This is a genomic window from Cryobacterium sp. TMT1-62, from assembly GCF_004403145.1.
Taxonomy (GTDB): Bacteria; Actinomycetota; Actinomycetes; order Actinomycetales; family Microbacteriaceae; genus Cryobacterium; species Cryobacterium sandaracinum.
In genome coordinates, this window is record NZ_SOGZ01000005.1 from 1 (window position 1) to 50226 (window position 50226).

The window sequence follows — 50226 nt, forward strand, 5'->3', positions numbered from 1 at the left end:
CGCCGCCGGCGCGGCAGCCGGCGCCGCGGCCGGGGCCCGAGCCGGTGCGGCAGCCGCATCAGCCGCAGCTTCAGCCTCGGCCGGTGCGGGATGGCAGACCGGCCCAGCGGAATCAGCAGCGAGCGGCAGCACATCGGGAACCACATTCGACGGAACAGGTGCCCGCGCCGGAACCGTCGAAGGCGATTCGGGATCCACCGCCGCCTCGACGCCCGACCCGCGTCTCGAGTCCAACCGGGCGCTGCATGAGGCCGACCTGGTGCTGAACGAGTTCCGTCAGCAGCTGCGCGCGGACCTGCGCCAGGCTGCCACACGGTCCGGCGTGCCGACCACGCTCGTGCCGGAACTTCGGGCTCGCCTGGTCGAGGTGCGCGCGGACATCCTCGCCGCCCTGCACCGGCAGCGCGGCCACTAGCCCGGAGCGGTGCAACAGCACCCCCCACACAGAACACCCTCGCCAGCTGCGCGGGTGTTCTGTGTGTCACCGTCGCAACCGGGTCAGACGGTACGGGCCGCGATCTCCTCGGCGGTGGGGTGGCGCGGTCGGCGCATCCCCCCGAACGGTCGATCGCGTGCAGGGACATCAGGGCGCCGCAGATCGGGCAGACCGGGCGCACCCGACACGCCCGCACGGCGGCCGACTCCCCTGGATTTGACAGAGGAATCCAAGGGAGTAGTGTCGTCCCTCGTGACACCAGAGGGAACCCCCCAGGCACCAGAAACACGTTCACCGAAAAGGTGGATCATCGGCGACCCGCTCTCGACCGAAAAGCTCGACGGCCAGTTGCTGCCCAAGCACCTCGCCCTCCCCATCTTCGCGAGCGACCCGCTGTCGAGCGTCGCGTATGCGCCGCAAGAGCTCCTGATGATCCTGACGCTCGGCGGGCTGGCCTTTCTCAGCTTCGCGCCCTGGGTCGCGGCGTGCGTCGTGCTACTGCTCGTCGTGGTCGTCGCGTCGTACCGCCAGCTGATCAAGGCCTACCCGTCCGGCGGCGGCGACTACGAGGTCGCGCACAAGAACCTCGGAGAGAAGGCCGGCCTCGTCGTCGCGTCCGCCCTGCTCGTCGACTACGTGATGACCGTGGTCGTGTCGGTGGCCAGCGGCGTGGACAACATCATCTCCGCACTGCCGGGCCTGGCGCCGTTCCGGGTGGAGTTCGCGGTCTTCTTCGTGATCCTGCTCGCGGCGGTCAACCTGCGCGGCGTGCACGAGTCGAGCAAGGCTTTCGCCATCCCCACCTACCTGTTCATCGCCAGCGTGCTGCTGATGGTCGTCGTGGGCCTCGCCCGGGTCGCCCTCGGCGATACCCCGATGGCCGAGTCGGCGAACTACGACGTAGAGGCCCAGAGCCTGGCCCAGTCGGCGTTCATCCTGCTGCTGCTGCGCTCCTTCGCGAGTGGGTGCAGCGCGCTCACCGGCGTCGAGGCGATCGCCAACGGGGTGCCCGCGTTCAAGCATCCGAAGGTCAAGAACGCCCAGCGCACGCTGGTGCTCATGGGCGGCATCGCCATCACGCTCTTCATCGGCCTGACCGCGCTCGCCCTGTTCTCGAAGGTGCACTACGCGGAAAATCCCTGCGACCTGATCGGCTGGGAGGAGTGTGCGACTTCCCCGCAGCGCAGCCTGATCGCCCAGATCGCGGCGGCCACCTTCGGCAACAACTCGATCATGTTCTTCGTGCTGCAGGCCGCGACCGCGGCGGTGCTGCTGCTGGCCGCCAACACGGCGTTCAACGGCTTCCCGCTGCTCGGCTCCGTGCTCGCCAAAGACTCCTACGCCCCGAAATCGCTCAGCACCCGCGGCGACCGCCTGATCTACTCCAACGGTGTGCTGCTGCTGGCCCTCTTCGCCTGCATCATCCTGGTCATCTACCAGGCCAACCTGACCGTGCTGATCCAGCTCTACATCATCGGCGTCTTCGTCTCCTTCACACTCGGGCAGACGGGCATGGTGCGGCACTGGCTGACCCTGCTGAAGACGAACCCGCCGAACCGGGCATCCATCATCGCCAGCCTCTCGATCAACGGCTTCGGCGCGCTGCTCACCGGCGTGGTGCTGATAGTGGTCACCATCACCAAGTTCACCCACGGCGCCTGGCTCGTCTTCGTTTTGATGCCTGTGCTGTTCACCCTCATGCTCGGCGTCAACCGGTACTACCGCGACGTCGCCAAGGAAATCGAAGTGGATGCCGACACCATCTTCGGCTCGTCGGGCGACCACGCGATCGTGCTGGTCGGCAAGATGCAGAAGCCCGTGCTCAAGGCGTTGGACTACGCGATCGCGGCCCGCCACGAGAGCATCGAGGCCGTACACATCTCCGTCGACGTCGACGAGACCAAGGCGCTCAAGCGCGCCTGGGTGCAGCAGAATATCCAGGTGCCGTTGCGCATCGTACAGTCGCCCTACCGGGATATCAGCTGGCCTCTGATCAGCTACATCAAGGATCGGCGCGAGGACCACGGCTCCGAGGTCGTCACCGTGTACACCCCGATCTACATCGTGGGCCACTGGTGGGAGGGTCTGCTGCACAACCACAAGGCCCGGCGGCTGCGCCAGAAACTCATGCTCGTGCACGGCGTCACCATTGCCCTGGTGCCGTGGCTGCTCGACTCCTCCGAGCTCATCTACGGCCGGCGCTCCCGGCCCGTGCCCGGCCAGGACCGCCGCGGCGAGCCCGTGCGCCCCCGCCCGATCCCGCGCCGCCCGCTCGCTCCGGCGACCAAGGACATCCCGATCCGACCCACGCCGGTCGTCGGCACGGTTCCGCCGAATTCCCGGCCGTCCGCCGCGCGGCGCCGCAAGAGGAAGTAACGGATGCGCCTTGCTCCCGGCGTCTTTCTCGGCGGCATGGTCGGCACGGGCCTTCGACTCGGCATCGATCAGGCTCTCCCGCACGCCGACACCGACTTCCCGGCGAGCACGCTGATCGCCAACACGATCGGCGCGTTCATCCTCGGCTGGCTGGTGGCCGGCCTGTGGACCCGCCCGGGCCTGCCGGCCTGGGTCAAGGCCGCCCTCGGCACGGGGGTGCTCGGGTCGTTCACGACCTACTCCGCCGTCATGGTGTCCCTGGTCGCGCTCGGCGCGGCCGGATTCCCGACTCTCGGCTGGATCTACCTGGCGGCCACTCTGCTGCTGGGGTTCGGGGCCGCGGCCCTCGGCCTGCAGCTGGGGGCGCAGCTTCGGCACCGCGTGTTGCCGGACATTCCGGATGCCGGGAGCACTCTGTGAGCACCTGGCTGGTCCTCGGCGTACTCGTCACCGGTGGCGCGGCGGCGGTCATCCGTTACTTCGTCTCGCGTGCCCTCCCCGTCGGCCCCGGGCGGCTGCCGCTCGGCGTGTTGATCGTGAACGTGGCCGGATCGTTGATCGGCGGCGTGGTGCTCGGTCTCTCCGAGCGTGCCGCGGTGTCCGCCGACGTGCAGCTGATCCTGTTGACCGGGGTCTGCGGCGGCCTGACCACGTTCAGCACCTGGAGCGTCGAGACCGTCGAACTGACGCTCACCGGGCGTCGGCGAGCTGGCATTGTCAACCTGATCGGCACTCTCCTGCTCGGGTTCCTGGTCTGTGGTGCGGGCTACCTCCTCTCCCGCTGAGGTACAGTGAAGGAACGCTGATTGTGAACGTGCTCGGCGAACCGCTGCTCAGGATTTGCATCCTCGGCCCGTTCGGCCCGCCATGCTAAACTGACGGCTAGTTTTCACCATATTCGGCAACTCCCGGGAGACGTTCCTCTCACCCGGCCTGGCATCGTTAGGGGGTCTCGCATGGGGCGCGGCCGTCAAAAAGCAAAGCACACCAAGGTTGCCCGCGAGCTGAAGTACTTCAGCCCGGACACCAACTACAACGCGCTTGAGCGCGAGCTCACCGGGCATCCGGCCAACGACCCGCGCCTCGATGAGGACCTGGCGAAGTGGCCGGAGTACGAGGCCGGCAAGCCCGGCAAAGACGCAGACACCGACGACGGAGCCGACGCCGACGCCGACGGCCAATACGTCGACCATTACGCCACCGAAGACGAGCAGAAGCGCGCCTGACGCTCGGCTCATCTCGGCTCGGCTCGGCTCGGCTCGGCTCATCTCGGCTCGCCGAGCTTTGCTCCTCCGCGGCCCCGTGTCTCAGCGGGTGCGCGCAAATGGCCGCCATCGTTTCACCGATGGCGGCCATTTGCGCGCACGGGCCGCCCGGCGGGGCGCCCGACGGGCGCCCGACGGGCGGCCTGCTAGAGCGCGTAGCCGCCGACCAGGCGCACGGCGCCGCCGTTCACGCCCTTGGCACCCTGCTCAAAGCCCGCGAGGTCGTGCGGGGCGGTCGAGACACGGCCGGCCACCCAGGCCGGCACTCCCTCGGTGGCGAGGCGCGCGATGACGGATGACGCCGATTCGGCCGCGACGACGGCGAACATGCCGACACCCAGGTTCCAGGTGCCCTCCGCGCTCTCGAGCGAGGAGCCGGCGAGTTCGCTGAGCACCCGGAAGACCGGGGACGGCGACCAGGTGGACCGGTCGACCTCCACCCAGGCGCCGAGCGGGAGCACGCGAGCGAGGTTCGCCGCGATGCCGCCGCCGGTGACGTGGCTGAGCGAGTGCACGACGCCGGCGAGCTCCGGGTCGGAGATCACGCCGAGCAGCGGCCCGGTGTAGAGCCGCGTCGGCTCGAGCAGGACCTCGCCGACCACGCCTCCGAAATCGGCGGACGTGTCGGTGTAGCCGATGCCGCGGTTGGCGAGGATGTGCCGCACGAGCGAGTAGCCGTTGGAGTGCAGGCCGGAAGAGGCCAGCGCCACGACGACGTCACCGTGGCGGACCTTCTCCGCGCCGAGCACCTGGTCGGCTTCCACCACGCCGGTGGCGGCGCCGGCCACGTCGTAGTCGTCAACGCCGAGGAGGCCGGGGTGTTCGGCGGTCTCGCCGCCGACGAGTGCGGTGCCGGTGGCGGCGCAGGCGCGGGCGATGCCCGCGACGATGTCCGCGATCCGCTCGGGGACGACCTTGCCGCACGCAATGTAGTCGGTCATGAAGAGCGGGCGGGCCCCGACGACGATGATGTCGTCGACGACCATGCCCACAAGGTCCTGGCCGATCGTGTCGTGCTTGTCGATGGCCTGGGCGATCGCAACCTTGGTGCCGACGCCATCCGTTGACGTGGCCAGCAGCGGGCGCGTGTAGCCGGTGAGGAAGGAGACGTCGTAGAGGCCGGCAAAACCGCCGAACCCGCCGAGCACCTCGGGACCGTGCGTGTTCGACACGGCCTCCTTCATCAGGGAGACGGCGAGGTCGCCGGCCGTGGTGTCCACTCCGGCCGCCGCATAGGATGCGTTGCTCATTCTTGTCTTCCTGGGTCGCCGATCGGGGGCTTACCCTGTGTGACCAAGGATTCTTCGCGCAGTGCTTCCTGGCGCAGTGAGGTGGGGGCGAGCAGAGGCTCGAATTCCGAGTCGGGGCCCGGGTCGCATCCGTTCGAGGCGGCGGCCGGACGTTCCAACAGGTTCTTGCCCAGGTGTGCTGAGTCGGGCAGCGGGATCGGATAGACCCCGGTGAAGCAGGCCGTGCATAGGCGTTCGGGCGGCTGCTCGGTGGCGGCGATCATACCCTCCGGTGAGAGGTACCCGAGCGAGTCGGCGCCGATGGCCTGGCGCACCTCGTCGACGCCGAGGCCGGTCGCGATCAGTTCCGCGCGGGAGGCGAAGTCGATGCCGTAGAAGCAGGGCCAGGTGATCGGCGGGCTCGAGATGCGCACGTGCACCTCGGCCGCACCGGCCTCCCGCAGCATGCTGACCAGGGCACGCTGGGTGTTGCCGCGCACGATCGAGTCGTCGACGACGATCAGCCGTTTGCCCTTGATCACGGCCTTGAGGGGGTTGAGCTTGAGCTTGATTCCCCGCTGGCGGATGGTCTCCGACGGCTGGATGAAGGTGCGCCCCACGTAGGAGTTCTTCACCAGACCCTGGCCGAACGGAATTCCGGATGCCTGCGCGTACCCGATCGCGGCCGGCGTGCCGGACTCGGGGGTCGGGATGACGAGGTCGGCCTCGACGGGGTACTCCTGGGCGAGGCGACGGCCCATCTCGACCCGCGCCTCGTGCACGCCGCGGCCGGCGATGGTGGTGTCGGGCCGGGCCAGGTAGACGTACTCGAACACGCAGCCGGCGGGCTTCGCTTCGGCGAAGCGCTGCGTACGCAGGCCGTCCTCGTCGATGGTGATGAGCTCGCCCGGCTCGACCTCGCGCACGAAGCTGGCGCCCACGATGTCGAGGGCGGCGGTTTCGGATGCGACCACCCAGCCACGCTCGAGGCGGCCGAGCACCAGCGGGCGCACCCCCTGCGGGTCGCGGGCGGCGTAGAGGGTTGTCTCGTCCATGAAGACTAGGCTGAAAGCGCCGCGCAGACGCGGCAGAACCTCGAGCGCCGTGGCTTCGAGGGTGTGGTCGAGATCGCCGGTGAAGAGGGCCGTGATCACTGCGGTGTCGGTGGTGTTGCCGCGGGCGAGCTCGCCCTCCACCTTCGGGTAGCGTTCGTGCACGAGCTGCAGGAGCTCGGCCGTGTTGGTGAGGTTGCCGTTGTGGCCGAGGGCGACCGTGCCGCCCGAGGTGCGGCCCAGGGTGGGCTGGGCATTTTGCCAGCTGGACGACCCGGTGGTCGAGTAGCGGGTGTGCCCGACGGCGATGTGGCCGATCAGTGTGCTCAGCGCGGCCTCGTTGAAGACCTGGGAGACCAGGCCCATGTCCTTGTAGATCAGGATCTTCGAGCCGTCACTCGTGGCGATCCCGGCCGATTCCTGGCCCCGGTGCTGCAGGGCATAGAGGCCGAAGTAGCTAAGCTTAGCCACCTCCTCACCGGGAGCCCAGACGCCGAAAACGCCGCAGGCATCCTGCGGCCCCTTCTCTCCGGGGAGTAGATCATGGCCTAAAAGTCCGTCGCCGCCAGCCAAATCGGTGCCTCTTCTACTATCAGTGCTCGGGGAAATGTGTGCTGAGAGTTGTGGGGTGACCGGGAGCTTCTCCGCTTCGGTCCGGTGAGCCGTGTTGTTGGGACGGGCGGGTTGAGCTAGTCCCGATCAGAATTCGACGAGTCGGATACGGCATCCGGAGACTCGGACTCGCTCGGACCGACAGCTGCCATTCTATCGACGACGACCGTCTTCCCGCGGCGGGAGATGACACGGTCGATGATGATGGCGACGACGGCACCCAGGGCGACGCCCAGCGTGAGGAACGCGAGCAACAGGAATCCGAAGACCTGGGTAGCCCCGAACTCGGCGTTCTCGGGAAACACGACCGTGAGAACCAGGGCCGCGATCGCACCGATCAGGGCGCCGAGGAGCATGAAGTTGAAGAAGCGAGGCGACCGCCGCACGGTGACGGTGGACTTGTCGACGATCGATTCGCCGGCACTCTCACCGTTGCCGGAATCGGACTCCTGCTCGGGCTGTTGGTCTGAGATCACGCGTTCATTCTCGCACGCCAGATCGGTCCTGCGGCTGTGTGTTGGCTCTGCCCGGCGGATGCCAGCCTGCCCGGATGAATGGGATTGCGGGACGCGGGAGCGCGAACATGGACCTCGTCGTGCGGCAGCCGCGGCGGCGCGTCAGGGTGGCGCGGTGGACTTCCGCGGACACGGAGGTTCAGCGTTCGGCGATCACCGCGGCGGCCGGTGGACGATCCACCACGGCCGAGCCGAGCGCCCCGGTCGCGCCTGTCACAATGACCGCACCCCTCAGGATCCCTTGACCTGTGCGAGCAGTCCAGCGAGCTCGGTCAGTGAGTCATCGGTCAGCGTGTCGAACCATGGTGCGGAGCGTTCTATCGCGAGAGTTTCGAACGCCTCGACCTGGGAACGCGCGAATCCGGTGAGCCTGAGGAGCCGCACCCGTCCGTCCTGGTCGGATGCGAACTGCTCGACCAGGTCATGCTCGCGCAATTGGTCGACGAGTTGAGTGATGGCCCCCGGTGTGACGTGCAACAGTGCGGCAAGCCGGCCCGGAGTGACAGAGTCCTGCGCGTGAGCGAGGACGAAGAGGACATCCAGCTGGGTGCGTGTGAGGACCGTGCTGCCGAACGGAGTCGATCGCGGGCTCGCGATCGACCGCGACAGACGAACGACCGCCGCCAGGACCTCCCCCATCTGCCTGGACCGGTGCGAGGTGAGCAGGCGCGCCGATTGTGTCATGCGCTGATAAACGGCATCTGCCCGATGAAGGTGCGATCCTCCACCTGGGTGAGGATGAAGTCCGCGAGATCATTTCGACTGATCTGGGTGCTCGCGTCAACGCCCACCCATCCCACTCGGTAGGTTCCAGCACCCGGCTTCTCGGTCAACCGCGGACCACGAACGATCGTCCACTCCAACCCGGACGCCTCGAGCACCCGAAGGTGCTGCTCCGCGTCGGCGAGAACATGCCCGGACAGGGTCTTCAGCAAGAACCTGATGACGCGGTCTGCGGGCCGGGGCCGGTCCAGTGGAGCGGTTAGCCCGCCGCCCGACAGGGTGACGATCCGCTTTACTTCGTGCCGCCCCATCGCGTCCACGATGAGCTGGTTGCCCTCGGTCTGCAGGGTCGGCGGCGACCCCTTGACCTGCCCGAACAGGCTGAGCACGGCGTTTGACCCCGCCACCGCCTGATCCACGGCATCCGCGTCCAACACGTCACCGCGAATGACCGTCAGAGCCGGCGACGTGGTGACGAGCTTGGCCGGATCACGCACCAGAGCCCGCACCTCGCATCCCGCGGCAAGAGCGCGCGTCAGCACGCGATGACCGGTCTTACCGGTCGCACCGAACAAAGCAATCACTGTCATGAGAATTAGTTTAGTCGCTAAATGTTGTGATCGGATGATGCTGCCACCGAACCACAACGACGGGGAAAACTCACGAGGGAGAAAAAGGAGGGTCGCGTCCGAGACGGAGGTGGGAGGCGTCAGAGAAGCGGTAGGTGCCCGACCAGGTCGGCGCGCTGGCCGGAGGCGGCGATGCGACCGGATGCGATGCCATCAGCCCACGAGAGCGTTCCGGTGGCGAGGGCGAGCCAGGTGGGGGCATCCGTCTCAATGACGTTCGGCGGTGTGCCGCGGGTGTGGCGCGGACCGGCGATGCACTGCACGGCCCCGAACGGCGGCACGCGAACCTCGAGTGTGTTGCCGGTGGCCTTCTCGGCGAGCAGCTGCAGCGTGTACCGAACCGCCAGGGCACGGATGTCCCGGCTCGCCTCACCCTGCTGCGCCGCGTATTCGCGCACCGCCGCGCGCCCCACGCCGTCGTCAATCCTCGCTCGTGCCACGCCACCAGTCTGCCTCCTGTCTGCGGTCCGTGCCGGCCGCCCGCTCCTTGCGCCGCCAGCCCACCCCGCGCGCATGCTGTGCCGCTGCGCGCCTGGCACACCATGCGCGTATCGGCGCAGCACGGGCGCAGCGCTCTTGCGCCAGTTCCCGCTGTCCGCCGCCCGCCGCCCGCGCGGGGCTACGCGGCATCCGCTAATCTGACGGGGTGAAGATTCTGGTCCTCGGTTCCGGTGCCCGCGAGCACGCCATCATCACCGCGCTGCTCCGCGAGGAGCCGCGCCACGACATCGTGGCGGCGCCAGGCAATGCCGGCATCGCCCGGGATGTGCCGGTGATTCCGCTCGACCCGGCCGACCCCGAGCAGGTCACGAACTACGCGAACCTCAACGGCATCGAGCTCGTCGTGGTGGGGCCGGAGGCGCCGCTCGTCGCCGGGGTCGCCGATGCGCTGCGCACCCGGGGCATCCCGGTATTCGGTCCGGACCGGGCCGCAGCCGCCCTCGAAGGCAGCAAAACCTTCGCCAAACGCATCATGGACGCCGCGGGCGTGCCCACCGGACGCGCCGAACGCGCCGGGTCGCTCGCCGAAGCCACGTCCGCACTCGACGAGTTCGGGGCGCCCTACGTGGTGAAGGCCGACGGCCTCGCCGCCGGCAAGGGCGTGCTCGTCACCGTGGACCGTACGGCCGCGATCAACCACGCCATCTACTGGCTTCAGCACGGCAGCGTGCTGATCGAAGAATTCCTGGACGGGCAGGAGGTCTCCCTCTTCCTGCTCAGCGACGGCCACAGCGTGCTGCCGCTCTCCCCCGCCCAGGACTACAAACGCCTCGGCGACGGTGACCTCGGCCCGAACACCGGCGGCATGGGCGCCTATTCGCCGCTGCCCTGGCTCGACGCCGAATTCGGCAGTGAACAGGCTTTCATAGACGAGGTCATCGAAACGATCGCGTTGCCCACGGTGCGCAAGCTCGCCGCCGAGGACACCCCCTTCATCGGTCTGCTCTACTGCGGCCTCATTCTTACGACCGAGGGCATCCGGGTGATCGAATTCAACGCCCGATTCGGCGACCCGGAGACCCAGGTGGTTCTACCGCGCCTGGTCACGCCACTGTCGGGTCTGCTGCTCGCGGCCTCCACCGGCGGCCTCGGCGGCCTGGCCCGCCCGGTATTCTCGGCTGACGCCTGCGTCACGGTCGTGCTCGCGAGCGAGAACTATCCGGATGCGCCGGTCACCGGACGCGCTCTCACCGGCCTGGCCGCGGCATCCGCTGTGCCCGGCGTCAGTATTGCGCATGCGGCGACAGCCGTCGTCGACGACACCCTCGTGTCCACCGGCGGACGCGTGCTCAGCGTCGTCGCGGTCGGCGACGGCTTTGCGGATGCCCGCGCCCGCGCCTACGAGGCGCTCACCCTGATCACGCTTGAGGGTTGCCAGTTCCGCACCGACATCGCGGCCCGCGTCGCCGCTGTCGCCCGCTGAGCCCGCGTCGCCGGTGTCGCCCGCTGAGCCCGCGTCGCCGGCGTCGCCCGCCGAGCCCGCCGAACCCTCGTCTCACTGGCCCGGCTGAGCTGTCGCCGCCCGCCGTTTCCGTGGCCAACTCAGGAGATCCATTCGGCGAGCGCTGAGAACACCCGAGAACACCAGGCCGGATGACACCGGCAGCGCAGATCTCCTGAGTTAGCCCCTCCCCCTGGGATCCTCGGCGCGGAAGCGCGGCACGCCGCGGGCGGCACGAACCCGGCACGAGCCCGGCACGAGCCCACGCCGGCACCGCGTTGGCGCGGGCACCGGCCGGTGCGCAAGAATATAGCCGTGACCGCACTAGACCAGCCCGCCGCATCCGCTCTGCCCGACCTGCCGGGATGGCGTCACGCCTACTCGGGCAAGGTGCGCGACCTCTATGTTCCGGATGCCGCGGCCGACCTCGCGACCGCCGCACGCGTGCTCGTGGTCGCCAGCGACCGCGTCAGCGCGTTCGACCACGTTCTCGAGCCCGGCATCCCGGGCAAGGGCGAACTGCTCACCACTCTCAGCCTCTGGTGGTTCGACCAGCTCGTGGGCTTCCCCAACCACCTCGTGCCGGACCACACCGTCAACGGGGCTGTGACCAGCCTGCTCCCATCCGCCGTTGCCGGGCGCGCCATGCTCTGCAAGACCCTCGACATGTTCCCGATCGAATGCGTCGTGCGCGGCTACCTGACCGGATCGGGCTGGAAGGAATACCAGTCCACCCAGACGGTGTGCGGCATCCAACTGCCTGCCGGCTTGCAGAACGGCGACCGCCTGCCCGAACCCATCTTCACCCCGGCGTGGAAGGCCCCGATGGGCGAGCACGATGAGAACATCTCGTTCGAGCGCACGGTGGAGCTGGTCGGGGCCTCCGTTGCCGACGAGCTGCGCCGCCTGTCGCTGGAGATCTTCGGCCACGCCTCGGCGATCGCCGAGAAAGCCGGGGTCATCCTGGCCGACACGAAATTCGAGTTCGGCGCCGACCGCCTCACGGGCGCCATCACGCTCGCCGACGAGGTGCTCACCAGCGACTCGAGCCGCTATTGGGACGCCTCGCTCTGGCAGTCCGGCACGACCCCGGAACAACGGATGGCCAGTTTCGACAAGCAGATCGTTCGCGACTGGCTCGCGGCCAACTGGGACCTGACCGGCACACCGCCGGCACTTCCGGCGGAGATCATCGGGCAGACCGCGGCCCGTTACCTGGAACTGCTGGCGCGGCTGACGCACGCGGCTTCCGCGGCCGGCGCGGCGTAGGCGAGGCCGGCGCGGCGTAGGCGCGGCTGCGGTGGCCCGCGTTTCTCCGCGGGCACCGCACCGTCGCTGGGCTTCCCCGCAGCCGGGCGTGCCGTCGCGAGGCGTCACGCCCGGCGGCCACGGGCCGCAAACTGATACGCTCCGGCCATGCGAATCAAGATGTGCAGCGTCCACGTGAACGATCCGTCCGCCGCGTTCGACTTCTACACGTCCGTGCTCGGATTCGAGAAACTGATGTCCATGCCGGAGCACCAGCTGTACATCGTGAAGTCCCCGGAAGACCCCGACGGGGTCGGCCTCCTCCTCGAGCCGAGCGACAACAAGGTCTACCAGAAGTACGCTCAGGGCATCCGCAGCCTCGGGCTGCCGGCCATCGTGTTCGGCACACCGGATGTGCAGGCCGAGTACGAGCGACTCCGCACCCTGGGCGTTCAGTTCGCCGGCGCCCCCAGCACGGATGCCTACGGCACCTCCGTCATCTTCGACGACACCTGCGGCAACCTGATCCAGCTCCACGAAGACGAGCAGTAGCGAGCGCCCGGACTGCCGGGTCGCGTTCTGCGCTCCGACCCGCTCCCGACTCCCGATCCCCCTACAACTCCCGACTCCACCTCCCGACTCCAATCTGGGGCTAACTCAGGAGATCCCGACCAAGGCCGTCCCCGGGGCCACTGTTTCCGCGGCGGATGGCGTCCGATCGCGACCGTGCCGCCGGATCTCCTGAGTTAGCCCCCGCCACGCGGCGCACGGCCGGAATACCGGGCCCGGATCATCCGTTGGGGCCAGTGTGAATCGATTTGCGAACGATCTGCTGCCCGCATCCACCGGCATGGGCGCGGTGACCCTGCGGGTGGGCGACCTCGACGCCATGATCACGTATTACCGCGACGCGGTGACCCTCGAGCTACAGAGCCACGAGGGGCCGGTCGCCGTGCTCGGGCGCGGAACCACACCGATCGTTGTTCTGCAGCACGCCCCGGAGCTGGCCGCCGCCGAGCCCCGCTCGAGCGGGCTGTTCCACACCGCCATCCTCTTCGATACGCAGGCGCAGCTCGCCGCGGCCGTCTACTCGGTGGGCACAACGCATCCGGGATCGTTCACCGGCAGTGCCGATCACCTGGTCAGCCAGGCCTTCTACTTCACCGACCCGGAGGGCAACGGCATCGAGCTGTACTGGGACCGCGACCGCACCGAGTGGAGCTGGACCCACGGCCAGGTCGAGATGGCCACCCTCTACCTCGACCCGAACACCTTCATCGGCGAGCACCTGACCCGGGACGGTCAGGCGCATCCGTCGGTCGGCAACGCCATCGTCGGGCACGTGCACCTTTCCGTCGGCGACGTGGGCACGGCCCGCGAGTTCTACGTGGACCGCCTCGGCTTCGAGGCGACGGCGACCCTCGGCGGCCAGGCCCTGTTCGTCTCGGCCGGCGGCTACCACCACCACATGGCCATGAACACCTGGAACAGCGCCGGCGCCGGCAAGCGCCGACTGGCCCTCGGGCTCGGCGAGGTCGATATCATCCTGCCGGGCTCCGACGACATCGGTGCCCTCAACGAACGGATGTCCCACTTCGGCGTGCAGACCCGTCACGACGGGCAGGCCCTCGGCTTCGACGACCCGTGGGGCAACCAGATCGTGGTGCGCACGAAGTAGCCCGCACGGCGTCAGCGCACGGCGTCAGCGCGGCGCACCCCGCCGACGCCGAACGCAGATGTCCTATGCGCCGGCCTCGGGCGCAGCGCCGGCTCCCGGCGCCACACCCGTGCCGCGGGAGGCCGCCCGGGTGGCACGGCGGCTCAGGCCGTGCACGGCCGCCTGGTATTCCTTGGCTCCCAGCGGACGTCCCGGCAGCTTGGGCCGGCCCCGGTCGACGGCCCGCAGCCCGTCGAGCACGATCGACAGCTGGCGCCGCCACTGGCCGGTGTAACCGCCGCCGAGGGTGCCGAGCGAGCCCACCATGGTGACGAGGACCGCGAGGTCGACCGCATCGACATCCGTTCGGAGGTCGCCGTCGCGTTTGGCCTGCGTGACGAGGGCCGACAGCACCGCTTTGAACGAGGCCGCCTTGCCGCGCGCCGGGTCGACCGTCTCCATGCGCTTGAGGATGGGCGGCAGCGACGGGTCGGCGACGAGCCACTCGGCGACGCGTTCGGTGTAGACGACGATGCCGTCCCACGCGGTGGGGGCAGCCGCGATCTCGTCGCGCACCGAGGCCAGCTCGGCGAGGGAGATGTCGTGCAGGGCCCTGACCAGGTCGTCCCGGGTGGAAAAATTGCGGTACAGCGTGGCTACGCCCACGTCGGCGCGGCGAGCGATCTCCTCCAGCGAAGCGTCAACGCCGTGCACCGCGATCAGTGCCCGCGCCTCAATGAGGAGACGCTCACGGTTCTGCCGGGCGTCACGCCGTCGAGGCTGCGCCCCATCCTGCGGGGTCGATTCGGGCGAAGTCATGACCCTGAGTCTAGGTCCCGAACCTTGGCATCGCGGAGGCTCACCTCCACGCCTCCCCCTGGCAGGTGTCAGCCAGTTGCGCCGGGCCGGGGCTGTCCCGCACAATGCAGTCAGCACCCGAACGAAACGGAGCACCATGTCGGTCGAGCACAACACCCGCGAGTTCGATCCCGAGATCGTGACGGATTTCCGGGAGCGGATGAGTTACGGCTCCTACCTCGATCTGGACACCCTGCTCGGTGCGCAGAAGCCGGTCAGCTCACCCGAGCATCACGACGAGCTTCTGTTCATCATCCAGCACCAGACCACCGAGCTCTGGCTGAAGCTCGTGCTGCACGAGCTGCGCGCCGCGACCGCGTTCCTGCGCCAGGACCAGATCGCCCCGGCCCTCAAATGCATCGCCCGGGTCAAGCACATCCAGCGCACCCTGACCGAGCAGTGGTCGGTGCTGGCCACGCTCACGCCCAGCGAATACGCCGAGTTCCGGCATTTCCTGGGCAACTCGTCCGGGTTCCAGTCGTATCAGTACCGGGCCGTCGAGTTCGCGCTCGGCAACAAGAACCGGCGCATGCTGAGCGTGTTCGAGAGCGATCCGGATGCTCACGCGCTCCTCTCCGAGATGCTTGCGGCCCCCAGCATCTATGACGAGTTTCTGCGCTACCTGCACCGGCAGGGGTTCGCTATCCCGGCATCCGTGCTGGAGCGCGACGTCACGGAGGCGTGGGTGCTGCATCCGGAACTCGTGGCCACCTTTCGCGGGATCTACGAGAACGCGGGCGAGCACTGGGGTGCCTACGAGGCCTGCGAGGAACTCGTCGACCTGGAGGACAACTTCCAGCTCTGGCGGTTCCGTCACCTCAAGACCGTGCAGCGCATCATCGGCATGAAGACCGGTACCGGTGGGTCGAGCGGGGCCGCCTTCCTGCAGAAGGCGCTCGAGCTGACCTTCTTCCCCGAGTTGTTCGCCGTGCGCACCGAACTCGGCACATGAGGCACGGATGACCGGCGGCCGGCCAGGCGGATCGGTGCCGGGCAGGACGGTCGGCAGGACCGTGCTCCTGGGCTTCCTCGATGCGCATGTGCACCTCGCGCTGATCGACCCGGCCCCGCTCACCGCGGCCGGCATCGCCCGCGTGCTCGACCTCGGCGGGTGGACGCCGCCGAGGTCGACGCTTCCGGTCGAGTCCGACCCGGGTGCTCGACCTCGGCGGGTGGAGCTGGGCGCGGGAGAGCCCCAGCGAGCTGGGCGTCCCGCGAGCGCGGTCCTTCCCGAGACCGTGTTCGCGGGGCAGTTTCTCGCCGCGCCGGGCGGCTACCCGAGCGAACGGTCCTGGGCCCCGGCAGGCAGCGTGCGCTTCGTGGCCCAGGCGACGGATGCCGCGGCCGCCGTCGACGACCAGCTGGCGCTCGGGGCATCCGTGATCAAGGTCACGCTGAACGGCGACGCCGGGCCAGTGCTGCCGCGCGCGGTTCTCGCGGCCATAGTCGGGCACGCCCACGATCGCGGGGCCCCCGTTCTCGCCCACGCCGAGGGGGCCGGACAGGCGCTCCGCGCGTTCGAGGCCGGGGTGGACGCCCTGGCGCACACGCCGTTCAGCGAGCGGCTGGGCGACGAGGTGATTGCGGCCATGGCCAGGCGAATGGCATGGATCAGCACCCTCGACATCCACGGCTGGGGCGAGCCGACCGACGACTTCGATCGCGCGGTCGACAATCTGCGCCGCTTCCACCGGGCCGGCGGACAGGTGCTCTACGGCACCGACCTCGGCAACGGCCCGCTGCCGCTCGGGCTGAACCGGCGGGAGATCAACGCGCTGCTCGGCGCCGGCCTGAGCGGCGACGACGTGCTGCGGAGCCTGACCATGGGAAACCTCGGCGGCTTCCGGACCGTGCTGCGCGGCCCAACAGGCACCGAGCGCCTGGTCACGGTGCTGCGTGGCAAGCGCCCGGCCGACCCGGCCGCGTTCAGCGCCTGGCTCGGCACCGCCCGGGCGATCAGCCCGGCCGACCTCGGCGACCTCGGCGACCTCAGCACCCTCGACCCGCCGGATTCCTGAGCGCACCCCCGACCGCATCCACCGCCGCACGGCCGTCCGCGCTTTCCGTAGTCGCGCGGTCACTCGCGTGGGTGGGATACTTCCAGCGCGGCACGGTGTCGGCGAGTCCCCGGGAAGCGCGCATCGCTGCGAGAGATGGCTGCCCATCATCCGTTCGACCTCGAGGAATCCAGATGACCCCCCACACCGACACCAGCCCCGCCGGCAACGGCAGCCAGGATGCCCAGCTCGCCTTCGCCCGCCGGATGGACCGCATCGACGGGCTCGGACACTACCGGCGGCAGTTCGTCGGCATCGAACCCGACAGCGCGACCGGCGCGACCGGGCACACCCCGAGCCTCGTCGCCTACCTCGACGGCAACTCCCTCGGCCGGCCCACCCGGGCCAGCGTGGCCCGCATCACCGAGTTCCTCACCCACGACTGGGGCACCCGCCTGATCCGCGGCTGGGACGAGGCCTGGCTGGACCTTCCGCTGAAAATCGGCGACGACATCGGCCGCGCCGCCCTCGGTGCCGCGCCCGGCCAGGTCTTCGTCGGCGACTCGACCACCGTGCTGCTCTACAAGTTGGCGCGGGCGGCCGTCGACTACCTTCGCGTCGACGCGGAACCGACGCGCACCGAGATCGTGCTGGACACCGACAACTTCCCCACCGACCGCTACCTGCTCGAGGGCATCGCGGCCGAACGTGGCATGACGCTGCACTGGATCCACTCCGACCCCGCGAGCGGCGTCACAGTGGAGCAGGTGCGGCAGGCCGTGGGCCCGCAGACAGCGCTCGTGCTGCTCAGCCACGTGGCCTACCGCTCCGGTTTCCTTGCCGATATGCGCGAGATCACCGCGGTGGTGCACGCCGCGGGCAGCCTCGTGCTCTGGGACCTCAGCCACTCGGTCGGCTCCGTGGTGGTCGAACTCGACCTGTGCGACGTGGACCTGGCCGTCGGCTGCTCCTACAAATACCTGAACGGCGGCCCCGGCGCCCCCGCGTTCGCCTATGTGCGCAGCGACCTGCAAGACGTTCTCACCCAGCCGATTCAGGGCTGGATGGGAACGAAGGATGTCTTCACGATGGGCCCGGGGTATGTGCCGGCCGACGGCATCCGTCGTTTCATGAGCGGAACCCCGCCGATCGTGGGGATGCTGGCCATGCAGGATTCGCTCGCGATGATCGAGGAGGCCGGCATCGACCAGGTGCGCGCCAAGTCGGTGGCGCTGACCGAGTTCGCGCTTACCCTCGTGGATGCCTGGCTTGCCCCGATGGGCGTGACTGTGTCGTCGCCGCGAGAGCCCACGCACCGCGGCGGTCACGTGACCGTGAACCACCCCGCCATGCGGCAGGTGACGCAGATTCTGTGGGAGCACGACGTGATCCCCGATTTCCGCACGCCCGACGCACTGCGCATCGGCCTGTCCCCACTGAGCACAAGCTTCGTCGAGACCTTCGAGGGGGTCGCGGCGATCCGGGACGTGCTGCGCGGTGTGCTGCTCGGGCAGAGCGGGCTTGCCGGCGGAGCCAACAGTGGTCTCGGCACCGGCCTGGGCACCGGCCTGGCCGGTGCGCTCGGCGGCCCGGGGGTCGGCCTGTAGGATCGTGGAATCCACCCCCCGACGCCTCCGGAGTGAGCTATGCCAACAATCGTCGTAGAAGTTATGCCCAAGGCCGAGCTGCTCGACCCGCAGGGGAAGGCCGTCGCCGGCGCCCTGGGTCGCCTCGGCAAGACCCGTTTCACCAGCGTTCGCCTGGGCAAGCGGTTTGAACTCACCATCGACGGCCACGTCGACGACGCCGTGCTCGCCGAGGTGCAAGAACTCGCCGACACCGTGCTGTCCAACACGGTGATCGAGGATGTCATCGGCATCCACGTGCTGGAGGCACCCGCCGGAGAGACGCACTGATGCGCATCGGCGTCGTCACGTTCCCCGGTTCGCTCGACGATCGCGACGCCGCGCGCGCGATCCGCCTGGCCGGCGCCGAGCCCGTCGCCCTCTGGCACGGCGAGCACGACCTGCACGGCGTGGACGCGCTCGTACTGCCCGGCGGCTTCAGCTACGGCGACTACCTGCGCTGCGGCGCCATCGCGAGCCTCTCTCCGATCATGGCGGAGGTCATCAGCGCGGCCAACAGCGGCATGCCCGTGCTCGGTGTCTGCAACGGCTTCCAGATGCTGACCGAGGCGCACCTGCTCGAGGGCGGCTTGATCCGCAACGACCACGGCTCGTTCATCTGCCGCGACCAGAAATTGCGCGTCGAGAGCGCCCTCACCGACTGGACCGGTGGTTTCGCGGCCGGCCAGGAGATCACCATCCCGCTCAAAAACGGCGAGGGCGGCTTCATCGCCTCCGCCGACACGCTCGAGCGCCTCGAGGGTGAGGGCCGCGTGGTCGTGCGCTACGTCGGCATGAACCCGAACGGCTCGCTCAACGACATCGCCGGCATCAGCAACATGCGCGGCAACGTCGTCGGCCTGATGCCGCACCCCGAGCACGCGGTCGAGCCGGGCTTCGGCCCCGACACCGTCGACGCCATGCGCAGCGGCACCGACGGGATCACCTTCTTCACCTCCGTGATCGAACGGATGCTCGTCAGCGCGTAACAGCGTCCGCACCATGCGGTTGTCGGCGCGCCGGAGCGCCGGCGCGCTAGCCTGTCAGGGTGACGTCTAACAGCGGTGTGCGTGTGGGTGCCGCTGTCCGAGGGATGCCGCCTGGCTACTTCGCGTTGGTCATGGCCACGGGGATCATCTCGGTCGGGATGCACCTGATCGGCGTCCAGACGCTCAGCTTCATCCTCATGGTCGTGTGTGCCGCGGCCTACCTGATTCTCGTGGCGCTTACCGGGTGGCGGCTCATCGCCTATTCCGCGGCCTTCCTTGCGGACATGCACGATCCCCACCGCGGATTCCAGTTCTTCACTTTCGTCGCCGGCACCAACGTCCTGGCTGCCCGTCTCGCCATCGAGGGCTGGTTCGGCCTGGCGACAGTTCTCCTCGGGGTGTCCGGAATCACCTGGCTGTTGCTCGGCTACGCTCTCCCGTGGTTCGCGGTCCTGGGCCGCAGCGTGCGCCCCGTGCTCAATGCCGCGAACGGGACCTGGTTCATCTGGGTCGTCGCCAGCCAGTCGGTCGCCGTCGTGGCGGCCTCGTTGGAGCCCGTGCCGGGCGATGCCAGGGCACTGCTCGCAGTCCTCGCGATCTTGTCCTGGTCGGTGGGCATCTTCCTCTACGGTGCCGCGGGTGTTTTCGTATCCTTACGGCTGGTGCTCTATGACATCCGGCCTGAGCAGTTGGACCCGCCCTACTGGGTGTCTATGGGCGCGTGCGCGATCACGGTGCTGGCCGGTGCCCGCATCGTCGAAATGGCGGACGCCCCGATGGTGACCGCGACCCGGGGGCTCGTTGCGGGCGTCTCCGTCATGTTCTGGGCGTTCGCCACCTGGCTCATCCCCGTGCTCATCGCGGTGGGGTTCTGGCGTCACGTCACACACCGAGTGCCACTGCGCTACGAAGCGACGCTGTGGAGCATCGCATTTCCCGTCGGGATGTACGCGGTCGCCGGAATCTACCTGGGCCAGGCCGATGACCTTCCACTGGTCGGGCAGATCGGGACCGTCTCACTCTGGGTGGCTCTCGTGGTGTGGTTGGTCATGTTCACCGCGATGGTCCGCCAGCCGCTGCGGGCAGGTGGACTGTTTCGTGGATCCCCTGACCCGCGGCACCTGACCGTTGAGCCCGCAGTCACCGGCCAACCGAGAAAGTGAGAACCGACCCGTGCAGAAAATTTCGATCGAGGCGTTCGCCCGCGAACACCTGAAGGCAGCCGCAGCCGGCACCAGTGGTCGCGCAGCCGGAACGGTCTTCGGCGGCCACGAGAAGGTGATGCGTCAAACCGTCATCGCGCTGCTGGCCGGAATCTCCCTGAGCGAGCATGAGAATCCGGGTGAGGCGACGGTCTATGTCCTCAGCGGGCGCGTGCGGCTAAGAGCCGGCGACGACGTCTGGGAGGGGCGCGCCGGTGATTTCCTGATCGTTCCGGACGCACGGCACAGCCTTGAGGCGGTCGTAGATTCCACGGTCCTGATGACCGTTGCCAAGAAGGGCTAGAACGCCAGATCGAGGACCGCCGCGACAGGCGCGCAGCGGTCCCCCGTGCCGGTGATCAGGCGATGATCGTCCACGGGTTCTCGATCAGTCGGGTCAGCGTTTGCAGGAACTGTGCGGCCACAGCGCCGTCGATGATCCGGTGGTCCGCCGACAGGGTGTAGCGCATCCTGTGCCGGGCAACGATCTCGTCCCCGACCACGACAGCCTCGCGGGCGGTGCCGCCGACGGCCAGGATCGCCCCTTCGGGTGGGTTGATGATCGCGGTGAACTGCTCCACACCGAACATGCCGAGGTTGCTGATGGTGAACGTGCCGCCCGACATCTGACCGGCTGTGAGCTTCTTGGCGTTGGCCAGGGTGACGAGCTGCTTGGCTTCCGTACCGAGCTGGCTGACGGTCTTCTGGTCCGCGTCCTCGATCACGGGAACCACGAGGCCGTTGCCCGAGGCGACAGCCACACCGATGTTGACGCGGTGGTGCACCAGCATCTCGACGCTCGCGTCGTCGATGTAGGACGCGTTGACCTCGGGGTGCTCGCGGAGGGCGAGCGCGCTCGCCCGAATCAGCAGGTCGTTGATGCTCACCTTCGGCCGACCGGCCTGAACGAGTTGCGCGTTCAGCTCGGTGCGCAACTGCACGAGGTTCTCGGCGTCGGCCGCGGCGGTGACGAAGAAGTGCGGAATGGTGCGGGCGCTCTCACCCAGCCGCCGCGCGATGATGCGGCGCATGTTGCTCAGCGGGATCGCCTCGGACGCGCGCTTGTCGAGGGTGTCCGGTGAGGGTGCGGCGGCTGCCGCGCTCGGAGCGACCACGGTCGCGTTAGGGACGGCGGAGTCGGCACCGGGCGCGGTCGCCTGGGCGAGCAGTGCGTCGGTATCCGAGCGGATGATGCGGCCGCCGGGGCCCGTGCCGCGCACCTGGCTCAGGTCGAGATGGTTTTCCCGCGCGAGCTTGCGCACCAACGGTGACGCGAAGAGGCGCTCACCGCGCCCGGCGGCGTTCCCGTCCGCATTGCCATCGATCGGAGGAACTGCCGGTGCGGCCTCGGCCGCCGGCGTAGCCGCCGGTGCGTCGGCAGCGGCGGCCGGCGTCGCCCCCGGCATGACACTCGGCTTGCCGTCGTCCAGCAGTGCGATGGGCTCGCCGATGGAGACCAGCTTCCCCTCTGCCACGAGATGCTCCGAGAGTGTGCCGGCCTCGTAGGCTTCGTACTCCATCGTGGCCTTATCGGTCTCGATCTCGACGAGCAGGTCCCCGACCTCGACCCGGTCACCGGGCTGCTTGTGCCAGATCGCGATCGCGCCTTCCTCCATCGTGTCGGAGAGGCGGGGCATTGTGATTTCAATCATGATTTTTCACCCATCGGGTAGCGGCGGCGACCGACGGCGTCGAGGGTCTGACGGATGGCGCCGATGACGTCCTCCGCCGACGGCAACGCGGCCGTCTCCAAAGGTTTTGAGTACGGGAGCGGCACCTCTGCCATCGCGACGCGTCGAACGGGCGCGTCCAGGTAGTCGAAGGCGCCATCGGAAATCGTGGCCGCGATCTCAGCGCCGATTCCATAGGTCAGCCAGTCATCCTCGAGGATGACGGCGGCATGCGTCTTCTTGACGGACTCCACAACCGTTTCGCGGTCCAGTGGACGCAGACTGCGCAGGTCGATGACCTCGATGTCGAGGCCGTCCGATTCCGCGAGCTGCGCCGCGACCTGCGACGCGACGTGGGCCATCCGTGAATAGCCGATCAGAGTGATGTCGCTTCCCTTGCGGGTGACGGCAGCCTTGCCGATTTCGGCCGACACGTCGCCGTCAGGCACCTCGCCCTTGATGTTGTAGAGCGACAGGTTTTCCAGGAACAGCACGGGGTCATCGTCCCGGATCGCCGCGATCAGAAGCGCCTTGGCGTCGGCCGGCGTGCTGGGTGCGACGACCTTCATCCCGGGGACGAAGGCGTAGAAGAGCTCGATGTTCTGCGAGTGGGTCGCACCCAGCTGCTGTCCGCCGCCACCCGGCGTGCGGATGACGAGAGGCACTCGGGCCTGTCCACCGAACATGCCGTAGATCTTGGCGGCGTGGTTCACGATCTGGTCGAGCGCGAGCAGGGAGAAGTTGATGGTCATGATCTCGACCACGGGGCGGAGCCCGAGCATCGCGGCGCCGATGGCGGCACCGGTGAAACCCTCTTCGGCGATCGAGGTGTCCCGCACGCGCTTCTCGCCGAACTCGTCGAGCATGCCCGCGGTGATCTTGTACGCGCCTTCGAAGAGACCGATCTCCTCACCCATCAGGAACACATTCTCGTCACGCAGCATCTCGGAACGCAGCGTGTCGTGCAGTGCCTGGCGATAGGTCATGATGCTCATTGGTTGACTCCGTAGTCGGGGATCGGTGCCGGCTCGAACAGAGGCTGCCCGGGCAACCGATGAGAGTCATTGGCCACGGCTGTGGCGTAGGTGTAGTCGAACAGGGTCGACACATCCGGGAACGGGCTGTTCTCGGCGAACGCCGCCGCCTCGGTTGCCTGAAGGGTTACTTCCTCGTCGATCTTCGCCAGTTCCTGCTCGTCAAGCAGACCGTCCGCGACCAGCTTGGCGGCGAAGGTGTGCACCGGGTCTCGTTCCTTGACCAGGGACATCTCCTCGTCGGAGCGGTACTTGGCCGGGTCGACGACGGAGTGCCCACGCAGTCGTTCCGTCACGACCTCGAGAAGGAAGGGCTTACCGCTGCGAGCCTGAGCAACGGCACGCTGGGCGGCCTCGAACACGGCGACGGGATCGAGCCCATCGACGCGTTCCGACGCCATCCGGTACGCGGATGCGCGCTTGTAGAGGTCCGGCTCAGCCGAAGCCTTGTCGACCGTCGTGGCCATTCCCAGCCTGTTGTTGATGATGACGTAGACGATCGGTAGGTTCCAGAGAGACGCGATGTTCAAAGACTCGTGGAATGCTCCGATGTTCGTGGTGCCATCGCCCATCGTGCACAGCACGATCTCGTCGCCGGCGCGGTAGTCGATGGCCAGGGCGGCCCCCGTCGCCAGCGGGATCTGGCCGCCGACGATGCCGTAGCCGCCCAGCATCCGCTTCTCGAAGTCGAACATGTGCATCGAGCCGCCCCACCCCTTGGACACCCCGTCGGATCGGCCGTACAGTTCGGCCATCACCCGGTTGGGGTGGATGCCGCGGGTGATCGCGTAGCCATGCTCGCGGTAGTTGGTGAAGAGGTAGTCGCTCGGGCGCAGCGCGGACATGAGCCCGACGACCGCAGCCTCCTCGCCGAGATTCAGGTGGCAGTAGCCGCCGATCAGCGCTTGCGTGTAGGCCCGTGCGGCTCGCTCTTCGAACCGGCGGATGAGCATCATCTGGCGGTAGAACCCGGTCAAGAGTTCCCGGTCGGCCGGGGAGACATCGGGTTTTGCGCCCGGGGTCGGCCGATCCGGGGAGGTGGTTGGTCGGGACTGAGTCGCCACGGATGTACGCGCTCGAGTGGTCATGAAAGAACTCCCTGCTCGGCCTTCGTAAGGTCGGAGATCGAAGAGTCGCATCGAATTTTAATGATACGAATTAGTTTCATTCTACATCCGAGAGTACGTTTGCGTTTAACGTTTTTTTGAAGATCCGAAGGGCCGGACATGGACTCAGCGACCCCAGCGAGCCCGGTTCGCAAGCGCGGCCGACCCACGGAGGCGGGGCGCGTCGAGCGTCGAGGCCAGATCCTCGACGCCGCGTTGCCGGTCTTCCTTGAATATGGCTTCGGCAAGGCGACGGTGGACCGGATTGCCGCCGCGGCCCGCGTCACCAAGCGCACGATCTACACCTACTTCGGTGACAAGGATGGCGTCTTCACCGAGATGCAGCGACGCCTGGCCGCGAACGTCAGTGGCGAGCCTCTCCGCACGGAGACGCTGGAATCACTCGCCGCGCGTATCGTGTACGGGTTGCACTCGGCCCAGATGATCGGACTACACCGCCTCGTGATCGCCGAGTCGCTGCGTTTTCCCGAACTCGCCCGACGGCTGCACGACAACGGCGACATGCGCCACATCGCGCGCCTCGCAGACCACATTCGGGCCGAGCACGGCCAGGCGGCCGCTGCCCATGCCGAGCAGCTCTACGCACTGCTGCTGGGCGAAGACTACCGGCGGCGGCTGCTCGGGCTGCTCGAACCGGTGACCGCCGCCGAGGCCGCGGTCCACGCTCGGTCCGCGCTGGCCGTCATCCAGTTGACGACGGCGAGCCCCCTGTCCGGCGCCGCATCGGCAGCGGGTGCGCCGAGTCCGTGATGACGACCCGGTCGTCGATCCTGCCCTGGCGCATCTCATCGAGGACGTCGGTCAGCTCCTCGAGGCGGCCAGTGGCGACAGCCGGGTGGAACACTCCACGGTTGTGGAAATCAGGGCTTCGACAAGGTCACGGCGGGTGCCCCCGATCGAACCGCGAATGGTGAGGCCCTTGAGCACGATGTCGAAGATCGGCGCCGACAGCCCACCGCCGTCAGGCAGCGATGGGCCTCAGCTGCAGCCGCTCGTGCTGCCACAGCTTTCGCAGACGTAGCACGAACCGGCCGGACGCATGGCGGTGCCGCACGACATGCACAGCGGCGAATCCAAGCTGAGACCCTGCTGAGCCTCGAGTAGTTCCGCCGAGGAATGCACCGCTCGAGTCGCCCCTGCAGGCGGCTGGGCCGGAGGCAGCACCTGGCTCGGTGGCGCCGTTTCCGTTGCTTCAGAGCCACCCGCATTGAGCTGGGAAACGCGCTCGGCGGTCGTGAAGATCCCCATCGACGAGCGCGTGGCGAACGGCAGGTGGTCCAGGGCCAGGCGGCGGAAAATGTAGTCCATCATCGACTGCGCCATCCGGATGTCCGGGTCATCGGTCATCCCCGCCGGTTCGAAGCGCAGATTGGTGAACTTCTCGACGTAGGTCGGCAGCGGCACCCCGTACTGTAGGCCGATCGAGACCGCGATGGAGAATGCGTCCATGACCCCGGACAGAGTAGAACCCTGTTTGCCCAGCCGGAGGAAGATCTCGCCGAGTTCGTCGTTGGGGTACAACCCCGCCGTGAGATGCCCCTCGGCGCCGGCGACGGCGAAGGACGTGGTGATCGACGTGCGGGACTTCGGGAGTCGCCGCCGGATCGGCGACGCGGGCTGCACGACCGGCACGGACGCCGGGGCGGCCTTGCCGTCCGATAGGGGCTGACCGACCTTGCAGTTGTCGCGGTAAATGGCCACCGCCTTGAGCCCGAGCTTCCAGCCCTGGAAGTAGACCTCCTCCACTTCGTCGACCGTTGCGCTCTGCGGGAGGTTGACGGTTTTGGAGATGGCTCCGGAGAGGAACGGCTGAACCGCGGCCATCATGCGCACGTGGCCCATCGGCGCGATGGCCCTCTTCCCCATGGCGCAGTCGAAGATCGCGTAGTGTTCCGGTTCGAGCCCGGGGGCACCGATGACCTGTCCGTGCAGGGCGATGTGTTCGACGATCGCCTCGGCGGCCTCCCGCGGGTACCCCAGGCCGCGCAGCGCTCGGGGCACGGTCTGGTTGACGATCTGCATGGAGCCGCCACCCACCAGCTTCTTGAACTTCACCAGTGAGAAATCCGGTTCGATTCCCGTGGTGTCACAGTCCATCATGAAGCCGATCGTGCCGGTCGGAGCGAGAACACTGGCTTGCGCGTTTCGCCAGCCGGACACCTCCCCCAACATCAGGGCCTGCTGCCAGGCCGCCGACGCGCGATCATGGATCTCGCCGCTCATGCCACCCGAGGTCTGCAGGGCGATGTCGGCTGCCTCGTGCTTGCGCATGACTCTCGTGTGGGCCTCCGCATTGCGCGCGAAGCCCTCGTACGGGCCAACCACCCCGGCCAGTTCGGCCGAACGCCGGTAGGCGGTTCCGGTCATCAGGGAGGTGATCCCGGCGGCCACGGCCCTGCCCGACTCGGAATCGTAGGCGTGACCGGCGGCCATCAGGAGAGCACCGAGGTTGGCGTAGCCGATGCCCAGCTGGCGGAACGCGCGGGTCGTCTCACCGACGGCCGGCGTCGGGAAGTCGGCGAAGCAGATCGAGATGTCCATCGCCGTGGTGATCAGCTCGACCGCCCGAACGAAGGCATCCGTGTCGAACACGTCCTCCCCCGGGACGGCGTCGGCGCGCAGAAACTTGAGCAGATTGAGCGAGGCCAGGTTGCAGGACGAGTTGTCGAGCGACATGTACTCCGAGCAGGGATTCGACGCCGTGATCCGACCCGATTCGGGATTGGTATGCCAGTCGTTGATGGTGTCGTCGTACTGGATTCCCGGGTCGGCGCAGTCCCACGCCGCTTGGGCGAGTTGACGGAACAGGCCCGGTCCGTGCACTGACTCGATCTCGCTTCCGTCCTGCCGGGAGGTGAGGGAGAAGCTGGTGCCGTTTTCCACGGCTCGCATGAACTCGTCACTGACCCGAACGGTGTTGTTGGCGTTCTGGTACTGCACGCTCGCCATGTCCGCACCGCCGAGGTCCATGTCGTAGCCGGCATCCCGCAGAGCACGGATTTTGCCTTCCTCCCTCGACTTGGCCTCGATGAATTCCACGATGTCCGGGTGGTCCACGTCGAGCACCACCATTTTGGCAGCACGCCGGGTCGCCCCGCCGGACTTGATCGTGCCCGCGCTGGCATCGGCGCCGCGCATGAACGAGACGGGCCCACTGGCCGTTCCGCCGGAGGAGAGCAGTTCCTTGGAGGAACGCAGTTGGGACAGGTTCACCCCCGCCCCAGAACCGCCCTTGAAGATCATCCCCTCATCGCGGTACCAGCCGAGAATGGACTCCATTGTGTCCTCGACCGAGAGGATGAAGCAGGCGCTGACCTGCTGCGGCGATGGCGTCCCGACGTTGAACCACACCGGGGAGTTGAACGAGAAGACCTGATGCAGGAGCAGCCAGGTCAGTTCCGCACCGAAGACCTCCGCGTCGCCGTCCCCGGCGAAGTAACCGTTCGCCGACCCGGCAACCACATACCGCGTGACCACCCGGTCGATCAGCTGCTTGAGGCTGGACTCCCGCTCGGGCGACCCGATGGCCCCGCGAAAGTACTTGGTGCTCACAATGGTGGAGGCGTTCGCCGACCAGGTGTCCGGGAACTCGACACCCTTCTGCTCGAAGACGGTTTCGCCATTCTTCCAGTTCGTCTGCACGACATCGCGAAGCTCCCAGACCACCTCGTCGTACGGGTGGACCCCGGGCGTGCTGAAGTGGCGCTCGATGGCCAGTCCGGCACTATGCGCACCCTGATCGCTTCCGTCAGACCCGGCTTCGGCGTTCTGATTCCTGCTACTCACGTTCGCTCCCCACTCACGACACCCGAATGCCGAATTACTACCAGTGGGTGTCGACTCCTCAGTGAACCACTACATGTAGTGATTGTGTTTTTCTGCTTCGGCTCGGGCGTGTCCTCGACGGGCAGTGCTGCAGAAAAAAGCCCGCCTGGCGGTGCGGAGCAGGGCTGCACGCACAGGCCGGCCGATCAGTGCCGCGCCGTCGGCCAGGACGACGGCGCGCATCAGATCCCCACCAAAAAACGTTGCGCTGCTGAAGGGGAAAATCTGAGCCCCGCGGCGCAACCACGTCGATAGAGGGGTGGTGTTCCGTGCGGTGTGCAGCATCCCGACGGTGGCCGGGCACCCGCGCACCGACGGCAGACAGCCGCACCGGCACGCGAATGCATGAAACGATGGATTTGTCCGGTACCGGCCCAGCTTCGTCAACCTAGTCCGGCGATCAACGGGAGGCCACGAAATGGCAAGAATCTACACCAGAACCGGCGACGCCGGCAGCACCGGGATGCTTCATGGCGGCAGGGTCTCCAAGGGTGATGAACTCATGGACGCGGTCGGCGACATCGACGAAGCGGTGTCTGCCCTCGGTCTGGCGCGAGCGGGATGCGCCGAGCTCGAGCATGCCGCGATCCTGTTCCGCGTGCAGCGCGATTTGTTCGTCGTCGCAGCTGATCTGGTCGGGAACCCAGCTCACCGCGACCGCCTCGTCCCGCGCATATCGCTGGTCGTTCCGGACATGGTCACGGAGCTGGAGGGAATCATCGACGGGCTGGTGACCGCCCGGCCGCTGCGGCCGGTTTTCCTCATCCCCGGGTCGACGCCCACCGAGGCCGCCATCGATCTGGCCAGAACGGTGGTGCGGCGGGCCGAGCGGCACACGGTGCGGGCCGGTGTGGTCGGGCATCCGGTCAGCGACGACGCGCGGCACTACCTCAACCGGCTCTCCGACCTGCTCTACGTGCTTGCCCGGCACTCGGCGGGCCCCGAAACAGAGCCTGCCAGCCACGACTGAGGACGACTCAAAATTGAATTCTCTCCCTCGCCGGTTCCTCCTCCGTTTAGCCTCAATACCGTTCAGTTAAGCGTTTGAGTGGTGATTTTGGCTCGTGGAGGGGTAGTACACGGTCGCGAGTTCTATCGCGGAGGCCTCGGCCGGATCAAGGATCGTGGTCAGCAGCCGGTCGGCGTCAGGGTTGTCGCGTCCGTCGTCGATCGTGTAGTCCACGACCCGCACGGTCAATGGTGGTGTCGATTGCCGCCCCGGGCCCGAGGTCGGGATGATCGTCGCCAGCCAGGACCCGTCAGCGAGGGTCTCCTGATGCCGAGGGCGGAGGTTCGTCTTGACCCACCAGAGCAGGTCAACGCCCGTCGCTGCCGCTTGAGCCCACAACCGGAAGCCGGAGAAGCCGCGGTCGGCGAGGACCAACATGCCCGGTTCGAAGCGTCCTGCGAGCTCTCGGGAGAGTTCAATTTCCGACGTCGCGCACGGGCCAATCACCGCGTCCAGAATGGCATGCGTTCCGCACTCAGCCAGGGCCACCAGGCGTGCTTGCGGGAAAGCAGATTGTTCGCCCCGGCTGCCCGGCCCCCGGGGGCGAGCAGGCGGTACTCGATCTAGCCGCAGTGCTGCTCGTCGCTCCGCTGCCGCGCACCCGTGCGCTCTGGGCAGCCACACTTGTCACCGGAGTAGCGCGGCACCAAGCCGCGTTGATCGTCGTCTTTCACCACGTGCTCGCCGACGGAGTGGCCGGCCTGGTCGTGCTGGGCGGGCTCGTAGACCAGTCGGACGCTACCGGGACGCCCAGGGCCGTGGGCCCGAAGACGCATGAATCCGATTTCCCGCGGCCGCAAGCATCCATTCGCCAGCTCGCCATCGACGCCTGGACCCGCCGGCTAGGTTCACTGCGAGCTCTCCCCGCTCTGCTGCGCCGCCTCCAGGACGCGGCCCGGGAATTGCGGTCGGTGCGGTGGACGCGCCTGAGGCCAACGTCGCTTAACCGGCCGACCGGCCCGCGACGAAGCCTCGCTACGGTCACGGTGGCGCTGGACGGGATCCGCAACGCCGGTCACGCCCAGAAAGCCACGGTCAACGACGTCGTGCTCACCGCGATCGGTGGCGCACTGCCGAACTCTCCTGCCACTGGCCAAGGCCCTGCACGAAGGTTCTACTGAGGCAATTTGGGAAAGTCGCGTCGGGGCCGCTGCCGGGTAACGTTCCGACGAGACCGCCCAGGATGCGCCGGTCGATCGCGACGAGTCGCCCGAGTCCCCGCAATAAATTCCTTGGCCGACATTCAGCCCTAGAAGTCGGGCACGTCGGGCAGAAACTACTGCGGGCGCGGGCTGTGCCATCCACCAATAGCGTTGTTCCCGACGATCTGCACGACGCCAATGGTCGGCCGGGCGAGTCCGGTCAGTATCTACTGGAATTCAATCCTCGCAGAACCCTCAGCGGATATGGAGCGAGGGAGAGCTCCATCGACCGAGTCTCTGTTGCGCGCGGTTAGCCTCCGCGCAACAATGCCCCTCGAACGGCTTATCCGATTACTCCTACGCCTGGTCTCGGAAATCGCGGATACCGTGCTCGCTCCGGCTCTTCAGCGCCAGCGTGAGCAGATGAATCAGATCGCGAAACCCCCGCTACCGGCGTCGAGTACTTGAACACTCGGTCCGTCCAGCCTTCTGGGCTCATCCGGCAACGAACGCGCCAGCCATCAGGTCAATTTCGCTTTCCGGGATATTGAGTCGGCGGGCTTCCACGACCCACCCGGAAACAGCGGCCTTGACTTCTAATAGCAATGCGACGGCGTCTTTCACACGGAAGTACCGAGCCACGTCTAGGAGGGCGGCGGTGTCCGCGAAAAAGGTGTCGTAGTCGATGGACGTGGACAACTCTTTGGGTCCCGCTGCCGGGTTGGGGTTGAGGTCGAACGCGGGAGACAAGTCCCAGCTGCGTGTGGTGTCCGACCGGAGGAACCCGTGGTTTCTGAGATGGTCGTCGGTGTTAGAGATCAGGATTGAGAACGCGATCCGGCGCCACAGCTCGCGAAGGTCACGCGTCGCAGATGAGGATGACTGCTCAATGACCTCGGCGATTTCCAAGTAGCTGCGGTGCTCGCCGTCAACTGCTTCGAGCATCGTCATAGCGCTCACATATCCGATGCGACTATCCCCGACTCTGTCGAACCTGTTGAGCAGCAGCACGTTCCGGCCTGCGACACTCATCAATTCAGTGCGCGGCGTTCGAATGCCTGCCCGGCTGGCCAGCGTCAGAGCAAGCTGCTCCCACGCCATGACGTCCCATTCGTCGGAGGCAACACGGGGGAACTTCGCAATGAGCAATGCACCCCGGCCGTTGACAACGGAAGCTTTGGGCCGGGCACCACCGATAGAGCTTCCCGCACGCAGGAGTAGCCGCAACGATTCGTCATCGGGATGGTCGCTCTCAACAGATTCAACAGCGTGGAGAAGTCTCGGCAGGCCGACCAGGTGCGGCACGCTTGCAGCCGCCGGCCCCAGCCAATCAGTGGTCCCCGGACGACGGAACCGGAAGGCGCCCTGACGAAGGTCGTCGCGAACACCGAGCGTGTAATCAAGTTCGCCGAAACTGCGTGCAGCTCCACCGCCTTGTGCGGCACGGTGGTGTTCGGATCTTTCGATGAGTTTGCGTCCCCAGCGGTCGGGAGCGCAGTCCGTGAACGCCCCGAAAAGGCGACGCCCGTCCGCAGTGTTGAAAGACCCGGATGAGAGGGGTAGTCCCGGATCGAGCGAGTACGCGTCTGGTCTGGCCAGATAATCGATGTCGTAGGTGAAAGTGGCGCTCTCGGAGTTGCGTCGACGATGCGCGTAGACCGTGCCCGCGCGGACGTCGACACCGTCTATTTGCACCCAGACTTCCGCGTCAGACATCGGCCTGTTTCTTCGGCCGGCTCTGACGCACACGCTGCGGGAGAACTTCCTCGGAGCGAAGCCGGCCGATGTCGCTGCGATAAGGGTCGGCGCTCTCAACGACCGTGTCCATGATTCCAAGTGCCCGGAAGACACGCAGCGCGGTCTCGAGGCTGACGCCTCCCTGCCCTGATTCCAGCTTGTGGAGGGTTGCCCGGCTCATGCCCGCGCGGTCCGCGACCTGCGCAGCAGTCAACCCGAGAAGTTTCCGCCACGTCTGAATGTCTGTGCCAAGTTCACGGAGAGCACGCCGGACGGGGATGGGGGTTAATCGCTTCTCAACCATTGACTCTCCTCCCTAACGTCTATTATTTTATACACTAACGTTTATAAAGCATTTGATACTTCGCCTTAAATTGGTTTCCCGTCTGCGGCGGATCGCAGCGCACCGGACGAGTGTGCCGCGTGTCGGGCGTGTGGCGGGCAGACTCCGGTGCCTTTACGGGCGGAGAGGTTCACGCGTGCCCACATTTGGCAGGAATGTCGGGTGCGGCCCAAGCTCACACGACTCACAAATCGCACCAGACTCACAAGACTCACGAGGGACTGCCTCGAGTTCAGTTGACTCCAGGGGTGAGTGGTTTCAGGCGGCCGCGCGAGCCGGGCGAATGGCCCCTTCGATCTCCGCGCAGGCGCCTGATGTCTGGCATCGGCGAAGAGTTTCTTCATCCCGCCGTGGCGGAGCAGAGCCATGTCATCGATCGAGTCCGCGCCGGCGAGCATCCCCGCGACCAACGCGGTGACTTTCAACCCTGCGTTCGCCCCGAGGTACCCCGGCAACGTCAATCACCGGCTGGCAAGCTCGCCCAGGCCCGTGGAGGCGGCCAACATCATCGCAGGGACGAGTCCGGCGGCCGACACGAGATTGGTGTCATCGAGGGACGCTGACAAGGCCGTGGGCCTATGGAAAAATTGCATCTACGAGATGCCTTTCGTGTCAGTCGAAATGAACCCTGAGTGAGTTCTATTTTTCCTGATCTGGAAGGCATTCTCTGTTTAACGCGCCGTCAACTCCCCAGCCTCACCGGTGGATTGAGGCTTAGGACACCGTGACCAACACCGGGGGGACCGGCAGGCGAGGTGACGGCGTGCGTCGAGCACCCCAGGTTCGCCGCCATCCGGCACGGTCGGGACCGGATGCCGCCGACAGGCCCCCCGGTGGAACAGTGCGTGCTCGGGTGGTCGGCCGTGCACTGACGTCGGTGAACTCCGGGACCGCAATTTCGTGGTCGATGACCGCACCGTCGGCGATGAAAGCCCCACGGCCGATGTCCGTGTTGCTGGCCAGGCGCGCCTCGTTTCCGACAATCGCATCGGCCCCGACATGCACGTTCGCGCCGACGAAGACCCGCGCGCCGATGATCGCCCCGTGGTCGATCCAGCTCCCCTGCCCGATCCACGATTCAGGCCCGACCTGGGCGTCACTTTCCACATACGTTGCGCTCGACACGTAGGCGCTCGGGTTCACCTGGGCACCGGGCGACACCAGTCCACGCCCGTTCTCGTGACGCCGGTACTTCGTCACCTGGCCCTTCTCGAGTTCCACTTCCACACTCATTCTTGCCACTAGCAGTCTCCTCGATCTCATCGTGTGATTTATTAAAAGGATAACTCTGCTTTTAATAACCTGTCCAGGAAAGTTGCCCGGCGATCACGGCGCGGGCGCCGCAGCGGCCCGCCCGAATCATCCGTCGATGTCGCCCGGGCTAGACGGCGCTGGACGGCTCCCACAGGTTGATGCCCATGTCGACGGCGTGCTCGTCGATCGCCGTGATCTCGGCGTCGGTGAACGCGAGGTTGTCGATCGCGGCGATGTTCGTCTCCAACTGCTTCACCGAGGAGGCGCCGACGAGCGCCGTGGTGACGGTTTCGCGTCGCAGCACCCACGACAGGGCGAGCTGGGCGAGCGACTGACCGCGGGCATCCGCGATCTCGGTCAGGGCACGGATGCGCCCCACCGTCTGGTCGTTCACCATGTCGCGGCTCATCGAGCCGGCCTGCGAGGCTCGGGACCCCTCGGGCACCCCGTTCAGGTAGCGGTCGGTGAGCAGCCCCTGCGCCAGCGGGGAGAAGGCGATGCAGCCGACGCCGAGGTCGTCCAGGGTGTCGAGCAGTCCGTCTTCGACCCAGCGGTTGAACATCGAGTACGAGGGCTGGTGGATCAGCAGCGGCGTGCCCATCTCGGCCAGGATCGCGGCGGCCTGCCGGGTGCGCTCGGGCGAGTACGAGGAGATGCCGGCGTACAGCGCCCGACCGCTCGTGACGGCCGTGTGCAGCGCACCCATCGTCTCCTCGAGCGGGGTGTCCGGGTCGGCCCGATGGGAGTAGAAGATGTCGACGTAGTCCAGGCCCATGCGGCCGAGGGACTGGTCGAGGCTCGAGAGCAGATACTTGCGGGAACCCCACGAGCCGTACGGGCCCGACCACATGCCGTAGCCGGCCTTGGTCGAGATGACCAGCTCGTCGCGGTGCGGGGCGAAATCCTGCGCGAGGTGCACGCCGAAGTTGCTCTCGGAGCTGCCCTTGGGCGGACCGTAGTTGTTGGCCAGGTCGAAGTGGGTGACGCCTAGGTCGAAGGCGCGGCGCAGGATGGCGCGCTGCGTCTCCATCGGTGCGGTGCCGCCGAAATTCTGCCAGAGGCCCAGCGAGATCGCGGGTAGTTTGAGGCCGCTGCGCCCGGTGCGGCGGTAGGGCATGGAGTCGTAGCGGGTGTCCGCGGGAAGGTACGTCATCCCTTCAGACTCGCACAGTCGGCTGGGTAGCCCTCTGCCCCACTGATCCGCCGTGTCATCCGTTCGGCCGATGCGCGGCTCCCCCGCAACCCTGCGAAGATCGAAGCTCCCCCTTCTTTCGTCCCGTTCCCCACCCCCTGGAGTGTTCCCCCGTGTCTCCCCGCCTCTTCTACCGCACCATCGCCATCGCTGAGGCGGTGACCTGGACCCTCCTGATCGGCGGCATGCTGCTGAAATACGTGGCGGATGCCGGCGGCACCCCGGTGCGGATCGCCGGCTCCCTGCACGGGTTCGTCTTCATCAGTTACGCCCTGACCGCCGTGCTGGTGGGCCTGAACCAGCGCTGGCCGGTCCGGCTGATGGTGCTCGCCGTCGCCACGGCGATCGTGCCCTACGCAACGGTGCCGTTCGACATCCGTCTCGACCGCAGCGGCCGGCTCGACGGCGACTGGCGCCGCGTCGCCACCGACGACCCGCGCGACCACACCTGGGTGGGCACGCTGCTGCGCTGGATGCTGAACCGTCCGGTGATCCTGATCAGCAGTTTCGCCGTGGCCGCGGTGGCGATCATGACGGTGATGCTGTCGCTGGGTCCCCCCGGCGGGCGCAGCTAGCGGGCGGCCAGGCCGCTGCCAGGCTATAGCCGGGCGGCCTCGGAACCGGCGCTGGAGCGGCGCGGCGGGTAGACTCGCCAGGTCAAGCATCCGTTATCTCTGGGAGAACGCCACTCGTGACCGCTGTTACCACCACACCCTCCCGCGGCATTGCCGACACCGTTGCAAACGCGATTGCGACGCCCGAGAAAGAGCAGCCGTTCGACGCGCTGGGGCTGACCCCGGGCGAGTACGCCGAGATCCGACAGATCCTCGGCCGCCGCCCCACGAGCGGCGAGCTCGCGATGTACTCGGTGATGTGGAGCGAGCACTGCTCCTACAAGAGTTCGAAGAAATACCTGCGCTCGTTCGGCGAGAAGGTCTCCCCCGCCATGAAGAAGAACCTCATGGTCGGCATGGGCGAGAATGCCGGTGTGCTGGATGTCGGCGAGGGCTGGGCGGTCACGTTCAAGATCGAGTCGCACAACCACCCCTCCTACATCGAGCCGTTCCAGGGTGCCGCGACCGGCGTCGGCGGCATCGTGCGCGACATCATCTCGATGGGCGCCCGCCCCGTCGCCGTGATGGACGCCCTCCGTTTCGGACGTCTCGACGACCCCGACACCGCCCGCGTCGTGCACGGCGTCGTGTCCGGCATCTCCTTCTACGGCAACTGCCTCGGCCTGCCCAACATCGGCGGCGAGACCTGGTTCGACAAGGTCTACCAGGGCAACCCGCTCGTCAACGCACTCTCCGTGGGAGTGTTGCGCCACGAGGACCTGCACCTCGCCAACGCCACCGGCACCGGCAACCAGGTGGTGCTCTTCGGAGCCCGCACCGGCGGCGACGGCATCGGCGGGGCATCCATTCTCGCCTCGGACACCTTCTCCGAAGGCGGCCCCACCAAACGCCCCGCCGTGCAGGTCGGCGACCCGTTCGCCGAGAAGGTGCTGATCGAGTGCTGCCTCGAGCTCTACCGCGAGAAGCTCGTCGAGGGCATCCAGGACCTGGGCGCCGCAGGCATCTCCTGCGCCACCAGCGAGCTCGCCTCCAACGGCGACGGCGGCATGTTCATCGAGCTCGACAAGGTGCTGCTGCGCGACCCCACCCTGACGGCCGAAGAGATCCTGATGAGCGAGAGCCAGGAACGCATGATGGCCGTCGTCACCCCGGAGAAGCTCGCCGGTTTCCTCGCCATCACCGCCAAATGGGATGTCGAGACCAGCGTGCTCGGCGAGGTCACCGACTCCGGCCGGCTCATCATCGACTGGCACGGCGAGGAGATCGTCAACGTGGACCCGCGCACCGTCGCGGTCGACGGGCCGGTCTACGACCGCCCGGTCGCCTACCCCACCTGGCTCGACGCGCTGCAGGCCGACAGCGCCTCCGCGCTGCCCCGCCCGACCTCACCCGAGGTGCTGCGCGAGCAGTTCCTGGCCTTGCTCGGCTCGCCGAACCTGGCCGACCCGAGCTGGATCACCGACCAGTACGACCGCTACGTGATGGGCAACACGGCCCTCTCGTTCCCCGACGACGCGGGCATGATCCGGATCGACGAGGAGTCGGGCCTCGGCTTCGTCATCGCCACCGATGCGAACGGCCGTTATTGCCAGCTTGACCCGTACCGCGGCGCGCAGCTCGCTCTGGCCGAGGCCTACCGCAACGTGGCCGTGACCGGCGCGGTGCCGGTCGGCATCAGCGACTGCCTCAACTTCGGTTCGCCGGAGAACCCCGAGGTGATGTGGCAGTTCGCCCAGACCGTCGACGGTCTAGCCGACGGATGCCTGGCGCTCGAGATCCCGGTCACCGGTGGCAACGTGTCGTTCTACAACCAGACCGGCGACCAGCCGATCCACCCGACCCCTGTGGTCGCCGTGCTCGGCGTGATCGACGACGTCGCCCGCCGCGTGCCCAGCGGCTGGCAGGACGACGGCCACAACATCTACCTGCTCGGCGTGACCCGCGAGGAACTGGACGGCTCGGCCTGGGCCGAAGTCATCCACGACCACCTGGGCGGGCTGCCGCCCGTCGTCGACCTGGCCGGCGAAGCCGCCCTGGCGGGGCTGCTGCACGCGGCGTCGATCGAGGCGCTCATCGACAGCGCCCACGATCTCAGCTCGGGCGGGCTGGCGCAGACGCTGGCCGAAGCGGTGCTTCGGTTCGGGGTCGGAGCCCGCGTGTGGCTCGGCGACATCTGCGAGCGCGACGGGATCGACGCATCCGTCGCCCTGTTCTCGGAGTCGGCCGGGCGCGTGATCGTATCGGTTCCTCGGGAAGACGACGTGAAGTTCCTCGGCCTCTGCGAGGGGCGAGGCTACCCGGTGCTGCGCATCGGCGTGACGGACTCGACCTCGGCGAGCCTGGAGATCCAGGACCACTTCACGGTGTCGCTCGCCGACTTGCAGACGCGTCACCGCAGCACCCTCCCCTCCCGTTTCGCGCAGTAGGGGTTCCTCCTCCGCCCGTTCTCCCGCTCCCCTCCGACCGACCGACCCCGTTTCGCCCCTGCGTGCGACCAATCGGCCGCCATCGCCGGGATCAAAGTGGCACTTTCCGCGCACGCGCGAGCGCCTGCGGTCGGCGCCTGTGGATAGAGCACCGTGCGAATCGCAGTGGGTGGCATCATCGTGCGATGAGACCGCCTTCTGAGCTGCCGGCCGAGCTCGGTGATGGGCCGTTTTCCGTCGCCGACGCTCGACAGCGAGGAGTCAATTCCGGGCGACTGCGGCGCAGCGACCTCGCGCGGCCCTTCCACGGCGTGCGGGCGCCTGTGGGGCGCGGCCCGTCACCGGCCCCCATCAGCGACGCGGACAGGTGGGCACGGATCCGTGCAGCAGCGCGCACCCGGGCCTATGACTACGCGGTGCGGATGCCGTCAGATCAGTTCTTCAGCCACGCGACGGCCGCGCTTCTCCACGGGCTGCCTCTCCCCGCGCGACTCCTCGAGCGGTCAATCGTGGATGTAGGCACAGGCATTCGGACCCGGCGCCGCCGGGGCAAGGGCGTGCGCGGACATCTGATTCCGCTGGACCGGGTGCGCGTCGTTTCGGTGGGACACCTCGCCGTCGCTTCAGCGGTCGACGCGTGGGTCCAGCTGTCGACGGTCCTCACCCTCGATGAGTTGATCATCATTGGCGACTCCCTCGTGCGCCGCCAGCGGCCTGCGGCCACGATGGCGGAACTTCACCTGGCCGTTGCGCGGCACGCGGGCTTGCCCGGTGCCTGTCGTCTCCGCGAGGCCCTCGCCCTGGTCCGTCCGCGCACCGATTCTGCAAAGGAAACAGTGCTGCGACTTCTCATCGTGCGGGCAGGCCTGCCGGAGCCGGAAGTGAACCTGACCCTCGTCAATCGATACGGCGCCTTCATGGCCTTGGGTGATCTCGCCTACCTGCGCTACAAGGTCCTGATCGAGTATGACGGCGGCCAGCACCGCGAAGACGAACGACAGTTTCACCGCGACATCGACCGGCTGGACGAGCCCATGGAAGAAGGGTGGCGGGTCATCCGTGTCAACAAATCCCACTCTCCCCATGCGGTCATCGCCCGAATTCGCACCGCCCTTCTCGATCGCGGTTGGATCCCCTAAATCCCACCTCCAGCCCCACACCCTCTCCAGGGGTCGCGTGCGCTAGAAACGCCGCCATTCCCCGTCATATGGCGGCGTTTTGAGCGCACGCGGGGCCGTGCAGCGGGGCGCCCGCTAGATCGAGAAGGGGGCGCCGAGGTGGAGCTCCGAGCGTGACCAGAGCGACTCTGCGACCGCGGGGTCGAGCGAGGTGCGCGTGGGCTCCTGCAGCGTCGGCAGGCCGCGCGTGAGATAGCGAGGGCCGTAGTAGTCGCCGCCACGGGCATCCGGGTCGACGGCCGCACTCACCGTGGGCCAGGCCCCGGCGTCCTTGCCCTGAGCACCGAAGGACTGCAGGGTGTCGGCGAATCGGCTCGCACGCGACGGCTGATTGACCCCGCGGATGCCCGGCGTCAGACCCGAAATCGAGTAACCGGGGTGTGCCACGAGGCTTTGCACCCCGTCAGTGCCGCCGGCTCCGGCCGCCCGCAGCCGTCGATCGAGCTCGAAGCCGAACACCTGCATGGCGATCTTCGACTGCGCGTAGGCCTTCCACCGGTTGTAGCCGGACTCCAACTGCAGGTCGAGCAGCGGCGAGTCCAGCAGCCGCGAAATCATCGACCCGAGCGCGACGACCCGGCTGCCGGGCGTGCGCCGCAGAGCCGGCAGCACCCGCGCGGTGAGCGCGAAATGGCCGAGGTAGTTGGTCGCGAAGACCAGTTCGTGCCCGTCGGGGCTCAGCTCGCGCGTGCGCGGCGGGTGCACGATGCCCGCGTTCAGGATCAGCCCATCGATCCGCGGCAGCTCCAGCAGCGCATCCGCGGCACGGTGTACCTGGGTGAGGTCGCTCAGGTCCAGCGGTATCGCCGACACGGATGCCCCGGGCACCCGGGCGTGGATGGCCGCGACCGCGGCTTCCGTCTTCGCGAGATTGCGGCAGGCCAGCACGACGTGGGCGCCCGCAGCGGCGAGTTGCTCGGTGGTGAAGTAGCCGAGGCCGGCGTTGGCGCCGGTGACGACGAAGGTCTTCCCGAACTGGGCCGGAAGGGCGCGCGACGCCCCGGGGAGCGCGGAGGTCTGAGAAGTCATGAGGTGGCCGGCGACGTGGTGGCGGAAGAATCGGGGCTGGTGCCCACGACCGGCCGTGCGACATCCGTTCGTGCCCCCGCAGCTCGCGGCGCGGACCCGTTCGCCGACTCGGTGCCGGCGATCTTCTCGTGGTGGTGGATGACCTCGGCGATGATGAAGTTCAGGAACTTCTCGGCGAAGGCCGGGTCGAGCCGAGCCTCCTCGGCCAGTCCGCGCAGTCGCTGGATCTGCAGCAGCTCCCGCTCGGGGTCGGCGGGGGGCAGGCCGTGCGCGGCCTTGAGCCGTCCGACCTGCTGGGTAAACTTGAACCTTTCCGCCAGCAAGTGGATCAGCGCGGCGTCGATGTTGTCGATACTCTGACGGATGCTGCCCAGTTCGTCGATCGCTTCCTGCCCCGCGCCGGCGGGCAATTCCTCGTGTGCAGCCATGGTTCGACGATACCGTTTCGCGCGCGGTGACCGCACGACCGGCACTGCCCGCCGTCTTCGATGGAGGCCGCGGGCTACCACCCGGAAGCGGTCACCCGCTCCAACGCATTCCACGCCCGCTCCGCCGAGGTCGACAGTTCCGGTCGACTTCGCCCGGCGCGCGAGTCGATCTCGACCGGAAGTGTCGATTCCGGCGCCATACCGGTCGCCATTAACTCCGTGACCGCTGCAGCGGCGCGGGCGACTCCGCCGACCCGGACGACCCGGACGACCCGGACGACCCAGACGACTCCGCCGACCGGGCCGCCCTCACCGGCCGCGCCAACCGCCGCGCCGACCCCGCCCGCCCAGGCAAGCGCAGCCGCCGCTGGGTCAGCAGGATGCCGAGCAGCACCAGCGCCGCCCCGGCCGGCTCGTGCCACGAGAAGGTCTCCGAGAGCACGAGCACCCCCAGCAGCACCCCGACGACGGGTGTGACATACGTCACCGTCGACGCGTTCGTCGGTCCCCAGGCGCGCAGCACGTTGATGTGCCAGATGTAGGCCACGCCAGTGCCGAGCGCGCCGAGAGTGAGCAGTCCGGCCACGATCGGCACGGTCAGTGCCACCGGATGCGCCGCCACCACCGGGGTGGCCACAAGCATGATCGCCCCGGCGATGCCGATGTTCAAGAACGCGAAAGTCGCGGGGGCGATCGGCCGGCCGCTCAGGAACCGGCGGGTGTAGCCGAACGTGAAGCCGTAGCAGACCGCCGCGCCCAGGCAGGCCAGCTGGCCCCAGAGGTCGCCGGTCAGGGCCGCGTAGCGCCACGGCGCGATGATCACGACCACGCCGGCGATGCCCACGAGGATGCCTGCCACCTGCCCGCGCGCGAGCCGCTCCACCCGGAACGCGAGCGTCGCCATCACCGCGGTCATGATCGGCGTCACGGCGTTGTAGATGCTGGCCAGACTCGACGACACGTACTGCTCCGCCCACGCGAACAGAAGGTGCGGCACGACGCATCCGGTGATCGCGATCACCAGGAAATGCAGCCAGACCATCTTCTCGCGCGGCAGCACCGGCCCATTGGCCACACGCGGACGGCTGGTCAGCACGATCAGGCCGAGCGTGAAACCGCCGAGCACCAGCCGCGACCACGCCACTTGGCCGAACGTGACCCCCTCGAGGGCCACTTTCATGAACAGGAAACTGGATCCCCAGACCACACCCATGCCCAGGAACTGCAGGGTGACCCGGGTTCGTCCGGCGGCGGGAACGTCTCTCACCTGCCGACTGTACCGCGCCCCGCCGACACTCCGCACGGGTGCCGGACTGGTGCCAACCGCCGCGGCCGAAAGCCGCCGATCATTGGCAATGAGTGACCCGCCGCGCGCGCGAACGAATTCGACGGAGATTTTCACGAAAACGGATGCTGCGGGCCGGTTTTCGGCTCTTGGCGGCAAAATCTCCGTCGAATTCGTTCGGGCATTGAGCACGGAACCCACTCCGCACGGACGCGCTCGACCGCGGCCCGCTGCACGCGCCGAAGCGCGCCGGAACGCGCCGGAGCACGCAAACGGGCATCCGGCGGTGCCGCCGTCAGGCCACTTCTCTCGTCTCGAGCGGCCGCACCCGGTACTGAACCGAACGCGCGCCGTACCCGTCGAGCCGCGCCCGCAGCCCGGCCCGCACCCGAGGCCACTCGCTGTCGAGGATCGAGTAGATCACGGTGTCCCGCCAGCTGCCGTCGGCCCGCCGCCGCTCCCGGCGGATAATCCCCTCATACGTGGCCCCGATGCCCGCGATAGCCGCGCAGGACCGCACGTTCATCACATCCGCCTGGATCTTCACCCGCCCGAACCCATGGTCGAAGGCCAGCCCGAGCAGTAGTAGCTTCGTCTCCGCGTTGACGGCGGTGCCCCAGACCCGCGGATCGTAAGCGGTCCAGCCCACGTGGGCCGACTCGTGTTGCAGGTGCAGGTCGCCCAGCGTGGACATGCCCACGAGGTCACCGGCGTGCGGGCCGCCGGCCAAGCGCACCGCATAGGGCAGTCCCGCCCAGTGAACGTAGGCATCCGCCCAGTCGGTGAACTCGGCCGGGTCCGTGCGGAGCCCGCCCGGGCCACCGCCAAAACCGCCGTCGAAAACCATTGGATGCGCGATCGCGCCGTGCAGCTCGGACAGCAGCGCACGGGTGAGAGGTTCGAGCCGCACATAGTAGCCCACGATGGCGATGCTCTGAGGTCGTTCGGCAGTCATGCCGACACTGTGGCAGCGCCAGGTTGCCACCGAATGAACGGCAGCGGTCAGGTCGGCGCGAACGAATTCGACGGAGATTTTGGCGAAACCGGATGCCGCGGGCCGGTTTTCGCCCTCCAGCAGCAAAATCTCCGTCGAATTCGTCAGGGCACCGAGCGGAGGCCTTCAGCACCGCCCGCAGCCCGCCGTTCACAGCCCGTGGCCCGCGGCCCACAGCCGCGCTTGCCTCAGTCGACGAGATCGTGGCGCGAGATGATCTCCTCGCGGCCAGGACCGACGCCGATCGCCGAGATGCGGGCGCCGCTCATCTTCTCGATCGCGAGCACGTAGGCCTGCGCGTTCCGCGGCAAGTCCTCGAAGGTGCGGGCGCCGGTGATGTCATCGGTCCAGCCGGGGAAGTCCTCGAAGATGGGCTTTGCGTGATGGAAGTCGGACTGCGACACGGGCACCTCGTCGAAGCGCACGCCGTCGACGCTGTACGCGACGCAGACGGGAATCGTGTCCAGGCCGGTCAGCACGTCGAGCTTGGTCAGCACGAAGTCGGTCACCCCGTTGATGCGGGCCGTATAGCGGGCGACGGGCGCGTCGTACCAGCCGCAGCGGCGCGGGCGCCCCGTGGTGGTGCCGAACTCGAAACCGTTGGCGCGCAGGAACTCGCCCGACTCGTCGAACAGTTCGGTCGGGAACGGGCCGGCGCCGACGCGGGTCGTGTACGCCTTGACGACGGCGATGATCCGGTCGATCCGGTTCGGGCCGATGCCCGAGCCGGTCACGGCGCCGCCGGAGGTCGCGTTCGAGGAGGTGACAAACGGGTAGGTGCCGTGGTCGACATCCAGCATCGTGGCCTGGCCGCCCTCGAAGAGCACGGTCTTTCCGGCGGTGAGGGCCTCGTGCAGCAGCAGGGCGGTGTCGGCGACCATCGGGCGCAGACGCTCGGCGTAGCTGAGCAGGTCCTGGACAATTTCGTCGACCGTGATCGCGCGACGGTTGTAGACCTTGACCAGCAGGTGGTTCTTCTGGGCCAGGGCACCCTCGACCTTCTGGCGCAGGATGTTCTCGTCGAACAGGTCCTGCACGCGGATGCCGACGCGGTTGATCTTGTCGGCGTAGGTCGGGCCGATGCCACGGCCGGTGGTACCGATCTGGCGCTTGCCGAGGAAACGCTCGGTGACCTTGTCGACCGTGCGGTGGTACTGGGTGATGATGTGAGCGTTGGCGCTCACCTTGAGTCCGGACACGTCCACGCCGCGGGAGATCAGCGCGTCAAGTTCTTCGAAGAGCACCTCAATGTCGACGACCACGCCGTTGGCGATGATCGGCGTGACACCGGCGGTGAGGATGCCTGACGGCAGCAGGTGCAGCGCGTACTTCTCGGTGCCGATGACCACGGTGTGGCCGGCGTTGTTTCCCCCGTTGAATTTGACCACGTAGTCAACCCGGCTGCCGAGGAGGTCGGTGGCCTTGCCCTTGCCCTCGTCGCCCCACTGGGCTCCGATCAGAACGATCGCTGGCATTTAGTTTTCTCCTCGGATAAAGAACGCCTCGGTGGGCGGGGCCGGGTCGGTGGCCCGGTAGCCGTCCGGTGTGCTGGTCTCCTGATCAAGGCGGCTGATCACCGTGGGATCGGCGCCGTTCAGGAAGGTGGTGAGACGGTCGAACTCGTTCTGTTCATTGATCTCGCCCGCGGCCCGGCGCAGCGCATAGAGCGCCCGCAGGACTCCGCGATTGGGTTCGTGGGTCCAGCGCACCGGGCCCTGGCCGTGCCAGCCTGCCTTGCGGAGCGCGTCGAGGCCGCGGTGGTAGCCCACGCGCGCATAGGCGTAGGACTCCAGGGTTCGACCCTCGAGGTACGTGGCGTCGGCCAGCACGGCCCACGCCAGGGAGGACGTCGGATGGGCCTCCACCACGCCGGAAATACTGCCGCTATCGGCTCGGCGGAGCGCCTCGATCACCTCCGGTTCCGCGGGAAGAAGGGTCTCGGGCTGCTCAATCAAATTGTCGCCGGTCACACTCGATCCTAACAAGGCCCGGACCGCTCCTCGCCGAACAGGCCACCGGAGAGGGAACCGAGGATGGCCGCGGCGACCTCGTCCCGCGGCCGGTCCGGTTCGAAAACGAGCCATTCCAGGCCCGCCATCAGCACGGCACCGAACACGCTCGACGCCATCAGACCGCAGGTCGCGTCGGCACGGCTGCCCGGCTTCGCCTCCGCGATCGCGTCGGCGAACACGGCGAGGGCCTCGTGCCGTAGCGCAAAGAGCGTCTTCTGCCAGGTGCGGTCGGTGCGGAAGATCTCCGCCGCCATCAGCTTGGACAGTGCTGTGTTCGCCGCGATCCGGTCGAGCAGCGCGCGCACCAGCGCCTCGAGGGCCGCGCTGCCGTGCAGGCCGGCCGAAGCGGCGCGGAGGGTTTCGGCGAGCGCGCCGACCCCCTCCTGCAGCAGTTTCTCGAACAGTTTGTCTTTGGAGCTGAAGTTGTAATACAGGCTGCCCTTGGCCACCCCGGCCCGCTCGGCGACCTCATCCATCGTGGTGCCGCTGATGCCCCTGGTCGCGGCGAGCTGCAGCGTGGCGTCGAGGATGGCGCGTTTCGTTCCGGTGGCGCGTGCCATTGGAGTTCCTTTCCACGGGCAGGTTCGGTGCCGGCAGGTTCGGTGCCGGCAGGTTCGGTGCCGGCAGGTTCGGTGCCGGCAGGTTCGGTTCGGTGCCGGGGCCGCGCTAGATAGTCAGTTCGGGGTGCAGCCGGCCCACGGTCCAGATCCTCTGGCGGCCGGCGCTCCAGGCGCTGATCGCGACCGAGCCGACCAGCATCACGGCGAGGACGGCAACCGAAACCCACAGTCTAGAGTCGATGCCTCCGGTGATCAGTTCGCGCAGCCCGGTCACGACGTACGACGCCGGCATGAACGGATGCAGCACCTGGAAGAACACGGGCGTGGTCTCCACCGGATAGGTGCCGCCCGACGAACTCAGCTGCAGCATGAGCAGCACGAGGCTGACCACGCGGCCGGCCGCGGTGCCGAGCAGGATGATGAACATCTGCTGCAGAGCCAGGAAGGCGAGCGTCGTCAGGTAGAGGAACGCGCTCATCCCGAACCAGTGTTCGGGCTGCAGGCCGATGCCGTAGACCAGCACGAGCACCATGATCACGACCTGGGCGAGCCCGATGGCCATCGCCGGCAGGAAGCCGGTCATGGTCGAGCGCAGCCCGGAGGCGGCGCTGGCGAGGGCCCGGGTTGGCAGAGCCCGCAGGATCAGCCAGGTGATCAGCCCGCCGACGAAGGTGGCCAGGGCCAGGAAGAAGGGTGCGAACCCCTCGCCGAAACTGTCGGAGGCGTTCTCCCACTTCTGCACGAGCGTGACCGGGCTGGCGATTACGGCCGTCTTCTTTGCAATCTGGTCCGCGGTGAGGTCGGGCGCACTTCGCCCGCCCGTGGTGAGGGAGTCGGCGAGGGTGCCGCTGCCGGCGGCGAGTTCGGCGGCGCCGGTGTTCAGGCTCGCGCCGCCGTCGACGAGCTGCCGGGTGCCGTCGGACAGTGACCCCGTGCCCTCGCCCAGCAGCTCGCTGCCGGCGAGTACGGAGTCCGCCCCGGAGGCCGCGGTGGCGGCCCCCTCGGCCAGGGAGGCCGCGCCGGCCGAGAGTTGCCCGGCACCGGTGGCCACCTGGGCGGCGCCGGAAGCCCCGGCGATCAGCTTGCCGGAGAGTTCCCCGGCTCCGGTGGAGAACTGGTCGCTGAGCCCGGCATAGGTCTGGGTCTGGGTGAGCGCGCCTTGGGCACCCGCGTTCACGGCGCCGGCGCCGGCGTCGAGGTGCTCCACGGCCGGCAGGAACGCCGACGCGGGGGTGCCTTCCGGTGCCGCCTGTATCTGCAGGAGCAGGTCGTGCAGTCCGGTCGACACCGAGGCGGTGCCGCCGGCCAGCGTGCCGGTTCCCGCGGCGATCTGGTCGGCGCCGTCGGCGAGCTGCACCGATTTCTCGGAGAGGGTCGCGGCACCCGTGGCGGCGGCCTGCATCCCCTCGGACACCTGCACGGTGCCGTCGGAGAGGGTCACCGAGGAGCCGGCGAGCGCCCGGGCGCCGTCGGACAGCGTGTCCAGTCCGGTCGCCAGGGTGCCGGCGCCGTCGGTGAGGCGCGCAACGCCGTCGTCGAGGGTGAGCGCTCCCTCGGCAAGGGCATCGAGGCCGACCAGGAGGGAGCCGGTCCCGGCCGACGCTGTGGTGAGCCCGTCGAACAGCCGGCCGGCGCCACCCGCTGCCGAACGGATGCCGTCACCGGCCTCGTTCACCCCCACCAGGAGCGCATTGACGGTCTGGTCGCCGATCTCGGTGGCGACCGCGTCCCGCAGTTGAACCATGGCCTGCTTGCCCATGGTCGTGGCGAGAAAACTGTTGCTGTCGTTGTAGTCGACCTGCACGGTGGCCGAAAGCGGGGTGTCGGTGCCGGCGGAGACGGCGCTGGCCGAGAAGTCGCTCGGGATGGTGACCGAGAAGTAGTAGTCGCCGTCCCTGACGCCCGCGGCGGCATCCGCCCCGTTCGTCACGGTCCAGCCGAGCTCGTGGCCGTCGACCAGCTCGTCAACCAGGTCCTGGCCGGCGGTGACCGGTTCGCCGTCCCGGCTGGCGCCGGCGTCTCCGTTGACGAGCGCCACGGGGAGGTGGTCGAGTTCGTGGTCGGGCGCCCAGAAGGCCCAGAGGTAGAGCGCCCCGTAAATGAGCGGGATGAACATAAGCACGACGAGGGCGATCTTGGGCATCTTGCCCTTGCCGAAGCGGTGCAGTTCGGTGCCGGAGGAGAGGAAGGCGAACATTCAGCGGGTCTCCTGATTCAATGGAACTGCCGAGGTCATCCCGGCCTTGGTCATCACGACAACGGCCGGGTCGATGCCGAGCTCGGCCCACATCTCGGTTTCGGGCGCGGTCGCGGACGCGATCACGCTGGTTCCGGCGGCGGCGACACAGGCGAGGCGCTGCCAGAGGATGCGCCGGGACTCCGGTGCGTGCACCTGCTCGACCTGGTCGAAGAAGAGGATGCTCGGCTCGTTCATGACCGCGAGCGCGGCCCGCAGCAGCACGGTCTGCACCTCATTGAGGTCCCAGATCACAGTGTTGGCAGCCGGAATCGGCACGCCGCCGAACACGGGGGCGCAGACGCGGCGCACCTCGGTGTCGTCGACCGAGCGGATGAACGCCCACCAGGGGGAGATCCAGGCCGTGCGCTCACGGATTGCGGCGCCGACGGTGACCGATTCCTCGAGGGTGTCGATGTCGTGGAAGCCGGAGATGCCGGTGCGCTTCTGCACCCGGCGGGCCCGGCGGGGCAGCTCGTGGCCAAGCACCTCGAGGGTTCCCTCGCTCGGCTTCATGCGACCGGCCAGGGTCAGCATCAGGCTGGTGCGGCCGCTGCCAGTGGGGCCGCAGAGCACGGTGAGGCCGGTGCCGGCCTCAAAGCTCAGGGGCCCGTAAACCGAGCCCCGCTTGAATCGCAGGGCCAGGTCGTGCGCCCTCACTGTCGACTGCACGTCGATCCTCTCGTTTGTACTGACTAGTCAGTATAGAACAAGGGATCGACGTGACGCTTGCCACGGCTCAAGCCGGCGCGCCCCGGGTGCCGCCCGGACGGTGACGTGGCCTTCGCCACGTTGAACGCCGTTCTGGCCGCGGCTAAGACTCCGGAGTACCGGATGCTGCGCGACGACGCGGGAATGTCACCGCGTCGCCGCGGCTGGGAAGCTTCGCGAGCTCGGCCTCCGCGGGGGTGGGAGCTTCGGCCGGGGCCGGGAGGGTCGACCAGCGCAGCAGAGCGGCGGCGCTCGTCTCCGCCGGAAGCTCCCCGGGAGACACCACCATCACCCGCGCATCCGTCAGCATCGCCGCCCGGATCAGCGCGTCGGCGGCCGGCACCGAGCCGAGCTCACTTGCGCCGAGGGCATCGGCCGAGGTGGCTGCCAGCCACGGCTCGCGGTCGAGGGCGATCAGAGTCGTCCCCGCCATCCGGTCCGGGGCCAGCATCAGCACATCGACCTGGCCCTGCTGCAGGGCCCGCACCACGGCCGCGAAGTCGAGCTCGGAGAGGCCGCTGCCCTGTCCCGTCCCCAGCCGCTCGAGGGCGTCGTGCTCCTCCTGCGCGAGAATTGCCGCGAGGTGGCGATTGAGGTCACCTTCGAGTTCCTCCTGCGTGGCACCATCCGGGCGGGTGTTCGTGGCAACGACGTGCAGCACCTCGCGGCTGGCGGGAGAGAGCTGGTCGACGAGCAACTGGCGGGCACGCACGTCGCCGGTGAGCACGAGCAGCTCGGCCTTACTGTCCCGCACGACCTCGTCGATCGCGGCAGCGATCTGGCCCTCGTTGCGCTTCCACACCTCCTCAGTGCGGTGCTGATAGCGCCCGTTCGCAAGGAAGTCGTCTTCGGAACCCACCTTCGTGAGAAACTCCGTGTCGCCCTCCACCTTCACCTTGGAAACCGGGTGCGAGCGGCTGAGCCGGTAGAGGGTGACCTCGCCGCCGTCGCGCCCGGCCTCGGCCACCACGTACCTGAGGTCCCGTGGGCGGTGGATCAGCAGGGGGATCAGAGCGGGCACCGGCCCGTAGGAGACCAGCAACTCGCCGAGCGGCTCCCCCGAGAGCACCTCGTTGAATTCGACCACGCCCTGCCGCACGAACATCAGCCTGCCTATCGAACCGCCCACGCCCGGCGGCTCCTCAATCAGCTCGATGATGGTGCTGATGTCGATCTCCGGGGCACCGGCATCGGTCAGCGCCTCCCGCAGGGTGCGCTGGCGCAGGGAAGAGGTTCGCCGGGGGTTCTGCGCATCCTGGGTCACGTCAACGTAGGCACTCGACACCGAACCGGATCGACGGTATAAGTCCGCGAGCCCCTCATTACCGAAATCAGCCATTGCGGAGTCCTTTCTGTGGCAGTTTATCAACCACGGTATCCCCGGGTTCCGGCGTTCACAACCCTGCCGGACGGTCCGCAGCGGAGCGGAAAAGCTGCCCCTCTCCGGTCGTTACAGGGCGGTCTGCTGGTGCGTCGCGACGCACCAGCCGCCGTCGGCGAATACGTAGGTCGTGGCCGCGTTCGCCTCGATCACCTCGTCGCCGCGGTGGGCCAGGAGCCGGTAGACGAGCACCCCGGCGTGTTCGTTCTGGCGCACCACGGCCGGCTCGCGGAGCTGGTAGCTCGTGATGGCGGGCATCTCCTTGAAGAAGGCGATCGCTTCGTTGCGGGTGACGATCCTGCCCGGCAGGATCAGCAGTCCGTCCGCGGTCATCGTTCGCCGGTAATAGTCTCCGCCGCGGCCGGCGAGAATCGCCTGCCACCCTTCGTGCTCTTCGTGAAGGAGGCGGGCGGGCAGATCGTCAGTGATCGCAGTCATGACCCAACGCTAGCCCCTCAAAGCACCGACTGAGCCTCTGGGAGCGGGACTGAGTTCTGGATCTGCGGCCGGGCGAGCCGCCCGTCAGTACGGCGCCGGGTCGAGCTCGGGATCGGGCTCGGACTCGGGCTCGGGCTCGGACTCAGCCGCAGGCGTGCGCGGTTCCGGTGCGGGTCTCGGCACAGGCGACGCCGAGCGGATGACCGTGGCCGGCTCACTCACGAACGTGCGCCCGGTCGGCGACGTCCACTCAAGCGTGCCGTCACCGAGGTGCAACACCCGCCA

47 protein-coding genes and 5 pseudogenes are annotated in these 50226 nt (G+C 67.9%); 22 read left to right on the forward strand and 30 right to left on the reverse strand.

Annotated features, from left to right (window positions below; all coding sequences use genetic code 11):
• The 5 genes and pseudogenes from E3T34_RS15660 to E3T34_RS01780 form a co-directional block, all read left to right on the forward strand.
• Nucleotides 1-415, forward strand: a pseudogene (locus tag E3T34_RS15660) (hypothetical protein); the annotation flags it as partial.
• A 273-nt stretch (nucleotides 416-688) separates the two neighbouring features.
• Complete coding sequence (locus E3T34_RS01765; RefSeq protein WP_104099145.1) at nucleotides 689-2812, forward strand: APC family permease; 2124 nt, start codon at nucleotides 689-691, stop codon at nucleotides 2810-2812.
• 3 nt (nucleotides 2813-2815) lie between these two features.
• Entirely contained in the window at nucleotides 2816-3232 is a 417-nt protein-coding gene (locus E3T34_RS01770; protein ID WP_104099143.1) for a CrcB family protein, read from the forward strand.
• Nucleotides 3229-3597, forward strand: coding sequence for a fluoride efflux transporter CrcB (gene crcB / locus E3T34_RS15665; RefSeq protein ID WP_166784841.1), 369 nt, complete (start codon nucleotides 3229-3231; stop codon nucleotides 3595-3597). Before E3T34_RS01770 ends, crcB begins: the two co-directional genes overlap by 4 nt.
• A gap of 171 nt (nucleotides 3598-3768) precedes the next feature.
• Nucleotides 3769-4038 carry a DUF3073 domain-containing protein gene (locus tag E3T34_RS01780; RefSeq protein WP_134341983.1) on the forward strand — a complete coding sequence of 90 codons (270 nt, stop codon included), beginning with the start codon at nucleotides 3769-3771 and terminating at the stop codon, nucleotides 4036-4038.
• 185 nt (nucleotides 4039-4223) lie between these two features.
• Here the strand turns inward: E3T34_RS01780 and purM are convergent, their stop codons facing one another.
• The 6 genes from purM to E3T34_RS01810 all read right to left on the reverse strand — a co-directional run bounded on the left by purM (nucleotide 4224) and on the right by E3T34_RS01810 (nucleotide 9277).
• The gene (gene purM, locus E3T34_RS01785) at nucleotides 4224-5327 is read right to left on the reverse strand and encodes a phosphoribosylformylglycinamidine cyclo-ligase (protein ID WP_104099463.1); all 1104 of its coding nucleotides are present in this window, start codon (nucleotides 5325-5327) and stop codon (nucleotides 4224-4226) included.
• Nucleotides 5324-6931: an amidophosphoribosyltransferase gene (purF, locus tag E3T34_RS01790; RefSeq protein ID WP_104099462.1), complete on the reverse strand. Its 1608-nt coding sequence runs from the start codon at nucleotides 6929-6931 to the stop codon at nucleotides 5324-5326. The genes purM and purF overlap by 4 nt, the downstream gene beginning before the upstream one ends.
• Before the next feature lie 116 nt (nucleotides 6932-7047).
• Nucleotides 7048-7446 (reverse strand): hypothetical protein, encoded by a 399-nt coding sequence (locus E3T34_RS15975; RefSeq protein WP_174843113.1) that lies wholly within the window; start codon nucleotides 7444-7446, stop codon nucleotides 7048-7050.
• 270 nt (nucleotides 7447-7716) lie between these two features.
• Complete coding sequence (locus tag E3T34_RS01800) at nucleotides 7717-8169, reverse strand: MarR family winged helix-turn-helix transcriptional regulator (protein WP_134341984.1); 453 nt, start codon at nucleotides 8167-8169, stop codon at nucleotides 7717-7719.
• A complete protein-coding gene (locus tag E3T34_RS01805; RefSeq protein WP_134341985.1) occupies nucleotides 8166-8798 on the reverse strand; it encodes an NAD(P)-dependent oxidoreductase in 633 nt (210 codons plus the stop codon). The genes E3T34_RS01800 and E3T34_RS01805 overlap by 4 nt, the downstream gene beginning before the upstream one ends.
• A 119-nt stretch (nucleotides 8799-8917) precedes the next feature.
• Entirely contained in the window at nucleotides 8918-9277 is a 360-nt protein-coding gene (locus E3T34_RS01810) for a sterol carrier family protein (RefSeq protein ID WP_104099459.1), read from the reverse strand.
• A gap of 206 nt (nucleotides 9278-9483) precedes the next feature.
• On the opposite strand from E3T34_RS01810, the gene purD reads away from it, so the two are divergent.
• The 4 genes from purD to E3T34_RS01835 all read left to right on the forward strand — a co-directional run bounded on the left by purD (nucleotide 9484) and on the right by E3T34_RS01835 (nucleotide 13705).
• A complete protein-coding gene (gene purD, locus E3T34_RS01815) occupies nucleotides 9484-10761 on the forward strand; it encodes a phosphoribosylamine--glycine ligase (protein ID WP_134341986.1) in 1278 nt (425 codons plus the stop codon).
• 366 nt (nucleotides 10762-11127) lie between these two features.
• A complete protein-coding gene (locus tag E3T34_RS01825; RefSeq protein ID WP_134342005.1) occupies nucleotides 11128-12048 on the forward strand; it encodes a phosphoribosylaminoimidazolesuccinocarboxamide synthase in 921 nt (306 codons plus the stop codon).
• A gap of 147 nt (nucleotides 12049-12195) precedes the next feature.
• Nucleotides 12196-12579: a VOC family protein gene (locus tag E3T34_RS01830; RefSeq protein ID WP_104099457.1), complete on the forward strand. Its 384-nt coding sequence runs from the start codon at nucleotides 12196-12198 to the stop codon at nucleotides 12577-12579.
• A gap of 298 nt (nucleotides 12580-12877) precedes the next feature.
• Nucleotides 12878-13705, forward strand: coding sequence for a VOC family protein (locus E3T34_RS01835; protein WP_134342006.1), 828 nt, complete (start codon nucleotides 12878-12880; stop codon nucleotides 13703-13705).
• 63 nt (nucleotides 13706-13768) lie between these two features.
• On the opposite strand, the gene E3T34_RS01840 is transcribed toward E3T34_RS01835, so the two are convergent.
• Complete coding sequence (locus E3T34_RS01840; protein ID WP_166785814.1) at nucleotides 13769-14503, reverse strand: TetR/AcrR family transcriptional regulator; 735 nt, start codon at nucleotides 14501-14503, stop codon at nucleotides 13769-13771.
• Nucleotides 14504-14639: 136 nt separating this feature from the next.
• Between E3T34_RS01840 and kynA the strand changes: the two genes are divergently transcribed.
• From kynA to E3T34_RS01875, 7 genes are all read left to right on the forward strand, one after another.
• Nucleotides 14640-15494, forward strand: a complete 855-nt coding sequence (kynA, locus tag E3T34_RS01845) for a tryptophan 2,3-dioxygenase (RefSeq protein ID WP_104169576.1) — start codon at nucleotides 14640-14642, stop codon at nucleotides 15492-15494.
• Nucleotides 15495-15501: 7 nt separating this feature from the next.
• The gene (locus E3T34_RS01850) at nucleotides 15502-16560 is read left to right on the forward strand and encodes an amidohydrolase (protein ID WP_134341988.1); all 1059 of its coding nucleotides are present in this window, start codon (nucleotides 15502-15504) and stop codon (nucleotides 16558-16560) included.
• Nucleotides 16561-16733: 173 nt separating this feature from the next.
• Nucleotides 16734-18146 (forward strand): kynureninase, encoded by a 1413-nt coding sequence (locus tag E3T34_RS01855; protein ID WP_104099453.1) that lies wholly within the window; start codon nucleotides 16734-16736, stop codon nucleotides 18144-18146.
• 39 nt (nucleotides 18147-18185) lie between these two features.
• Complete coding sequence (purS, locus tag E3T34_RS01860) at nucleotides 18186-18455, forward strand: phosphoribosylformylglycinamidine synthase subunit PurS (protein WP_104099452.1); 270 nt, start codon at nucleotides 18186-18188, stop codon at nucleotides 18453-18455.
• Nucleotides 18455-19153 (forward strand): phosphoribosylformylglycinamidine synthase subunit PurQ, encoded by a 699-nt coding sequence (gene purQ / locus E3T34_RS01865; RefSeq protein ID WP_104099451.1) that lies wholly within the window; start codon nucleotides 18455-18457, stop codon nucleotides 19151-19153. The genes purS and purQ overlap by 1 nt, the downstream gene beginning before the upstream one ends.
• A gap of 59 nt (nucleotides 19154-19212) precedes the next feature.
• Nucleotides 19213-20316: a tellurite resistance/C4-dicarboxylate transporter family protein gene (locus E3T34_RS01870; RefSeq protein ID WP_134341989.1), complete on the forward strand. Its 1104-nt coding sequence runs from the start codon at nucleotides 19213-19215 to the stop codon at nucleotides 20314-20316.
• Between the two features lie 10 nt (nucleotides 20317-20326).
• Nucleotides 20327-20659 carry a cupin domain-containing protein gene (locus E3T34_RS01875; RefSeq protein WP_104194316.1) on the forward strand — a complete coding sequence of 111 codons (333 nt, stop codon included), beginning with the start codon at nucleotides 20327-20329 and terminating at the stop codon, nucleotides 20657-20659.
• Between the two features lie 55 nt (nucleotides 20660-20714).
• On the opposite strand, the gene E3T34_RS01880 is transcribed toward E3T34_RS01875, so the two are convergent.
• Genes E3T34_RS01880 through pdhA form a run of 3 tightly spaced genes read right to left on the reverse strand, consistent with a single transcriptional unit; the run spans nucleotide 20715 to nucleotide 24147 of the window.
• Nucleotides 20715-22007 (reverse strand): dihydrolipoamide acetyltransferase family protein, encoded by a 1293-nt coding sequence (locus tag E3T34_RS01880; RefSeq protein WP_174843115.1) that lies wholly within the window; start codon nucleotides 22005-22007, stop codon nucleotides 20715-20717.
• Nucleotides 22004-23020: an alpha-ketoacid dehydrogenase subunit beta gene (locus E3T34_RS01885; RefSeq protein WP_104099447.1), complete on the reverse strand. Its 1017-nt coding sequence runs from the start codon at nucleotides 23018-23020 to the stop codon at nucleotides 22004-22006. The genes E3T34_RS01880 and E3T34_RS01885 overlap by 4 nt, the downstream gene beginning before the upstream one ends.
• Nucleotides 23017-24147 (reverse strand): pyruvate dehydrogenase (acetyl-transferring) E1 component subunit alpha, encoded by a 1131-nt coding sequence (gene pdhA, locus E3T34_RS01890; RefSeq protein ID WP_134341990.1) that lies wholly within the window; start codon nucleotides 24145-24147, stop codon nucleotides 23017-23019. The genes E3T34_RS01885 and pdhA overlap by 4 nt, the downstream gene beginning before the upstream one ends.
• Nucleotides 24148-24285: 138 nt before the next feature.
• Here pdhA and E3T34_RS01895 point away from each other — a divergent pair, with 138 nt between their 5' ends.
• Nucleotides 24286-24936 carry a TetR/AcrR family transcriptional regulator gene (locus tag E3T34_RS01895; protein ID WP_134341991.1) on the forward strand — a complete coding sequence of 217 codons (651 nt, stop codon included), beginning with the start codon at nucleotides 24286-24288 and terminating at the stop codon, nucleotides 24934-24936.
• On the opposite strand, the pseudogene E3T34_RS16295 reads toward E3T34_RS01895, so the two are convergent.
• Nucleotides 24869-25143, reverse strand: a pseudogene (locus E3T34_RS16295) (hypothetical protein); the annotation flags it as partial. The gene E3T34_RS01895 and the pseudogene E3T34_RS16295 overlap by 68 nt on opposite strands.
• A gap of 21 nt (nucleotides 25144-25164) precedes the next feature.
• Nucleotides 25165-27972 (reverse strand): vitamin B12-dependent ribonucleotide reductase, encoded by a 2808-nt coding sequence (locus E3T34_RS01905; RefSeq protein WP_134341992.1) that lies wholly within the window; start codon nucleotides 27970-27972, stop codon nucleotides 25165-25167.
• A gap of 457 nt (nucleotides 27973-28429) precedes the next feature.
• Between E3T34_RS01905 and E3T34_RS01910 the strand changes: the two genes are divergently transcribed.
• Entirely contained in the window at nucleotides 28430-28981 is a 552-nt protein-coding gene (locus tag E3T34_RS01910; protein ID WP_134341993.1) for a cob(I)yrinic acid a,c-diamide adenosyltransferase, read from the forward strand.
• Nucleotides 28982-29047: 66 nt separating this feature from the next.
• On the opposite strand, the gene E3T34_RS01915 is transcribed toward E3T34_RS01910, so the two are convergent.
• Nucleotides 29048-29398 carry a hypothetical protein gene (locus tag E3T34_RS01915; RefSeq protein WP_134341994.1) on the reverse strand — a complete coding sequence of 117 codons (351 nt, stop codon included), beginning with the start codon at nucleotides 29396-29398 and terminating at the stop codon, nucleotides 29048-29050.
• A gap of 116 nt (nucleotides 29399-29514) precedes the next feature.
• Here E3T34_RS01915 and E3T34_RS01920 point away from each other — a divergent pair, with 116 nt between their 5' ends.
• Nucleotides 29515-30141 carry a wax ester/triacylglycerol synthase domain-containing protein gene (locus E3T34_RS01920; protein ID WP_166785815.1) on the forward strand — a complete coding sequence of 209 codons (627 nt, stop codon included), beginning with the start codon at nucleotides 29515-29517 and terminating at the stop codon, nucleotides 30139-30141.
• 516 nt (nucleotides 30142-30657) lie between these two features.
• Here the strand turns inward: E3T34_RS01920 and E3T34_RS01925 are convergent.
• The 5 genes and pseudogenes from E3T34_RS01925 to mgrA form a co-directional block, all read right to left on the reverse strand.
• Nucleotides 30658-31878 carry a type II toxin-antitoxin system HipA family toxin gene (locus E3T34_RS01925; protein ID WP_134341996.1) on the reverse strand — a complete coding sequence of 407 codons (1221 nt, stop codon included), beginning with the start codon at nucleotides 31876-31878 and terminating at the stop codon, nucleotides 30658-30660.
• Nucleotides 31871-32203, reverse strand: coding sequence for a helix-turn-helix domain-containing protein (locus E3T34_RS01930; protein ID WP_104099439.1), 333 nt, complete (start codon nucleotides 32201-32203; stop codon nucleotides 31871-31873). Before E3T34_RS01930 ends, E3T34_RS01925 begins: the two co-directional genes overlap by 8 nt.
• A 359-nt stretch (nucleotides 32204-32562) precedes the next feature.
• Nucleotides 32563-32835, reverse strand: a pseudogene (locus E3T34_RS01935) (IS1380 family transposase); the annotation flags it as partial.
• Nucleotides 32836-32956: 121 nt separating this feature from the next.
• Nucleotides 32957-33475, reverse strand: a complete 519-nt coding sequence (locus E3T34_RS01940) for a hypothetical protein (RefSeq protein ID WP_233191140.1) — start codon at nucleotides 33473-33475, stop codon at nucleotides 32957-32959.
• Nucleotides 33476-33623: 148 nt separating this feature from the next.
• On the reverse strand, nucleotides 33624-34649 hold the full coding sequence (gene mgrA, locus E3T34_RS01945; protein ID WP_134341997.1) for an L-glyceraldehyde 3-phosphate reductase: 1026 nt from the start codon (nucleotides 34647-34649) through the stop codon (nucleotides 33624-33626).
• Nucleotides 34650-34801: 152 nt separating this feature from the next.
• Between mgrA and E3T34_RS01950 the strand changes: the two genes are divergently transcribed.
• From E3T34_RS01950 to E3T34_RS01960, 3 genes are all read left to right on the forward strand, one after another.
• Complete coding sequence (locus E3T34_RS01950; protein WP_134341998.1) at nucleotides 34802-35263, forward strand: DUF3817 domain-containing protein; 462 nt, start codon at nucleotides 34802-34804, stop codon at nucleotides 35261-35263.
• A gap of 116 nt (nucleotides 35264-35379) precedes the next feature.
• Nucleotides 35380-37689, forward strand: coding sequence for a phosphoribosylformylglycinamidine synthase subunit PurL (gene purL, locus E3T34_RS01955; RefSeq protein WP_134341999.1), 2310 nt, complete (start codon nucleotides 35380-35382; stop codon nucleotides 37687-37689).
• A gap of 185 nt (nucleotides 37690-37874) precedes the next feature.
• The gene (locus tag E3T34_RS01960) at nucleotides 37875-38828 is read left to right on the forward strand and encodes a hypothetical protein (RefSeq protein WP_134342000.1); all 954 of its coding nucleotides are present in this window, start codon (nucleotides 37875-37877) and stop codon (nucleotides 38826-38828) included.
• A 114-nt stretch (nucleotides 38829-38942) separates the two neighbouring features.
• Here E3T34_RS01960 and E3T34_RS01965 read toward each other — a convergent pair whose 3' ends face one another.
• The 12 genes and pseudogenes from E3T34_RS01965 to E3T34_RS16200 form a co-directional block, all read right to left on the reverse strand.
• Complete coding sequence (locus E3T34_RS01965; protein ID WP_104099433.1) at nucleotides 38943-39896, reverse strand: SDR family NAD(P)-dependent oxidoreductase; 954 nt, start codon at nucleotides 39894-39896, stop codon at nucleotides 38943-38945.
• 101 nt (nucleotides 39897-39997) lie between these two features.
• A pseudogene (locus E3T34_RS01970) lies at nucleotides 39998-40324 on the reverse strand (chorismate mutase); the annotation flags it as partial.
• A 211-nt stretch (nucleotides 40325-40535) separates the two neighbouring features.
• Complete coding sequence (locus E3T34_RS01975) at nucleotides 40536-41591, reverse strand: DMT family transporter (protein ID WP_347232391.1); 1056 nt, start codon at nucleotides 41589-41591, stop codon at nucleotides 40536-40538.
• Nucleotides 41592-41904: 313 nt separating this feature from the next.
• Nucleotides 41905-42564 carry a GNAT family N-acetyltransferase gene (locus E3T34_RS01980; protein WP_241977317.1) on the reverse strand — a complete coding sequence of 220 codons (660 nt, stop codon included), beginning with the start codon at nucleotides 42562-42564 and terminating at the stop codon, nucleotides 41905-41907.
• A 227-nt stretch (nucleotides 42565-42791) separates the two neighbouring features.
• A complete protein-coding gene (locus tag E3T34_RS01985) occupies nucleotides 42792-44078 on the reverse strand; it encodes an adenylosuccinate synthase (RefSeq protein ID WP_104099431.1) in 1287 nt (428 codons plus the stop codon).
• Entirely contained in the window at nucleotides 44079-44573 is a 495-nt protein-coding gene (locus tag E3T34_RS01990; protein ID WP_241976913.1) for a DUF3151 domain-containing protein, read from the reverse strand.
• An 8-nt stretch (nucleotides 44574-44581) separates the two neighbouring features.
• Entirely contained in the window at nucleotides 44582-45175 is a 594-nt protein-coding gene (locus tag E3T34_RS01995; RefSeq protein ID WP_134342002.1) for a TetR/AcrR family transcriptional regulator, read from the reverse strand.
• A gap of 106 nt (nucleotides 45176-45281) precedes the next feature.
• Nucleotides 45282-47372 carry a YhgE/Pip family protein gene (locus E3T34_RS02000; protein ID WP_134342003.1) on the reverse strand — a complete coding sequence of 697 codons (2091 nt, stop codon included), beginning with the start codon at nucleotides 47370-47372 and terminating at the stop codon, nucleotides 45282-45284.
• The gene (locus tag E3T34_RS02005; protein ID WP_134342004.1) at nucleotides 47373-48083 is read right to left on the reverse strand and encodes an ATP-binding cassette domain-containing protein; all 711 of its coding nucleotides are present in this window, start codon (nucleotides 48081-48083) and stop codon (nucleotides 47373-47375) included. It abuts the gene before it with no gap.
• A gap of 142 nt (nucleotides 48084-48225) precedes the next feature.
• The gene (locus tag E3T34_RS02010; RefSeq protein WP_104099426.1) at nucleotides 48226-49461 is read right to left on the reverse strand and encodes a hypothetical protein; all 1236 of its coding nucleotides are present in this window, start codon (nucleotides 49459-49461) and stop codon (nucleotides 48226-48228) included.
• A gap of 111 nt (nucleotides 49462-49572) precedes the next feature.
• Nucleotides 49573-49941, reverse strand: a complete 369-nt coding sequence (locus E3T34_RS02015; RefSeq protein ID WP_104099425.1) for a DUF4440 domain-containing protein — start codon at nucleotides 49939-49941, stop codon at nucleotides 49573-49575.
• An 84-nt stretch (nucleotides 49942-50025) separates the two neighbouring features.
• Nucleotides 50026-50226: pseudogene (locus E3T34_RS16200) on the reverse strand (hypothetical protein); the annotation flags it as partial.

Bases quoted from the DNA above. Each gene is read 5' to 3' on its own strand.
- E3T34_RS01985 (WP_104099431.1), bottom strand. From the start codon at position 44,078: ATGCCAGCGATCGTTCTGATCGGAGCCCAGTGGGGCGACGAGGGCAAG.
- E3T34_RS01960 (WP_134342000.1), top strand. From the start codon at position 37,875: ATGAGACCGCCTTCTGAGCTGCCGGCCGAGCTCGGTGATGGGCCGTTT.
- E3T34_RS01840 (WP_166785814.1), bottom strand. From the start codon at position 14,503: ATGACTTCGCCCGAATCGACCCCGCAGGATGGGGCGCAGCCTCGACGG.
- E3T34_RS01965 (WP_104099433.1), bottom strand. From the start codon at position 39,896: ATGACTTCTCAGACCTCCGCGCTCCCCGGGGCGTCGCGCGCCCTTCCG.
- E3T34_RS01770 (WP_104099143.1), top strand. From the start codon at position 2,816: ATGCGCCTTGCTCCCGGCGTCTTTCTCGGCGGCATGGTCGGCACGGGC.
- E3T34_RS01855 (WP_104099453.1), top strand. From the start codon at position 16,734: ATGACCCCCCACACCGACACCAGCCCCGCCGGCAACGGCAGCCAGGAT.
- E3T34_RS01930 (WP_104099439.1), bottom strand. From the start codon at position 32,203: ATGGTTGAGAAGCGATTAACCCCCATCCCCGTCCGGCGTGCTCTCCGT.
- E3T34_RS01800 (WP_134341984.1), bottom strand. From the start codon at position 8,169: ATGACACAATCGGCGCGCCTGCTCACCTCGCACCGGTCCAGGCAGATG.
- E3T34_RS01780 (WP_134341983.1), top strand. From the start codon at position 3,769: ATGGGGCGCGGCCGTCAAAAAGCAAAGCACACCAAGGTTGCCCGCGAG.
- E3T34_RS01880 (WP_174843115.1), bottom strand. From the start codon at position 22,007: ATGATTGAAATCACAATGCCCCGCCTCTCCGACACGATGGAGGAAGGC.
- pdhA (WP_134341990.1), bottom strand. From the start codon at position 24,147: ATGACCACTCGAGCGCGTACATCCGTGGCGACTCAGTCCCGACCAACC.
- E3T34_RS01910 (WP_134341993.1), top strand. From the start codon at position 28,430: ATGGCAAGAATCTACACCAGAACCGGCGACGCCGGCAGCACCGGGATG.
- E3T34_RS01830 (WP_104099457.1), top strand. From the start codon at position 12,196: ATGCGAATCAAGATGTGCAGCGTCCACGTGAACGATCCGTCCGCCGCG.
- E3T34_RS02015 (WP_104099425.1), bottom strand. From the start codon at position 49,941: ATGACTGCGATCACTGACGATCTGCCCGCCCGCCTCCTTCACGAAGAG.
- mgrA (WP_134341997.1), bottom strand. From the start codon at position 34,649: ATGACGTACCTTCCCGCGGACACCCGCTACGACTCCATGCCCTACCGC.
- E3T34_RS01940 (WP_233191140.1), bottom strand. From the start codon at position 33,475: ATGAGTGTGGAAGTGGAACTCGAGAAGGGCCAGGTGACGAAGTACCGG.
- E3T34_RS01980 (WP_241977317.1), bottom strand. From the start codon at position 42,564: ATGACTGCCGAACGACCTCAGAGCATCGCCATCGTGGGCTACTATGTG.
- E3T34_RS01850 (WP_134341988.1), top strand. From the start codon at position 15,502: ATGACCGGCGGCCGGCCAGGCGGATCGGTGCCGGGCAGGACGGTCGGC.
- E3T34_RS02010 (WP_104099426.1), bottom strand. From the start codon at position 49,461: ATGGCTGATTTCGGTAATGAGGGGCTCGCGGACTTATACCGTCGATCC.
- kynA (WP_104169576.1), top strand. From the start codon at position 14,640: ATGTCGGTCGAGCACAACACCCGCGAGTTCGATCCCGAGATCGTGACG.
- E3T34_RS01915 (WP_134341994.1), bottom strand. From the start codon at position 29,398: ATGTTGGTCCTCGCCGACCGCGGCTTCTCCGGCTTCCGGTTGTGGGCT.
- E3T34_RS01925 (WP_134341996.1), bottom strand. From the start codon at position 31,878: ATGTCTGACGCGGAAGTCTGGGTGCAAATAGACGGTGTCGACGTCCGC.
- E3T34_RS01895 (WP_134341991.1), top strand. From the start codon at position 24,286: ATGGACTCAGCGACCCCAGCGAGCCCGGTTCGCAAGCGCGGCCGACCC.
- purM (WP_104099463.1), bottom strand. From the start codon at position 5,327: ATGAGCAACGCATCCTATGCGGCGGCCGGAGTGGACACCACGGCCGGC.
- E3T34_RS01995 (WP_134342002.1), bottom strand. From the start codon at position 45,175: ATGGCACGCGCCACCGGAACGAAACGCGCCATCCTCGACGCCACGCTG.
- purQ (WP_104099451.1), top strand. From the start codon at position 18,455: ATGCGCATCGGCGTCGTCACGTTCCCCGGTTCGCTCGACGATCGCGAC.
- E3T34_RS01805 (WP_134341985.1), bottom strand. From the start codon at position 8,798: ATGACAGTGATTGCTTTGTTCGGTGCGACCGGTAAGACCGGTCATCGC.
- purS (WP_104099452.1), top strand. From the start codon at position 18,186: ATGCCAACAATCGTCGTAGAAGTTATGCCCAAGGCCGAGCTGCTCGAC.
- E3T34_RS01835 (WP_134342006.1), top strand. From the start codon at position 12,878: ATGGGCGCGGTGACCCTGCGGGTGGGCGACCTCGACGCCATGATCACG.
- E3T34_RS01885 (WP_104099447.1), bottom strand. From the start codon at position 23,020: ATGAGCATCATGACCTATCGCCAGGCACTGCACGACACGCTGCGTTCC.
- E3T34_RS02000 (WP_134342003.1), bottom strand. From the start codon at position 47,372: ATGTTCGCCTTCCTCTCCTCCGGCACCGAACTGCACCGCTTCGGCAAG.